The 55385-nt window shown below is 74.3% G+C and carries 55 protein-coding genes and 1 pseudogene (1 of these 56 running past the window's edge); 39 read left to right on the forward strand and 17 right to left on the reverse strand.

Annotated features, from left to right (window positions below):
• The 9 genes and pseudogenes from EAH89_RS31445 to thiD form a co-directional block, all read left to right on the forward strand.
• A pseudogene (locus EAH89_RS31445) lies at positions 1-586 on the forward strand (hypothetical protein); the annotation flags it as partial.
• A 115-nt stretch (positions 587-701) separates the two neighbouring features.
• Positions 702-2036 (forward strand): Tol-Pal system beta propeller repeat protein TolB, encoded by a 1335-nt coding sequence (tolB, locus tag EAH89_RS20005; RefSeq protein ID WP_140885486.1) that lies wholly within the window; start codon positions 702-704, stop codon positions 2034-2036.
• 49 nt (positions 2037-2085) lie between these two features.
• Entirely contained in the window at positions 2086-2586 is a 501-nt protein-coding gene (gene pal / locus EAH89_RS20010; RefSeq protein ID WP_140885487.1) for a peptidoglycan-associated lipoprotein Pal, read from the forward strand.
• Between the two features lie 164 nt (positions 2587-2750).
• On the forward strand, positions 2751-3665 hold the full coding sequence (locus EAH89_RS20015; protein ID WP_241667113.1) for a tol-pal system YbgF family protein: 915 nt from the start codon (positions 2751-2753) through the stop codon (positions 3663-3665).
• Between the two features lie 35 nt (positions 3666-3700).
• Positions 3701-4855, forward strand: a complete 1155-nt coding sequence (gene tilS, locus EAH89_RS20020; RefSeq protein WP_140885488.1) for a tRNA lysidine(34) synthetase TilS — start codon at positions 3701-3703, stop codon at positions 4853-4855.
• A 91-nt stretch (positions 4856-4946) separates the two neighbouring features.
• On the forward strand, positions 4947-6872 hold the full coding sequence (gene ftsH, locus EAH89_RS20025; RefSeq protein ID WP_140885489.1) for an ATP-dependent zinc metalloprotease FtsH: 1926 nt from the start codon (positions 4947-4949) through the stop codon (positions 6870-6872).
• 168 nt (positions 6873-7040) lie between these two features.
• Positions 7041-8093, forward strand: a complete 1053-nt coding sequence (gene folP, locus EAH89_RS20030) for a dihydropteroate synthase (RefSeq protein ID WP_140885490.1) — start codon at positions 7041-7043, stop codon at positions 8091-8093.
• Positions 8094-8254: 161 nt separating this feature from the next.
• Positions 8255-9646: a phosphoglucosamine mutase gene (gene glmM, locus EAH89_RS20035; RefSeq protein WP_241667114.1), complete on the forward strand. Its 1392-nt coding sequence runs from the start codon at positions 8255-8257 to the stop codon at positions 9644-9646.
• A complete protein-coding gene (thiD, locus tag EAH89_RS20040) occupies positions 9643-10449 on the forward strand; it encodes a bifunctional hydroxymethylpyrimidine kinase/phosphomethylpyrimidine kinase (RefSeq protein ID WP_140885491.1) in 807 nt (268 codons plus the stop codon). Before glmM ends, thiD begins: the two co-directional genes overlap by 4 nt.
• A 22-nt stretch (positions 10450-10471) precedes the next feature.
• On the opposite strand, the gene EAH89_RS20045 is transcribed toward thiD, so the two are convergent.
• On the reverse strand, positions 10472-11503 hold the full coding sequence (locus EAH89_RS20045; RefSeq protein ID WP_140885492.1) for an AI-2E family transporter: 1032 nt from the start codon (positions 11501-11503) through the stop codon (positions 10472-10474).
• Positions 11504-11631: 128 nt separating this feature from the next.
• Between EAH89_RS20045 and EAH89_RS20050 the strand changes: the two genes are divergently transcribed.
• Both EAH89_RS20050 and EAH89_RS20055 read left to right on the forward strand, forming a co-directional pair.
• Entirely contained in the window at positions 11632-12828 is a 1197-nt protein-coding gene (locus EAH89_RS20050; protein ID WP_140885493.1) for a phosphoserine transaminase, read from the forward strand.
• Positions 12829-12906: 78 nt separating this feature from the next.
• A complete protein-coding gene (locus EAH89_RS20055; protein ID WP_140885494.1) occupies positions 12907-14364 on the forward strand; it encodes an MFS transporter in 1458 nt (485 codons plus the stop codon).
• 4 nt (positions 14365-14368) lie between these two features.
• On the opposite strand, the gene EAH89_RS20060 is transcribed toward EAH89_RS20055, so the two are convergent.
• Positions 14369-16483, reverse strand: coding sequence for a tetratricopeptide repeat protein (locus EAH89_RS20060; protein ID WP_161993694.1), 2115 nt, complete (start codon positions 16481-16483; stop codon positions 14369-14371).
• 59 nt (positions 16484-16542) lie between these two features.
• Positions 16543-17055, reverse strand: coding sequence for a hypothetical protein (locus EAH89_RS20065; RefSeq protein WP_140885496.1), 513 nt, complete (start codon positions 17053-17055; stop codon positions 16543-16545).
• Positions 17056-17243: 188 nt separating this feature from the next.
• On the opposite strand from EAH89_RS20065, the gene EAH89_RS20070 reads away from it, so the two are divergent.
• The 5 genes from EAH89_RS20070 (at position 17244) to EAH89_RS20090 (ending at position 23040) form a co-directional block, all read left to right on the forward strand.
• Positions 17244-18449: an ATP phosphoribosyltransferase regulatory subunit gene (locus EAH89_RS20070; protein WP_140885497.1), complete on the forward strand. Its 1206-nt coding sequence runs from the start codon at positions 17244-17246 to the stop codon at positions 18447-18449.
• Positions 18450-18453: 4 nt separating this feature from the next.
• Positions 18454-19743, forward strand: a complete 1290-nt coding sequence (locus EAH89_RS20075; RefSeq protein WP_140885498.1) for an adenylosuccinate synthase — start codon at positions 18454-18456, stop codon at positions 19741-19743.
• Between the two features lie 132 nt (positions 19744-19875).
• Positions 19876-21225, forward strand: a complete 1350-nt coding sequence (gene glcF, locus EAH89_RS20080; RefSeq protein ID WP_140885499.1) for a glycolate oxidase subunit GlcF — start codon at positions 19876-19878, stop codon at positions 21223-21225.
• On the forward strand, positions 21222-21857 hold the full coding sequence (locus EAH89_RS20085; RefSeq protein WP_140885500.1) for a tetratricopeptide repeat protein: 636 nt from the start codon (positions 21222-21224) through the stop codon (positions 21855-21857). The genes glcF and EAH89_RS20085 overlap by 4 nt, the downstream gene beginning before the upstream one ends.
• Before the next feature lie 73 nt (positions 21858-21930).
• On the forward strand, positions 21931-23040 hold the full coding sequence (locus tag EAH89_RS20090) for a methylated-DNA--[protein]-cysteine S-methyltransferase (RefSeq protein WP_140885501.1): 1110 nt from the start codon (positions 21931-21933) through the stop codon (positions 23038-23040).
• Here the strand turns inward: EAH89_RS20090 and EAH89_RS20095 are convergent.
• From EAH89_RS20095 to EAH89_RS20110, 4 genes are all read right to left on the reverse strand, one after another.
• Positions 23037-23417, reverse strand: a complete 381-nt coding sequence (locus EAH89_RS20095; RefSeq protein ID WP_140885502.1) for a hypothetical protein — start codon at positions 23415-23417, stop codon at positions 23037-23039. The two genes, EAH89_RS20090 and EAH89_RS20095, sit on opposite strands and share 4 nt — an antisense overlap.
• Before the next feature lie 53 nt (positions 23418-23470).
• The gene (pyk, locus tag EAH89_RS20100; RefSeq protein WP_408906308.1) at positions 23471-25108 is read right to left on the reverse strand and encodes a pyruvate kinase; all 1638 of its coding nucleotides are present in this window, start codon (positions 25106-25108) and stop codon (positions 23471-23473) included.
• 132 nt (positions 25109-25240) lie between these two features.
• The gene (locus tag EAH89_RS20105; RefSeq protein WP_140885552.1) at positions 25241-26170 is read right to left on the reverse strand and encodes a DUF4394 domain-containing protein; all 930 of its coding nucleotides are present in this window, start codon (positions 26168-26170) and stop codon (positions 25241-25243) included.
• A 434-nt stretch (positions 26171-26604) separates the two neighbouring features.
• Positions 26605-27996: a glycerate kinase type-2 family protein gene (locus EAH89_RS20110; RefSeq protein ID WP_140885503.1), complete on the reverse strand. Its 1392-nt coding sequence runs from the start codon at positions 27994-27996 to the stop codon at positions 26605-26607.
• Between the two features lie 145 nt (positions 27997-28141).
• Here EAH89_RS20110 and EAH89_RS20115 point away from each other — a divergent pair, with 145 nt between their 5' ends.
• The 6 genes from EAH89_RS20115 (at position 28142) to EAH89_RS20140 (ending at position 32239) form a co-directional block, all read left to right on the forward strand.
• Positions 28142-29221, forward strand: a complete 1080-nt coding sequence (locus EAH89_RS20115) for a tartrate dehydrogenase (RefSeq protein WP_140885504.1) — start codon at positions 28142-28144, stop codon at positions 29219-29221.
• 64 nt (positions 29222-29285) lie between these two features.
• A complete protein-coding gene (locus tag EAH89_RS20120) occupies positions 29286-30266 on the forward strand; it encodes a tripartite tricarboxylate transporter substrate-binding protein (protein ID WP_241667115.1) in 981 nt (326 codons plus the stop codon).
• A complete protein-coding gene (locus EAH89_RS20125) occupies positions 30256-30684 on the forward strand; it encodes a GFA family protein (RefSeq protein ID WP_241667116.1) in 429 nt (142 codons plus the stop codon). The genes EAH89_RS20120 and EAH89_RS20125 overlap by 11 nt, the downstream gene beginning before the upstream one ends.
• 50 nt (positions 30685-30734) lie before the next feature.
• Positions 30735-31040: a DUF1244 domain-containing protein gene (locus tag EAH89_RS20130; protein WP_140885505.1), complete on the forward strand. Its 306-nt coding sequence runs from the start codon at positions 30735-30737 to the stop codon at positions 31038-31040.
• 6 nt (positions 31041-31046) lie between these two features.
• On the forward strand, positions 31047-31724 hold the full coding sequence (locus EAH89_RS20135; protein ID WP_140885506.1) for an EI24 domain-containing protein: 678 nt from the start codon (positions 31047-31049) through the stop codon (positions 31722-31724).
• 203 nt (positions 31725-31927) lie between these two features.
• Positions 31928-32239 carry a DUF2312 domain-containing protein gene (locus EAH89_RS20140; protein WP_043829248.1) on the forward strand — a complete coding sequence of 104 codons (312 nt, stop codon included), beginning with the start codon at positions 31928-31930 and terminating at the stop codon, positions 32237-32239.
• A 37-nt stretch (positions 32240-32276) separates the two neighbouring features.
• Here the strand turns inward: EAH89_RS20140 and EAH89_RS20145 are convergent, their stop codons facing one another.
• Positions 32277-34034, reverse strand: coding sequence for an AMP-dependent synthetase/ligase (locus EAH89_RS20145; protein WP_140885507.1), 1758 nt, complete (start codon positions 34032-34034; stop codon positions 32277-32279).
• 82 nt (positions 34035-34116) lie between these two features.
• Here EAH89_RS20145 and EAH89_RS20150 point away from each other — a divergent pair, with 82 nt between their 5' ends.
• The 6 genes from EAH89_RS20150 to EAH89_RS20175 all read left to right on the forward strand — a co-directional run bounded on the left by EAH89_RS20150 (position 34117) and on the right by EAH89_RS20175 (position 40982).
• Positions 34117-35991: a M3 family oligoendopeptidase gene (locus EAH89_RS20150; protein WP_140885508.1), complete on the forward strand. Its 1875-nt coding sequence runs from the start codon at positions 34117-34119 to the stop codon at positions 35989-35991.
• A complete protein-coding gene (locus EAH89_RS20155) occupies positions 35984-37348 on the forward strand; it encodes an ABC1 kinase family protein (RefSeq protein WP_140885509.1) in 1365 nt (454 codons plus the stop codon). The genes EAH89_RS20150 and EAH89_RS20155 overlap by 8 nt, the downstream gene beginning before the upstream one ends.
• Before the next feature lie 43 nt (positions 37349-37391).
• Positions 37392-37886 (forward strand): GNAT family N-acetyltransferase, encoded by a 495-nt coding sequence (locus tag EAH89_RS20160; protein WP_140885510.1) that lies wholly within the window; start codon positions 37392-37394, stop codon positions 37884-37886.
• Positions 37887-38004: 118 nt separating this feature from the next.
• A complete protein-coding gene (locus EAH89_RS20165; protein ID WP_194152352.1) occupies positions 38005-39153 on the forward strand; it encodes a Re/Si-specific NAD(P)(+) transhydrogenase subunit alpha in 1149 nt (382 codons plus the stop codon).
• Positions 39154-39163: 10 nt separating this feature from the next.
• Positions 39164-39568 (forward strand): NAD(P) transhydrogenase subunit alpha, encoded by a 405-nt coding sequence (locus EAH89_RS20170; RefSeq protein WP_140885512.1) that lies wholly within the window; start codon positions 39164-39166, stop codon positions 39566-39568.
• 4 nt (positions 39569-39572) lie between these two features.
• The gene (locus EAH89_RS20175) at positions 39573-40982 is read left to right on the forward strand and encodes an NAD(P)(+) transhydrogenase (Re/Si-specific) subunit beta (RefSeq protein WP_140885513.1); all 1410 of its coding nucleotides are present in this window, start codon (positions 39573-39575) and stop codon (positions 40980-40982) included.
• 55 nt (positions 40983-41037) lie between these two features.
• On the opposite strand, the gene EAH89_RS20180 is transcribed toward EAH89_RS20175, so the two are convergent.
• Positions 41038-41799: a gamma-glutamylcyclotransferase gene (locus EAH89_RS20180; RefSeq protein ID WP_140885514.1), complete on the reverse strand. Its 762-nt coding sequence runs from the start codon at positions 41797-41799 to the stop codon at positions 41038-41040.
• 136 nt (positions 41800-41935) lie between these two features.
• Between EAH89_RS20180 and EAH89_RS20185 the strand changes: the two genes are divergently transcribed.
• Complete coding sequence (locus EAH89_RS20185) at positions 41936-43525, forward strand: ABC transporter substrate-binding protein (protein ID WP_140885515.1); 1590 nt, start codon at positions 41936-41938, stop codon at positions 43523-43525.
• 105 nt (positions 43526-43630) lie between these two features.
• On the opposite strand, the gene rpsU is transcribed toward EAH89_RS20185, so the two are convergent.
• Positions 43631-43834: a 30S ribosomal protein S21 gene (gene rpsU / locus EAH89_RS20190; RefSeq protein ID WP_043829268.1), complete on the reverse strand. Its 204-nt coding sequence runs from the start codon at positions 43832-43834 to the stop codon at positions 43631-43633.
• 232 nt (positions 43835-44066) lie between these two features.
• Here rpsU and def point away from each other — a divergent pair, with 232 nt between their 5' ends.
• The 3 genes from def to EAH89_RS20205 all read left to right on the forward strand — a co-directional run bounded on the left by def (position 44067) and on the right by EAH89_RS20205 (position 45898).
• The gene (gene def / locus EAH89_RS20195) at positions 44067-44606 is read left to right on the forward strand and encodes a peptide deformylase (protein ID WP_140885516.1); all 540 of its coding nucleotides are present in this window, start codon (positions 44067-44069) and stop codon (positions 44604-44606) included.
• Positions 44603-45184, forward strand: a complete 582-nt coding sequence (locus EAH89_RS20200) for a COQ9 family protein (protein WP_140885517.1) — start codon at positions 44603-44605, stop codon at positions 45182-45184. Before def ends, EAH89_RS20200 begins: the two co-directional genes overlap by 4 nt.
• Positions 45185-45358: 174 nt before the next feature.
• Entirely contained in the window at positions 45359-45898 is a 540-nt protein-coding gene (locus tag EAH89_RS20205; protein WP_140885518.1) for a hypothetical protein, read from the forward strand.
• A gap of 154 nt (positions 45899-46052) precedes the next feature.
• Here the strand turns inward: EAH89_RS20205 and EAH89_RS20210 are convergent, their stop codons facing one another.
• The 4 genes from EAH89_RS20210 to EAH89_RS20225 all read right to left on the reverse strand — a co-directional run bounded on the left by EAH89_RS20210 (position 46053) and on the right by EAH89_RS20225 (position 49176).
• On the reverse strand, positions 46053-47162 hold the full coding sequence (locus EAH89_RS20210) for an OmpA family protein (protein WP_140885519.1): 1110 nt from the start codon (positions 47160-47162) through the stop codon (positions 46053-46055).
• 180 nt (positions 47163-47342) lie between these two features.
• Positions 47343-48488, reverse strand: a complete 1146-nt coding sequence (locus tag EAH89_RS20215; protein WP_140885520.1) for a 5-(carboxyamino)imidazole ribonucleotide synthase — start codon at positions 48486-48488, stop codon at positions 47343-47345.
• The gene (purE, locus tag EAH89_RS20220) at positions 48485-48940 is read right to left on the reverse strand and encodes a 5-(carboxyamino)imidazole ribonucleotide mutase (RefSeq protein WP_140885555.1); all 456 of its coding nucleotides are present in this window, start codon (positions 48938-48940) and stop codon (positions 48485-48487) included. The genes EAH89_RS20215 and purE overlap by 4 nt, the downstream gene beginning before the upstream one ends.
• Before the next feature lie 35 nt (positions 48941-48975).
• Positions 48976-49176, reverse strand: coding sequence for a YdcH family protein (locus EAH89_RS20225; protein WP_043829277.1), 201 nt, complete (start codon positions 49174-49176; stop codon positions 48976-48978).
• Positions 49177-49343: 167 nt separating this feature from the next.
• Here EAH89_RS20225 and EAH89_RS20230 point away from each other — a divergent pair, with 167 nt between their 5' ends.
• Positions 49344-49526: a YdcH family protein gene (locus EAH89_RS20230; protein ID WP_140885521.1), complete on the forward strand. Its 183-nt coding sequence runs from the start codon at positions 49344-49346 to the stop codon at positions 49524-49526.
• An 84-nt stretch (positions 49527-49610) separates the two neighbouring features.
• On the opposite strand, the gene EAH89_RS20235 is transcribed toward EAH89_RS20230, so the two are convergent.
• Positions 49611-50165 (reverse strand): DUF1013 domain-containing protein, encoded by a 555-nt coding sequence (locus tag EAH89_RS20235; RefSeq protein WP_140885522.1) that lies wholly within the window; start codon positions 50163-50165, stop codon positions 49611-49613.
• Positions 50166-50296: 131 nt separating this feature from the next.
• Here EAH89_RS20235 and EAH89_RS20240 point away from each other — a divergent pair, with 131 nt between their 5' ends.
• Positions 50297-50491 carry a DUF1192 family protein gene (locus tag EAH89_RS20240; RefSeq protein WP_140885523.1) on the forward strand — a complete coding sequence of 65 codons (195 nt, stop codon included), beginning with the start codon at positions 50297-50299 and terminating at the stop codon, positions 50489-50491.
• 114 nt (positions 50492-50605) lie between these two features.
• Here the strand turns inward: EAH89_RS20240 and EAH89_RS20245 are convergent, their stop codons facing one another.
• Both EAH89_RS20245 and rpmE read right to left on the reverse strand, forming a co-directional pair.
• Positions 50606-51100: an Hsp20 family protein gene (locus tag EAH89_RS20245; protein WP_140885524.1), complete on the reverse strand. Its 495-nt coding sequence runs from the start codon at positions 51098-51100 to the stop codon at positions 50606-50608.
• Between the two features lie 218 nt (positions 51101-51318).
• Complete coding sequence (gene rpmE / locus EAH89_RS20250; protein ID WP_140885525.1) at positions 51319-51546, reverse strand: 50S ribosomal protein L31; 228 nt, start codon at positions 51544-51546, stop codon at positions 51319-51321.
• Between the two features lie 206 nt (positions 51547-51752).
• Here rpmE and EAH89_RS20255 point away from each other — a divergent pair, with 206 nt between their 5' ends.
• The 5 genes from EAH89_RS20255 to EAH89_RS20275 all read left to right on the forward strand — a co-directional run.
• Positions 51753-52100 (forward strand): hypothetical protein, encoded by a 348-nt coding sequence (locus EAH89_RS20255; RefSeq protein WP_140885526.1) that lies wholly within the window; start codon positions 51753-51755, stop codon positions 52098-52100.
• Positions 52101-52171: 71 nt separating this feature from the next.
• On the forward strand, positions 52172-52915 hold the full coding sequence (locus EAH89_RS20260; protein WP_140885527.1) for a glucose 1-dehydrogenase: 744 nt from the start codon (positions 52172-52174) through the stop codon (positions 52913-52915).
• Positions 52916-53034: 119 nt separating this feature from the next.
• Positions 53035-53883 carry a pyridoxal kinase PdxY gene (gene pdxY / locus EAH89_RS20265; protein WP_140885528.1) on the forward strand — a complete coding sequence of 283 codons (849 nt, stop codon included), beginning with the start codon at positions 53035-53037 and terminating at the stop codon, positions 53881-53883.
• Between the two features lie 80 nt (positions 53884-53963).
• A complete protein-coding gene (locus tag EAH89_RS20270; protein WP_140885529.1) occupies positions 53964-54947 on the forward strand; it encodes a TAXI family TRAP transporter solute-binding subunit in 984 nt (327 codons plus the stop codon).
• A 10-nt stretch (positions 54948-54957) separates the two neighbouring features.
• On the forward strand, positions 54958-55385 hold the beginning of the coding sequence (locus tag EAH89_RS20275; protein ID WP_140885530.1) for a TRAP transporter permease. 1459 nt of this gene lie beyond the right edge of the window; only the first 428 of its 1887 coding nucleotides appear in the window; the start codon lies at positions 54958-54960; its stop codon lies off the right edge, out of view.

A 55385-nucleotide genomic window follows, 5' to 3' on the forward strand; every position in this document is an offset into this window, starting at 1 on the left:
GGGGGCGCCGCAGCAGGTCGCCTCCGCCGCGGCGCCGGCGCCGGCGCGGCCGAACGCGGTGGCCAACCAGGCGCCCGTGCCGCCGGCGCGGGAGAGCAACGGGCGGCCCGGCACGGGGCAGACGCCGCCGGTCGCCAACCCGGCGGAGGGGAGCACCTCCGTGCAGAGCACGCTCGAGCGGCTGCGGGCGCAGCAGGCGGCGGCGGCCGCGGCGCGCCCCCGCCCGGCGGCGGCCGCGGCCCCCGCGCCCGGCGGCGGCGCCCCGGCGGGGACCGCGACGCTCACCGCCGGCGAGGTGCGCGGCGTCGCCGACAAGATCAGCGAGTGCTGGTCGGTCGACGCGGGCGCGCCCGGGCTCGAGAGCATCGTGGTGGAGCTTCGCGTGGAGGCGGACGCCTCGGGCGTGGTTCGCGTGGTGCGCCCGGCCGGCAGCGTGCCCTCCGAGCCGCGGGCGCGCGCCGTGTTCGAGGCCGCGCGGCGGGCGCTGATGGACCCCAAGTGCTCGCCCCTGCCGTTCCCGCGGGACAAGCTGGCGGCCATCAACACCGCCACCTTCCGCTTCAACCCGCGCGGGCTGACGCGTTGAGCGTGGCGCGCGCGATCATATCCGAGGCCCGCGGGGTCGCGGCGGGGCGGGGCGGGTTGCGCGCCGCCGCCGCTTCGGCTTCACCCGCCCTCCGCAACACCAAGGTTCTCCATCCATGATGACGACCCACCGGCGTGGCCTCATTCTGGGCGGTGCCGCCCTGCTCTCGGCGCCGGCCGCGGCGCGCGCCCAAGGGGGTGGGCAGGGTGCCGTGATCGACATCACGCGCGCGCGGACGGACCCGATCCCGATCGCGGTGCCGGCGCTGCCGGGCGGCGGCGGGCGCGGGGCGGACATCGCGCGCGTGATCCAGGCCAACCTCCGCAACTCCGGCCTCTTCCGGCCCGTGGACAACGCGGCCTTCATCCAGAGCGCCGAGGCCGCGGCGGCGACGCCGCGCTTCCAGGACTGGCGGGTGATCGGGGCCAACGCGCTGGTGACGGGCCGGGTGGAGGACCAGGGCGGGCGGCTGCGGGTCGAGTTCCGCCTCTGGGACGTGCTGCCGGAGCAGCAGATCCAGGGCACGGCCTTCACGGCGCCGGCCGCGCAGTGGCGCCGGATCGCGCACCTCATCTCGGACGTGATCTACGAGCGGCTGCTTGGCGAGAAGGGCTACTTCGACACGCGGATCGTCTACGTCGCCGAGAGCGGGCCGCGGGACCGGCGGACGCGCCGGCTCGCGATCATGGACCAGGACGGGGAGAACAACCGCTTCCTGACGGACGGGTCCTTCCAGGTTCTCTCGCCGCGCTTCCACCCGAACGCGCAGCAGATCGTGTTCATGTCCTACTTCCAGAACACGCCGCGGGTGTACCTCTTCGACCTCAACAGCGGGCGCTCGGAGGTGCTCGGGCAGTTCCCGGGGATGACGCTCTCGCCGCGCTTCAGCCCGGACGGGCGGACGGTGGTGCTGTCCTACGCGCGGAACAACGACGCGAACATCGTGGCGGTGGACGTGGCCTCGCGCGCGCAGCGGCAGCTCACCGCCGGCAACGGGCTCGACGTCTCGCCCTGCTACAACCCGGACGGCACGCAGATCGTGTTCAACTCCGACCGGGGCGGGGACCAGCAGCTCTACGTCATGGACGCGGGCGGCGGCGGCGCGCGGCGCATCTCCTTCGGGCGCGGGCGCTACGCGACGCCGGTCTGGTCGCCGCGGGGCGACCTCATTGCCTTCACGCGGATCTCGGGCGGGCAGTTCGGGATCGGGGTGATGCGGCCGGACGGCTCGGGGGAGCGCATCCTCTCCGAGGGCTGGGGGATGGAGGGGCCGACCTTCGCGCCCAACGGCCGCGTGCTCGCCTTCTACCGCGAGAGCCAGGCGCGGGGGGCGCGGGGGGAGGGGTACTCGGCCCGCCTCGCCCAGATCGACATCACCGGCTTCAACGAGCGGCAGATCCTGACCCCGACGGACGCGACCGATCCGTCGTGGTCGCCGCTGCTCGCCTGATTTCTGCCAGAACAACCGCTCAGAACACACCGATCGAAGGGGTATTGAGATGAACGCGAAGATCCTTGGGGCGCTCGGCGCGCTCGCGCTGCTGGCGGCCTGCTCGTCCGACGAGGCGACGAACGCGGCGGCGTCCGGGGCCGGCGGCGCCGGGGCCGGCGGGCTGGGCGGCGCCGGCATGGGCACGGCGCGGCCGGGCAGCCAGGAGGACCTGGTGGCCAGCGTCGGCGACCGCGTCTTCTTCGACACGGACAGCACGCAGGTGCGCGCCGACGGGCGCACGACGCTCGAGCGGCAGGCGGCCTGGCTGGCGCGCTACCCGCAGGTGGCCGTCTACATGGAGGGGCATGCCGACGAGCGCGGCACCCGCGAGTACAACCTCGCCCTCGGCCAGCGCCGGGCGAACGCGGCGCGCGACCTGCTGGTGGCGAGCGGCGTGTCCGGGCAGCGCATCCAGACCGTGTCCTACGGCAAGGACCGGCCGGCGGCGCTCGGCTCGGACGAGGCGTCCTGGGCGCAGAACCGGCGCGCGGTGACGACCGTCCGCTAGGGCGGCCCGACGGGGCGTGCGGGGCGGAGCGGCCGCCGGGCGTTGCGGCGCCGGCGCTTGCGCGGCCGGCCCCGGCGGGGCAGGGGGTGGGACGCCGGGCCGGCGTCCGCCCGCCCGGCCGATGAGGAAGGGCCCGGCGAGGCCGGGCCGCGGAGGGCACGAGGATGCAGCACGGCTTGCTTTGCTGGCGGGGAGGGCGCGTCGCGCTCCTGCTGGCCGGGGTGGCGCTGGGCGGGATGACGCCCGGCGCGGCCCGGGCGCAGGCGGAGAGCCGCGAGGGCATCTACCTCCAGAACCAGATCCTCCAGCTCCGCCAGGAGATGGAGCTGATGCGGCGCGCGGCGCCGGTCGCGCCGCCCGTGGCCGCGCCCTCCCGCGGGGGGGCGCCGGTGGCCGGGGGGGAGCTGATCGGGCCGTTGCTCGACCGCGTGAGCGCCCTCGAGGACGAGGTGCGGCGGCAGCGGGGCCTGGCCGAGCAGGCGGAGTTCCGCAACCGCACCCTCCAGCAGCAGCTCGAGAAGCTGCAGGGCGACGTGGAGTACCGGTTCAACCAGATCGAGGGCCGGGGCGGGGCCGCGCCGGCGGGGCGAGCCGGGGGCGGACAGCCGGGCGCGCTGACCCCGTCGACAACGGCCGCGCCCGCGACCCCCGCGGTGCCGGCGGCGCCCGCGGGGCAGCCCTCGGCGCCGGGGCCGCGCACGCCGGAGGTGGCGCTGCGCGAGGGGCAGGCGGCGCTCGGCCGGCGTGACTTCGCGGCCTCCGAGGCGGCGGCGCGGGAGGTGTTGGCGGCGCGCGCGCCGACGCGGGCGCAGGACGCGGGGATCCTCCTCGGCGATTCGCTGATGGGCAAGCGCGACTTCCAGAACGCCGCCCTGGCCTATGACGATGCCTACCGCCGCTCCCGCGCCTCGGGCCGGGCGCCGGAGGCGATGCTGGGGCTGGCCAACGCCTTCAACGGCTTCGGCGCCAAGCGCGAGTCCTGCCAGACGCTGGACGACCTGCGGACGCAGTTCCCGCGCCTGCCGGCGAGCCTGGCGGACCGGGTGGGCCAGGCCCGGCAGCGCGCCGGCTGCCGCTGAGCGGGGACTCGCTGGGGGCCGCCTTCGCGGCGGCCATGACGGGGCTCGGGCCCTTCGGCGCGGCGCCTTCGCTCGGGCTCGGCGTCTCGGGCGGGCCGCACAGCCTGGCGCTGGCGCTGCTGGCGCGGGACTGGGCGGCGGCGCGGGGCGGGCGGGTGCTCGGGCTGGTGGCCGACCACGGGCTGCGGGCGGGCAGCGGGGCGGAGGCCGCGGGGGTCGCGGCCCGGCTGGAGGGGCTCGGCATTCCGGCGCGGCGCCTGTCGCTGGGCCTTTCGCCGGGTCCCGGGCTGCACGAGCGGGCGCGGGCGGCGCGCTTCGCGGCGCTGGCCGGGGCCTGCGAGGCGGCGGGGATGCCCTGGCTGCTCCTCGGCCACCACCGGGCGGACCAGGCGGAGACGGTGGCCTTCCGGGCGCTGCGGGGATCGGGCGCGGCGGGGCTGGCCGGGATGGCGGCGGCGCGGCCGGCGGGCGGGGTGCTGGTGCTGCGGCCGCTGCTCGGCGCCGGGCCCGGGGCGATCGAGGATTTCCTCGCGCGCGAGGGGCTGGTGCCGCTGCGCGACCCCTCCAACGATGATCCCCGCTTCGCCCGGGCGCGGCTGCGCGCGGCGCTCGGCGACCCGGAGGGGCCGGGGGTGGCGGCGCTGGCCGCGGCGGCGGGGGCCTTCGCCGCGCGGCGGGCGGCGCGGGGCGCGGCGGTGGCCGAGCGGCTGGCCGGGGCCGCCCGATTCGAGGAGGGGGGCTGGGCGCGGCTGGACCGGGAGGCGCTGGGCCGGGACGCCGTAGCGGAGGCCGCGCTCTCGGCCCTGCTGCGGGCCGTGGGCGGGGGTATCCATCCGCCGGCGCGGGCGGCGGTGGCGGGGCTGATCGCGCGGGGCGGGGGCAGCCTGGGGGGCGCCCTGCTGCGGGGTGGGGTGCTCTGCCGGGAGCCGGCGCGCTGCGCGCCCCCCGTGCCGGCGGTGCCGGGCGCGCTCTGGGACGGGCGCTGGCGGGTGGCGGAGGCGCCGGCGGGCGCGGTCATCGGCGCCCTAGGGCCGGGAACGGCGCGGGGCGGGCTGCCGGCGGCGGTGGCGCCCGGGCTGCCCGCGATCCGGGACGCCGGGGGGCGCCTGGTGGCCACGCTGGGGCTTCCCGGAGGGGGGCGGGAGGGGGTCCGAGTCGAATTCCGGCCCATTGGGGGGTCTGTGGCGTGAAACCCGGTTCATCTGGTGGTTCCCTGTTGACCAATGCATCCCTATCTTCCTGGGCGTGCCGGTTTCGCCGGCCAAGGATCGGGACCTCCAAGTGAACAATTTCGGTCGCAACCTCGCGCTCTGGGTGATCGTGGCCCTGTTGCTCGTGGCGCTGTTCAACCTTTTCCAGCCCTCGGGCACTGCCTCCACGCGCGGGATGCAGGTGGCCTATTCCGACTTCCTGAACGAGGTGCAGCAAGGGCACGTGCGGGACGCCACCATCCAGGGGCGGATCGTGTCGGGCCAGCTCCAGGACGGGCGGACCTTCAGCACCTACACCCCCGAGGACCCGCAACTGGTCCAGCGGCTGACGGAGAAGGGCGTGCGCGTGGTCGCGCGGCCCGAGGAGAGCGACGTCAACCCGCTCTTCCAGATCCTCATCTCCTGGTTCCCGATGCTTCTCCTCATCGGCGTCTGGGTCTTCTTCATGCGCCAGATGCAGGGCGGCGGGGGAAGGGCCATGGGCTTCGGGAAGTCCAAGGCCAAGCTGCTGACCGAGAAGTCCGGCCGCGTGACCTTCGAGGACGTGGCGGGCATCGAGGAGGCCAAGGGCGAGCTCGAGGAGATCGTCGAGTTCCTCCGCGACCCCCAGAAGTACCAGCGCCTGGGCGGCAAGATCCCCAAGGGCGTGCTGCTCGTCGGCCCCCCGGGCACCGGCAAGACGCTGCTGGCGCGGTCGGTGGCGGGCGAGGCCAACGTGCCCTTCTTCACCATCTCGGGCTCCGACTTCGTGGAGATGTTCGTCGGCGTGGGCGCGAGCCGCGTGCGCGACATGTTCGAGCAGGGCAAGAAGAACGCCCCCTGCATCATCTTCATCGACGAGATCGACGCGGTCGGCCGGCACCGCGGGGCGGGGCTGGGCGGCGGCAACGACGAGCGCGAGCAGACGCTGAACCAGATGCTTGTGGAGATGGACGGCTTCGAGAGCAACGAGGGGGTCATCCTCATCGCGGCGACGAACCGGCCGGACGTGCTCGACCCCGCGCTGCTGCGCCCTGGCCGCTTCGACCGCCAGGTCGTGGTGCCGAACCCCGACGTGAACGGGCGGGAGAAGATCCTGCGGGTCCACATGCGCAAGGTGCCGCTGGCCTCCGACGTGGAGCCGAAGGTGATCGCGCGCGGCACGCCGGGCTTCTCTGGCGCGGACCTCGCCAACCTCGTGAACGAGGCGGCGCTGCTCGCGGCCCGCACCGGGCGCCGGACGGTGGGCATGCACGAGTTCGAGATGGCCAAGGACAAGGTGCTGATGGGCGCCGAGCGGCGGTCGCTGGTCATGTCCGAGGCCGAGAAGCGCATGACGGCCTATCACGAGGCCGGCCACGCGCTGATGGCGATGAGCGAGGAGGAGTGCGACCCCGTCCACAAGGCCACCATCATCCCGCGCGGCCGTGCGCTGGGCCTGGTGATGAGCCTGCCGGAGGGCGACCGCTACTCGAAGCACAAGTCGAAGATGAAGGCCGAGCTGGCCATGGCCATGGGCGGCCGGGTCGCCGAGGAGGTCATCTTCGGGCCGGACAAGGTGTCCAACGGCGCCTCGGGCGACATCAAGATGGCGACCGACTTGGCTCGCCGGATGGTCACGGAGTGGGGCATGTCCGACAAGATCGGCATGGTCGCCTACGGCTCGAACGACCAGGAGGTGTTCCTGGGCCATTCGGTGACGCAGTCGAAGAACCTCTCTGAGGCGACGGCGCAGGCGATCGACAGCGAGATCCGCTCGATCATCGACACGGCCTACCAGCGGGCGAAGAAGACGCTGACGGACCGGATCGAGGAGCTGCACCTGCTGGCCAAGGGGCTGCTGGAGTACGAGACGCTCTCGGGCGACGAGATCCGGCAGGTGCTCCGCGGCGACCCGATCGTGCGGGACCGCCCGGACGAGCCGGTGAACCAGGGGCGCGGCAGCGTGCCGACCTCCGGCCGCCCGACGCCGCGGCCCGATGCCGGTGGCATGCAGCCGGCGCCCTCGGGGGCCTGACCCCGGGGACGGGACGACCGCCCTCTTTCTCGGAGGGGCCCCTGGCGCGGGGTGCGGCGAGGCGCTTGAATGGAGCGGGGGCCCTCAGTGGCCCCCGTTTCCGTGCGTGACCCCCTGATTCGCAAGCGGTGGCGGCCGGCGGGGCCGGGGCGGGGGATGGAGGACTGGATGGCGCGCTGGGTCGAACCGATGGGGCTCCTGCACGGGCGGGGCGCCCAGGCCGCCATTGACGCCGGCACGGCCCTGCCGCTGGAGGGGGCGGGCGCGGCCTTCACCCTCGTGCGGCTGGTGGAGGACGGCAGGCCCGCCGCGCCGATCCTGGCCGTGGAGACGCCGCCCGCCTGGCAGGAGGCGGTGCTGGCCCTGACGCGGCCGGTCGCGTCCTTCGCGGGGCTGCCGGACGCGGCGAGCCTCGGGCGGCCGCTGGTGATGGGCGTGCTGAACGTGACGCCCGACAGCTTCTCCGACGGCGGGCGGCACTTCGATCCCCGGGCCGCTCTGATGGCGGCGGACGCCATGCTGCAGGCGGGGGCGGACATGATCGACGTGGGCGGCGAGAGCACGCGGCCCGGCGCGCCGCCGGTGGACGCCGAGGCGGAGATGGCGCGGGTGCTGCCGGTGATCCGCGCCATCGCGCGCGACGCCCCGGTGAGCGTGGACACGCGCCACGCGGCGACCATGCGGGCCGCGCTGGAGGCGGGGGCGGAGGTGGTGAACGATGTGACCGCGCTCCGCCACGATCCCGAGGCGATGGCGGTGGTGGCGGAGGCCGGATGCTCGGTGGTGCTGATGCACATGCCCGGCACCGAGCCCGCGACCATGCAGGATCGCGCGCATTACGGGGATGTGGTGCTGGAGGTCGCGGACTTCCTCGCGGCGCGGGTCGCGGCCTGCGAGGCGGCGGGCATCCCGCGGGCCCGGATCGCGATCGACCCCGGGATCGGCTTCGGCAAGACGATGGATCACAACCTCGACCTGCTGGACCGGCTGCCGGTGCTGCTGGGGCTCGGCTGCCCGGTGCTGGTGGGGGCCTCGCGCAAGCGCTTCATCGGCACGCTCTCGGGCGTGAAGACGCCGGGGGACCGGATGGCGGGGAGCCTCGGCGTCGCGGTGGCCGCGGCGTCGCGCGGGGCGGCGATGCTGCGGGTGCATGACGTCGCGGAGACGGTGGCGGCGCTTCGTCTCTGGCGCGCGGGCGTCGCGGGCGCGCCCCCGCCCTGAGCGGGCTGTCCGCATTTCGGGCGCAATCCGGGAGCAACGGGCGCGGCGCCGACGGGTGCCGGGCGAGGGCCGGGCGCGCGGCGCGGGGGCATGGAGGGGACCTCACCGTTCGTTGCAGAGCCGGCGCGCGGGGCATCGGTTACAGAGGGGAGGCGGGCAAGATGAGGGACGAGATGGGCAACGGGCAGAGGCGCCTCTTCGGCACGGACGGCATTCGCGGGGTCGCCAACCGCGCGCCGATGGACGCGGCCACCGCGCTGCGGCTCGGCCAGGCGGCGGGGCGGTTCTTCAACCGCGGGCAGCACCGCCACCGGGTAGTGATCGGCAAGGACACGCGGCTGTCGGGCTACATGCTCGAGCCGGCGCTGACGGCGGGCTTCGTGGGCGCGGGTATGGACGTGGTGCTGGTGGGACCGCTGCCGACGCCCGCCATCGCGCTGCTGACACGGAGCCTGCGGGCCGACCTCGGCGTGATGATCAGCGCGTCCCACAACTCCTACGAGGACAACGGGATCAAGCTCTTCGGGCCGGACGGGCTGAAGCTGTCCGACGAGCAGGAGATCGCGATCGAGGCGCTGATGGAGGGCGACCTGACCTCGGCGCTCGCGACGCCGGGCAAGCTCGGCCGGGCGTCCCGCCTGGAGGGGGCGCCCGGGCGCTACATCGAGGCGGTGAAGGCGAGCTTCCCGCGCGGGCGGAGCCTGGAGGGGCTCCGGATCGTGGTGGACTGCGCGCACGGCGCCGCCTACCGCGTGGCGCCGACGGTGCTGTGGGAGCTGGGGGCGGAGGTGGTGCCGGTCGGCGTCGCGCCCGACGGCTTCAACATCAACGACGGCTGCGGCAGCACAGCGCCGGCCCAGCTCGCGGCGCTGGTTCGCGAGCGGCGGGCGGACCTCGGTATCGCGCTCGACGGCGACGCGGACCGGGTGGTGCTGGTGGACGAGGCGGGGAAGGTGGTCGACGGCGACCAGATCCTCGCGACCGTCGCAGCCTCCTGGGCGGCCTCGGGCCGGCTGAAGGGCAAGGAGGTGGTGGCGACGGTGATGTCGAACCTCGGCCTTGAACGCTTTCTTGAGAAGAAGGGCCTTAGCCTGCACCGGACGAAGGTGGGGGACCGCTACGTGGGCGAGGCCATGCGCGAGAGGGGCTGCAACCTGGGCGGGGAGCAGTCGGGGCACCTGATCCTGTCCGACCACGGGACGACGGGGGACGGGCTGGTGGCCGCGCTGCAGGTGCTGGGCGTGCTGGTGGAGCGGCGGCGGCCGGCGAGCGAGGTGCTGCGCTGCTTCGAGCCGCTGCCGCAGAAGCTGGTGAACGTGCGCCACGCCGGGGGATCGCCGCTCGACGACGAGCGGGTGATCGACGGGGTCGCGGCGGCGGAGGCCGAGCTCGGGTCGCGCGGGCGCGTGCTCATCCGGGCGAGCGGGACCGAGCCGCTGATCCGCGTGATGGTGGAGGCGGAGGAGCAGGCGCTGGTCGATTCGCTGACGGCGCGGCTCGCCGACGTCATCCGCCAGGCCGCGGCCTCCCCCACGCGGGTCGCCGCCGAATGAGGGGACGCGTGCTGATCGTCGCCGGGTCCGATTCCGGCGGCGGCGCGGGCATCCAGGCGGACATCAAGGCGGTGACGGCGCTCGGCGCCTACGCGGCCACGGCCGTGACGGCGCTGACGGCGCAGGACACGGAGGGGGTGCGGGCGGTGCATCCCGTGCCGCTCGACTTCCTGCGGCTCCAGATCCGCATGTCGCTCGAGGATATCGGGGCGGATTGCGTGAAGACCGGGATGCTGGCGGACGCCGTGACGATCGACGCCGTCTGCGACGCGCTGGCGGGCTCGGGCCTGCCGCTGGTGGCGGACCCGGTGATGGTGGCCAAGGGCGGCGCCCGGCTACTGGACACGGGGGCGGTGGAGACGCTGAAGCGGCGGCTCATGCCGCTGGCGACGGTCCTCACGCCCAACCTGCCGGAGGCCGAGGCGCTGTCGGGCATGGCGATCCCGGACCTGGAGACGATGCAGCACGCGGCGGAGGTGCTGATGACGCTCGGCGTGCCGGCGGTGCTGCTGAAGGGCGGGCACCTCGAGGGGCCGGTGGTGCACGACGTGCTGGCGACCGAGGAGGGGGTGGAGGTCTTCGAGAGCCCCCGGATCGACACGCGGCACACGCACGGGACGGGCTGCACGCTGGCCTCCGCCATCGCGGCGGGGCTGGCGCAGGGGATGGGGCTGCGGGAGGCCGTGATCCGGGCGCGGGCCTATGTGGCGGCCGCGATCCGCTCGGCGCCGGGCTTCGGGCGCGGGCACGGGCCGCTCGACCACGGGGTGACGATGGACCCGGGGCGGGTCGCCGCGCTCTGACCCCGTCCCGGGGGCGGGTCGCTCAGGGGCGGATGAGGCCCTTGCGCGTGGTGTCGGCAGGGTCCTCGACCCAGCCCTCGACGTAGGAGACGCGGATGGCGGCGAGGGCCGCAGCCGCGATCGGCGCCGCCAGCAGGATGCCGAGGAAGCCGAGGCCCGTGCCGAAGAGGGCCTGGGCGCCGAGCAGCACGGCCGGCGGCACGTCGGAGGCCTGCTTCTGCACCATGGGCGTGAGGACGTTCCCCTCGATATTCTGGGAGGCGAAGTAGAGGGCCACGACCCAGGGCACGAGGGAGGGGTCCTGGGAGGCCGCGATGAGGATCGCGGGCACGGCGCCGAGGACGGGGCCGATATAGGGCATGAAGCCGAAGATGGCGCTCAGGATGGCCAGCAGGGCCGCCAGCGGCACGCCGAGCGCCCAGAGGCCGAGGAAGGTGAAGACCCCCGTGAAGGTCATGCCGAACATCTGGCCGAGCAGCCAGCCGCGGAGGCCGTGGGCCATGGCGTTCAGCGTGGCCTCGCCGCGCGGGCGGAGGCCGGGGGAGAGGAGGGCGAGGGCGCCGCGGCGGTAGAGCGTGGGGTCCGAGCCGATGTAGAGGCCGAGCAGCAGCACGAGCAGCACGTTGCCGAGCGCGCCGAGCGTGCCGCCGACGCCGGCGAGCGCCACGTTGGCCGCGGTCTGGGCGGAGGGCTGCATGCCTTCCGGCGAGAGGTTCCGCTTCAGCCACTCCGCGCCCGGCAGGTCCCGGAGGAGCTCGGCGAGGTCGCGGAGGACGCGCGGGGCGGCCTGGGTGAACTCGCGGGCCTGGCCGGCGAGGGTGGCGAAGCCGAACCAGAGGACGAGGCCGATGGCGACGAGCGCGAGGAGGGCCACGATCATCACCCCCCAGTGCTCCGCGAGATGGAGGCGGCGGGCGAGCGGCACGCCGGCGGCGCGGAGGGCGACGGCCAGCAGGCAGCCCGCGAAGACGATGAGGAGCACGTCGGGCGCGAGCCAGGCGACGAGGGCGACGGCGCCGAGGGCGATGAGGAGGGTGGCTTGTTCGTGGCGCATCGGGGGCGCAACGGCGCGCGGCGCGGCGGAGTTGCCGCGCCGCGCGCCGCGGGCGCTTGACCCGCGGAACGCCGGGCGGCAAGCCCTGGCCTTCGGGCGGGCTGGCCCGTGAGCGAGGGGTGAGGGCAATGGGCGGGACGATCGAGCTGGGCGGCGCGCGGCCCGCGGTGCGGCCGGCGAACCCGTGCTTCTCCTCGGGGCCCTGCGCGAAGCGGCCGGGCTGGTCGCTGGCGGCGCTGGAGGGGGCGATGCTCGGGCGCAGCCATCGCGCCAAGGGGCCGAAGGCGCGGATCGCGGAGGTGATCGCGCGGTCGAAGGCCGTCCTCGGCATGCCCGCCGACTGGCGGCTGGGGGTGGTGCCGGCCTCCGACACCGGGGCGGTGGAGATGGTGCTCTGGTCGGCGCTCGGGCTGCGGGGCGTGGACGTGCTCGTCTGGGAGTCCTTCTCCAAGGAGTGGGCGACGGACGTGGCCGCGCAGCTCCGCCTGCCCGACGTCGCCGTGCGCGAGGCCCCCTACGGGCGGCTGCCCGCGCTCGACCCCGTCTCGCCGGACCGGGACGCGGTCTTCGTCTGGAACGGGACGACGAGCGGGGTGCGGCTGCCGCACGCGGACTTCATCGCCGAGGACCGCCGCGGCCTCGCGATCTGCGACGCGACCTCGGCGGCCTTCGCCATGCGGCTTCCCTGGGCGCGGCTCGATGTCGTCACCTGGTCCTGGCAGAAGGTGCTGGGGGGCGAGGCGGCGCACGGGATGCTCGCGCTCTCGCCGCGGGCGGTCGCGCGGCTGGAGGGCTATGACCCCGGGCGGGCGCTGCCGAAGATCATGCGGCTGACGAAGGGCGGGCGCCTCATCGAGGGGATCTTCGAGGGGGACACGATCAACACGCCCTCCATGCTCTGCGTGGAGGACGCGATCGACGGGCTGCGCTGGGCGGAGTCAGTGGGCGGGCTCGACGGGCTGATCGCGCGGTCGGAGGCCAACCTGGCGGCGGTCTCGCGCTGGGTTGCGGCGAGCGGCTGGGCGGGGTTCCTGGCGGAGGACCCGGCGACGCGGTCCTCGACCTCCATCTGCCTCAAGATCGTCGTGCCCTGGTTCGTGGCGATGGACGCGGCGGCGCAGGCGCGGGTGGCGAAGCGGCTGGCGGCGATCCTGGAGGCGGAGGGGGTCGCGCTCGACGTCGCCTCCTACCGCGACGCGCCGCCGGGGCTGCGGATCTGGGGGGGGGCCACGGTCGAGACCGCCGACATCGAGGCGCTGCTGCCCTGGCTGGACTGGGCCTTCGCGGAGGTGGGCGTGGAGATGGCGCGCGAGGCCGCGACCTGAGCGGGTTGTAACCTTCGGGTCCTTGCACGGTTCCGCTCCGGCGCGGTTCCCCCCCGGGGGACCATCCGGGGAGGAACCATGGCGAGCACTCCGAGCGGCGGCTTCAGCGCCGAGAGCTTCAGCACCGACGTGCCGAACCGGCTGGACCGGCTGCCCTGGTCGCGCTTCCACTGGCTGGTCGTCGTGGCCCTCGGGGTGACCTGGGTGCTGGACGGGCTCGAGGTGACGCTGGTCGGCTCGCTGGCGGGCGCCATCCGGGAGAGCCCGAGCCTGCGGCTGACCGAGACGCAGGTGGGGCTCACGGCCTCGGCCTACCTGCTCGGCGCGGTCTCGGGGGCCCTGTTCTTCGGCTGGCTGACGGACCGGCTGGGGCGGAAGAAGCTGTTTACCCTCACGGTGCTCGTCTACCTCGTGGCGACGATCGCGACGGGCTTCTCCTGGGACTTCTGGTCCTTCGCGGTCTTCCGCTTCTTCACGGGGGCGGGGATCGGGGGGGAGTACTCGGCGGTGAACTCCGCCATCCAGGAGCTGATCCCGGCGCGGCGGCGGGGGACGACGGACCTGGCGGTGAACGGCACCTTCTGGGGCGGCGCGGCGGCGGGGGCGGCGTCGTCGCTGATCCTGCTCGACCCCGCGGTGATCGACCCCGAGATCGGCTGGCGGCTGGCCTTCGGGGTGGGGGGCGCGCTCTCGCTCTCGGTGCTGCTGCTGCGCCGCTACATCCCCGAGAGCCCGCGCTGGCTGATGACGCACGGGCGCAAGGCGGAGGCGGAGAAGATCGTCGGCGACATCGAGGAATGGGTCGCGCGCGAGAAGGGGCCGCTGCCGCCGGTGGAGGGCACGCCGATCCGCATCGACCCACGCCGCCACACGACGCTCGGCGAGGTCGCGACGACGCTGTTCCGCACCTACCCGCAGCGGGCGGTGCTGGGCATCGTGCTGATGGCCTGCCAGGCCTTCTGCTACAACGCGGTGTTCTTCACCTACGCGCTGGTGCTGACGCGCTTCTACGGGATCTCGTCGGCGCATATCGGGTGGTTCATGCTGCCCTTCGCGCTGGGCAACCTCGCGGGCCCGCTGACCCTTGGGCATTTCTTCGACTCGGTGGGGCGGCGGGTGATGATCACCGGCACCTACGCGCTGGCGGGCGTGCTGATGGCGGTGACCGGCTACGCCTTCGCCCAGGGCTGGCTCTCGGCCTGGGAGCAGACGGCGGCCTGGACCGTGATCTTCTTCTTCGCCTCCGCCGCGGCGTCGGCGGCCTATCTCACGGTCGGCGAGAGCTTCCCGCTGGAGATGCGGGCGATGGGGATCGCGCTGTTCTACGCCTTCGGCACGCTGGTGGGCGGCGTGGTGGGGCCCGCGCTCTTCGGCGTGCTGATCGAGGGGGGCGAGCGCACGAACATCATGTGGGGTTACCTGCTCGGCGCCGCGCTGATGCTCATCGCGGCGGCGACCGAGTGGAAGCTCGGCTTCGCGGCCGAGGGCAAGTCGCTGGAGGACGTGGCCCGGCCGCTCTCCCAGGCCGCGGAATAGGCCCTCAGGCGGCGATCCGGTCCTCCGCCGAGGGGAGGGCGCGGGCGATCCGGGCGATGACCTCGGGCCAGTCCTCGCCGCGGGCCTGCCGGTGGAGGCGCATGGTCGGGTACCAGGGGCTGTCCGAGCGGTCGAGCAGCCAGCGCCAGTCCGGGAGCGAGGGCAGCAGGAGGTGGACTGGGCGGCCGAGGGCGCCGGCCAGGTGGGCCACGCTCGTGTCCACGCAGACGATCGCGTCCATGGCGAGGAGGGCGGCCGCGGTCTCGGTGAAGCTGGTGAGCCGCGGGCGGAGGTCGGTCAGGCCCGGGGTCTCCGCCAGGAAGGCCTCGTCCGTCTCCCGCACCTGGGTCTGGACGAGGAAGGCCTCCACGCCCTCGCCCAGGAGGGGGGCGAAGAGGGAGAGGGGGATGGAGCGGTAGCGGTCGCCGGCGTGCTCGGGGTTGCCGGAGCAGGCGATGCCCAGGCGGAGCGCGCCGCCGGGCAGCTCGCGGTCCCAGGCGGCGGCGCGGGCGGGGTCGGCGGCGAGATAGGGGATGGGCGCCACGATGCTGTCGAGGCGCGTGCCGAAGGCGAGCGGCAGGCTGAGCAGCGGGCACTGGGCGTCGTGGTCGGGCGTGGGCTCGCCGAGGCCGAAGAAGGCGTGCAGGCCGGGGAGGCCGTGCAGCAGCGGGTGCAGGGGGCGCGGGGCCTCGAGCACCACGCGCGCGCCGCGGGCGGCGGCGAGCGGGATGTAGCGGAGCATCTGGATGGTGTCGCCGAGCCCCTGCTCCGCGTGGAGGAGGAGGGTCCGGCCCTCCATGGGCTCGCCGTGCCAGAGGGGGCTGGCGGCGTGGCGGTGGGGCTGGCTGCCCTTGCGGCGCCAGCGCCACTCGTAGCTGCGGAAGCCCTCCTCGAGCTGGCCGAGGGCGAGCTGGCTGAGCGCGGTGTTCCAGTGGGCGTCGGCGTAGTCGGGGTCGATCGCGATGGCCTGGCGGTAGCACTCGATCGCGTCGTGGTGGCGGCCGAGGCCGCGGTAGGCGTTGCCGCGGTTGAAGGGGATGCCGCGGTTGCCGGGGAAGAGGAGGGCGGCGCGGTCGAAGCACTCCATCGCCTCCTCGAAGCGGCCGAGTTCGGTGAGGGCGATGCCGCGGCCGTTCCAGGCCTGGCCCGAGCTGGGGTCGCGGCGGAGGGCCTCGCGGTCCGCGACCTCGGCCTCGGCGTGGCGGGAGAGGCGGGCGAGCACCTCGGCCCGGTTGCGGTGGGCGGCCGCGCCGCCGGAGAGGGCGAGGGCGCGCTCGGCGCTCTCGAGCGCCTCCGCGTGGCGGCCGAGGTCGCAGAGGGCGATGGTGCGGTTGGCGTGGGGATCGGCGAGGCCGGGGGCGAGGGCGATGGCGCGGTCGAGGCAGGCCAGCGCCTCCTCCGGGCGCTGGAGGGCGCGCAGGACGACGCCCTGGGTGTTCAGGAAGCCGGGGTCGTCCGGGCGCAGCAGGAGGGCGGTCGCGATGCTGGCATAGGCCTCGGCGTCCCGCTGGAGGTCGACGAGGGCGGTGGCGCGGTTGGCGTGGGCGCTGGCGTAGTTGGGGTTGCGGGCGAGGGCGCGATCATAGGCCTCCAGCGCCTCGGCCGGGCGGTCGAGGGCGCGGAGGGCGTTGCCGCGGTTGTTGTGGAGCTCGGCCATGTCGGCGCCGAGCGCGCGGGCGGCGTCGAGGGCTTCCAGCGCCTCGGCCGGGCGGTTGAGCGCCTGCAGGGCGTTGGCCCGGCCGACGCGGGCCTCGACCAGCCCGGGCTCGAGGGCGATGGCGCGGTCGAAGGTCGCGAGGGCCTCCTCGGCCTGGCCGGTCTCGACGAGGGCGTTGCCGAGGTTGCTGTGGACGAAGCCGTGGCGCGCGTCCTCCTCCAGGGCCTGGCGGAGGAGGGGGATGGCGCCGGCGGGGTCGCCGCGCATGGCGTGGAGGAGGCCGAGCAGGTGCAGCGCCTGGAAGTGCCGCGGCCGGAGGGCGAGAGCCGAGCGGTAGAGGGGCTCGGCCAGGGCGAGGTCGCCGGCGCGGTGGTGGGCGAGGGCGCGGGCGGTGCGGCGGTCGGCCTCCGCCTGGTCGCTTCCCGGGTTGCCGTGCGCGGGCTGGCTGCTGTGCAGGGGCATTTTCTCTGCTCCGACCATTCTGGCGGCGCGAGTTTGGCCCCGGCTTGGTGAAGGCTCCGTTACCCCCGGCGGTTCGGGTGGGAGGATTCGATCGCGACGGCCTGGGCGGCCTCCTCGACCCGGGGCAGGCGGGGGAGGCTGGCGAGCCGCGCGAGGGTGGCGGCGCCGCCGACCGGGGCGAGGGCCGCGGTCGCGGCCGCCGTGTCGGCCTGGCCGATGGCGACGGCCGCCCGGCTGAAGGCGGCCACCGCGACGACGGGGGGCGTGCCCGGCGGGACGCCGAGGGCCTGGCGGAACTCCCGCCGGGCGATCTGGAGGCGGGGCAGCAGCAGGGCGTCGCGCGGGTGGGTCCAGAGGGGGTCGGTCTCGGCCGCGTTGGTGAAGGCCTCGATCTCGGCGGCGGCCTGGGCGGCGGCGGCCGGGCGGCCGGCGAGGCGCTCCGTCTGGCCGTACTCGAAGGGCGCGGCTCGGGCGGGGCCGCGGAGCGGGTCGGCGAGGCCGATGCCGCCGAGGGGGCGGCCGTCGCCGCAGGCGGCGAGGAGGAGGGGGAGGGCGAGGAGGGCGCGGTGCATGGGGTGGGGACCTGCGGGCGTGGGGAGGGTGGAACGCCGGCGCCGATCCTAGGACGTCAGGCTTACATTCTGCTGGCATTCGCCGCCGGCGGGTTTGGGGGACGGGGCTTGCGGCGCGGGGCCCTCGCTGCCATTCACCCCGCGCAAGAAAGCCCCGGGCGATCCCCCCTGCCGATGACCCCCCTCGCGTGACCGACGACCTCCCGAACCCGGCCCTGCTGCCGTCCGGCCTCTCCGACCTGCTGCCGCCCGAGGCGGCGCGGGAGGCCGCGCTGGTGGAGGCGATGATGGCGGTCTTCGCGAGCCACGGCTACGAGCGGGTGAAGCCGCCGCTGCTCGAGTTCGAGGAGGGGCTGCTGCAGGGCTCGGGCGCGGCGCTGGCCGACCAGACCTTCCGGCTGATGGACCCGGAGAGCCAGCGGATGATGGGGCTGCGGGCCGACACCACGCCGCAGGTGGCGCGGATCGCGGCGACGCGGCTGCGCGACGCGGCGCGGCCGCTGCGCCTGTCCTACGCGGGGCAGGTGCTGCGGGTGCGGGGCACGCAGATCGCGCCGGGGCGGCAGCTGCCGCAGCTCGGCGTCGAGCTGATCGGGGTGGACAGCGCGGAGGCCGACGCGGAGGCCGCGGCGCTGGGCGTGGAGGCGCTGGCGGCGGCGGGGATCGAGGGGGTCGCGCTCGACATCACCCTGCCGCCGATGTCGCCGGCGCTGCTCGACGCGGCGGGGCTGGAGGGGGCCGCGCGGTCGCGCCTGGCGCGGGCGCTGGACCGCAAGGACGCGGCGGAGGTCGCGCGCCTGGCCGAGGCGGCGGGGCCGCCCGCGGTCTTCCTGGTGGAGCTGCTGGCGGCGGCCGGGCCGGCCGACGGGGCGCTGGCCGCGCTGCGCGCCGCGCCGCTGCCGGAGGCGCCGCGGCGGATCGCGGACAACGCGGCCGAGGTGGTGGCCGCGCTGCGGCGGCGGCTGCCGGGGCTTCGCATCACGCTCGACCCCGTGGAGTTCCGGGGCTTCCGCTACCACACGGGCGTCGCCTTCACCCTCTACGGGCCCGGGCGCAGCGGGGAGCTCGGCCGGGGCGGGCGCTACCTGAGCGGGGAGGAGCCGGCGACGGGGCTGAGCCTCTACCCCGACGCCGCGCTGCGGGCGGCCCCGACCGTCGCCCTGCCGGAGCGGGTGTTCCTGCCCGCCGGGCACGACCCCGCGGCGGCGGCGGCGCTGCGGCGCGAGGGCTGGGTGACGGTTGCGGCGCTCTCGCCGGCGGACGAGGCGACGGCGCTCGGCTGCACGCGGGAGCTGCGGGGCGGGCGGCTGGTCGCGCTGGGGCGCGGGGCCGCCGTGGACGCTGATGCTGTTGGGGCGGGCGCCGCGGGCGCCCCGCCGATCGTGAGGGAGTAGGGCCATGGCCAACGTCGCCATCATCGGCGCCCAGTGGGGCGACGAGGGCAAGGGCAAGGTGGTGGACTGGCTGGCCAGCCGCGCCGACATCGTCGTGCGGTTCCAGGGCGGGCACAACGCGGGCCACACGCTCGTGGTGGGCGACCAGACCTACAAGCTGAGCCTGCTGCCCTCCGGCGTGGTGCGGGGCAAGCTCGGCATCATCGGCAACGGCGTGGTGCTCGACCCCGACGCGCTGCTCGGCGAGATCGAGAAGGTGCGGGCGCAGGGGCTCGAGGTCGGGCCGCACAACCTGCGGATCGCCGAGAACACGCCGTTGATCCTGCCGCTGCACCCCGCGCTGGACAAGGCGCGCGAGGCGGCGCGGGGGGGCGACAAGATCGGCACCACCGGGCGGGGCATCGGGCCGGCCTACGAGGACAAGGTGGGGCGGCGCTCCGTCCGGCTCTGCGACTTGGCGGAGCCCGAGACGCTGTCGAAGAAGCTCGACGAGCTGCTGCTGCACCACAACTCGCTGCTGCGCGGGCTGGGCGCGCCGGAGTTCGGCAAGGACGCGCTGATGGCGCAGCTCCTCGGCTGGGCGCCCAGGCTGCTGCCCTTCATGGAGGCGGTCTGGGAGCGGCTGGACCGGGCGCGGGCCGAGGGCAAGCGCGTGATGTTCGAGGGCGCGCAGGCCGTGATGCTCGACGTCGACCACGGGACCTACCCCTACGTCACCTCCTCGAACACGGTGGCCGGGAACGCGGCGGCGGGGGCGGGGATCGGGCCGCACGCGATCGGGACGGTGCTCGGCATCGCCAAGGCCTACACGACGCGGGTGGGCTCGGGGCCCTTCCCGACGGAGCTCTTCGACGACATCGGCAAGCGGCTGGGCGAGCGCGGGCACGAGTTCGGGACCGTCACGGGCCGGCCGCGGCGCTGCGGGTGGTTCGACGCCTGCCTCGTGCGCCAGGCGGTGAAGGTGGGGGGCGTGAGCGGCCTCGTGCTGACGAAGCTCGACGTGCTCGACGGCATGCGCGAGCTGAAGATCTGCACGGGCTACGAGATCGAGGGCGAGACGGTGCGGCGCCTGCCGGCAGGGATGGCGGCGCAGGCGGCGGCGCGGCCGGTCTACGAGACGATCGAGGGGTGGTCGGGCAGCACGCGGGGCGCGCGCTCCTGGGCGGCGCTGCCGGCGCAGGCCATCAAGTACGTGCGGCGGATCGAGGAGCTGGTGGAGGCGCCGGTCGCGCTTCTGTCGACCAGCCCGGAGCGGGACGACACGATCACGGTGAGCGACCCCTTCGCGGGCTGAGGCCGGGCCCCCGCCGCCCCGGCCCTTCCTCGCGGTTCCCCCTTGCAAGACGGGGGGCGGATGTTCTTGTTGTGGGCTTGCGGCGAGCGTTTGGACGGGCCTCCCCCAAGGGGGAGCCCCCTGGGGGAACGGATGCGTACCGAGTTCACGGCGGAGCAGCTTGCCGATCCCGACATCCGGGAGTCGAACCAGATCCTGCGGACCTGCGTGCATTGCGGGTTCTGCACGGCCACCTGCCCGACCTTCGTCCTGCTGGGCGACGAGCTGGATAGCCCGCGCGGGCGCATCTACCTCATCAAGGACATGCTGGAATCCGGCCGCGCGGCCTCCGAGCAGGAGGTGCGGCACGTCGACCGCTGCCTCTCCTGTCTCTCCTGCATGACGACCTGCCCGAGCGGCGTGAACTACATGCACCTGGTGGACCACGCCCGGCACCACATCGAGGAAACGTACCAGCGGCCCTTCATGGAGCGGATGATCCGCAACGTGCTCTCCCTCGTGCTGCCGCGGCCGGGGCTGTTCCGGGCGGCGCTGGTGGGGGCGCGGGTGGCGCGGCCGCTGCGGGGGCTGGTCGGCGGGGCCTCGATGACGGCGAAGCGGCTGCGGGCGATGCTGGACCTGGCGCCGGCCGCGCTGCCGCCGGCCGGCACCTCCGCGCGGGCGACGGTGCACCGGGCCGAGGGCGCGCGGCGCGGGCGGGTCGCGCTGCTGACGGGCTGCGCGCAGACGGTGCTCGCGCCCTCCATCAACGAGGCGACGATCCGGCTGCTGACGCGCATGGGGCTCGACGTCGTGGTGACGGCGGGCCAGGGCTGCTGCGGCGCGCTGACGCACCACATGGGCAAGCAGGACACCTCGGACGCCCAGGCGCGGGCGAACATCGAGGCCTGGGCGGCGGAGGCCGAGGGCGAGGGGCTGGACGCGGTGGTGATCAACGCCTCGGGCTGCGGCACCACGGTGAAGGACTACGGCCACATGTTCCGCGAGGCCGAGCCGGCGCTGCGCGACCGCGCGGCGCGGATCGCGGGGCTGGCGAAGGACGTGTCGGAGGTGATCGCGCGCTTCGACTACGCGCCCACGCGGGAGAGGCCGGGGCTGCGGGTCGCCTACCACGCGGCCTGTTCGCTGCAGCACGGGCAACAGATCACGGCGGTGCCGAAGACGCTGCTGGAGCGCGCGGGCTTCGAGGTGCGGGCGCCGGCCGAGGCGCATCTCTGCTGCGGCAGCGCGGGCACCTACAACATCCTCCAGCCGGAGATCGCGGGGCGGCTGCGGGAGCGCAAGCTCGCGAACATCAACCGGACGGGGGCGGACCTCGTGGCGTCGGGGAACATCGGCTGCCTGACGCAGCTCTCGGGCGACGCGCTGCCGCTGGCGCACACGGTGGAGCTGCTGGACTGGATGGCGGGCGGCCCGGCGCCGCCGGCGGTGGAGGTCGCGCTGGCGCGGCGCCAGGCCGTGGCGGGCGTGGCGGCGGAATGAGGCGGCGGGCCCTCCTCGCGGGGTTGGCGGCGGCCGTGCCGGTGGGCGCGGCGGGGCAGGTGCTGCCTGTGCCGGGCGCGGGGCCGGGGGTGGGGCCGGCGGTGCCGCCGCTGGCCTCGCCGATGCCGCGGGCGGGGGCGGCGGAGGCGCGTCGGGCAGAGCTGGACCGGCTGCTGGACTCGCTGGCCGCCGCGCCGGACGAGGCGGCGGCGGCGCCGATCCAGGCGCGCATCCAGGCGCTCTGGGCCGAGGGCGGCTCGCCCGCGGTGGGGCTGCTGCTGCGGAAGAGCCTGCGCGCGCTGCAGGCGAACGAGGCGCCGGACGCGGTGGAGGACCTCGACGCCGCCATCACGCTTCAGCCGGACTTCCCGGAGTCCTGGGTGCTGCGCGGGCAGGCGCAGGCGGCCTCGGGGGACCGGGCGGCGGCGGCGGCGGACCTGCGGGAGGCGCTGCGGCTGGAGCCGCGGCATTTCGGGGCGTTGATGGCGCTGTCCGACCTCCAGGAAGAGGCGGGGGACGCGGCGGGGGCGCTCAGGAGCCTGGAGGCGGCGCTGCGGATCAATCCCTGGCTGCCGGGCGCGGCGCAGCGGCGGCGGGAGCTGTCGCGGCGGGCGCTGGGCGACCAGACCTGAGGGCGCGTCGCCGGAGCCGTTCGGGCGCAACGGGCGGATGGCTCGGGCGTGCCGATCGGGGCGAGATGGCGGCATGAGCGACGCACCCGACCTCACCCTTCTCGATACCGACGAGGCTCCCACGGACGAGGCTCTGTGGGCGGCGCTGCTGCGGCGGGAGGCCTTGCCGGGGCGCTTCTATGGCGTGACGACCCAGGGGGTGGTCTGCCGGCTGGGCTGCCCGGCGCGGCCGCCGCTGCGGCGGAACGTGCGCTTCTTCGGCGCGGTGGACGAGGCGGTGGCGGCGGGGTTCCGGCCCTGCCGGCGCTGCGACCCGGGCGGCGAGCGGGCCGCGATCCACGCCGCCGCCGTGCGCGCGGCCGGCGCCGCCATCGAGGCGGCGGTCGCGGCGGGGGAGGAGGTGCCCTCCCTCGCGGCGCTGGCGGCGCGGGCGGGCTTTGCCCGGCACCACTTCCTGCGGCTGTTCCGGGAAGTGGCCGGCGTGACGCCGCACGGCTTCGCGGCGGCGGTGCGGGCGCGGCGGCTGGGGGAGGCCCTGGCCGCGGGCGAGCGGGTGGCCGACGCGGTGGCCGGCGCGGGCTTCGGCAGCGAGAGCCGGGTCTACGAGGGCGGCGCGCGGGTGCTGGGCATGACGCCGGGCGCGGCGCGGCGCGGGGGCGCGGGGGAGGTGATCCGGACCGCCTTCGGCGAGGGCGCGCTCGGGCCCGTGCTGGTGGCGATGACGGATCGCGGCGTCTGCTCGATCGCGCTCGGGGCGGACGAGGCCTCGCTGCGGGAGGCGCTCGCGGCGCGCTTCCCGGCCGCGCGGATCGAGCCGGCGGACGGCGCGGCGCGCGAAGCCGTGGCGCGGGTGCTGGCCTGGGTGGAGGAGCCGCGGGGCGCGCTCGGCCTGCCGCTCGACCTCCGCGGCACGGCCTTCCAGAAGCGGGTCTGGGAGGCGCTGATGGCCATCCCGCCGGGCCGGACGATGGACTACGCGGGGCTGGCCGAGAGCCTCGGGCTGCCGCGGGGCGCGCGGGCGGTGGCGCGGGCCTGCGCGACCAACGAGGTGGCGCTCGCCGTGCCCTGCCACCGGGTGGTGGGGCGCGACGGGGCGCTGCGGGGCTATCGCTGGAGCCTGACGCGCAAGGCGGCGCTGCTGGCGCGGGAGGCGGGGGCGCCGGCCGGGGCGGGGGACGCCTAGCGCGGCGTCAGGTTCTCGCTGCCGATGGCGCTGCTGCCGACGAGGGTCCACTGGCCGGAGAGGCTGCCGTCGGGCGCGATCTCGTAGATGCTCAGGCCCGGGCGCTCGGACAGGGCGAAGCCGACCGAGAAGACCGTGCCGACGGACATGCCGTAGCCGTCGATCTGCGCCTGGCCGATCTGCCAGCGGACCCGCCAGGAGGCGAGGCCGACCTGCTGGATGGTCATGGTGCCCGTGTAGGCGGTGCCGTCGGGGTTGGTGCCGTTCACGTCGTAGGTGCCGTTCCGCTGGGCCTGGGCGGGGGCGGGGGCCAGGAGGAGGCCGAGGAGGAGGAGGGGCGCCGCGAGGGCGGCGCGGAGGGAGGTGGTCGGCGTCATCGCGGATCCTGTTCTCGGAGGGCGTCGCGCGGTGCTTAGCCCTCCCGCCTCGTTCAATCCACCACCGCCACGCGCAGCGCGTTGGTGGTGCCGGGGGTGCCGAAGGGGACGCCGGCCACGACCACGACCTCGTCGCCCTTGACCGCGAAGCCCTCGGCCGAGGCGGCGCGGACGCCCTTGGCGACCATGTCGGTCATGCTCGCGGGCTCCTTGCTCGGCACGGGGTGGACGCCCCAAACGAGGGCGAGGCGGCGGGCGGTGGATTCGCTGGCGGTCAGCCCGAGGATGGGGGCGGCCGGGCGCTCGCGCGCGACGCGGAGCACGGTGGAGCCGGTGGAGGTGAAGCAGGCGATCGCCTCGGCCTCGATGGTGCTCGCGATCTGGCGGGCGGCGGCGGCGATGGCGTCGGACGAGGTGTGGCGGGGGTCGGGGCGGGCGGCGTCGGTCATGGCGCGCCAGCCCGGGTCCTGCTCGGTGCGGGCGATGATGCGGTCCATGATGTTGACGGCCTCGTAGGGGTAGCTGCCGGCCGCGGTCTCGGCGGAGAGCATGACGGCGTCGGCGCCGTCGAAGACGGCGGTGGCGACGTCGGACGCCTCGGCGCGGGTGGGGGTGGGGGCGCTGATCATGCTCTCCAGCATCTGGGTCGCGACCACCACCGGCAGGCCGCGGGCGCGGGCCGCGCGGATGATGCGCTTCTGGATGAGGGGAACCTCCTCGGGCGGGCATTCTACGCCGAGGTCGCCGCGGGCGACCATGACGGCGTCGGCGAGGTCGAGGATGGCGTCCATGTGCTCGACGGCCTGGGGCTTCTCCATCTTCACCATGATCCAGGCGCGGCCGGCCGCGATCTCCTTCGCCTCGGCGACGTCCTCGGGGCGCTGGACGAAGGAGAGGCCGATGAACTCGACGCCCTGCTCGAGCACGAAGGCGAGGTCGGCGCGGTCCTTCTCGGTCAGGGCGGGGATGGGCAGCGCCACGTCGGGGACATTCACGCCCTTGCGGTCGGAGAGCGGGCCGCCGACGAGGACTTCGGTCTCGAGGTGGTCCTCCCGCTGGCGGGTGACGCCGAGGCGGAGCTTGCCGTCGTCCAGCAGGAGGCTCGTGCCGATGCGGGCGGCGTGGATGATCTCGGGGTGGGGGAGCTGCACGCGGCGGACGTCGCCGGGGACGGGAGAGAGGTCGAGGCGGAAGGGCTGGCCGGGCTGGAGCTGGACGCGCCCGCCCGCGAACTTGCCGACGCGGAGCTTCGGGCCCTGCACGTCGGCCAGGATGCCGATCGGGCGGCCGGTGCGGCGCTCGAGGTCGCGGATGGTGGCGATGCGGGCGGCGTGGTCCTCGTGGGAGCCGTGGGAGAAGTTGAGGCGGAAGATGTCGGCGCCGGCGCGGAACAGGCGCTCGATCACCTCCGGGCTGGCGCTGGCCGGGCCGAGGGTCGCGATCATCTTCGTGCGGCGGCGGCGGCGGATGGCGATCTTGGGGGCCAAGCGGGGCGCTCCTGTGGGGACGGCGGAAGGGGTGGGCAGGAGGGCTTCGGGGGCGACCTCCATGATGCGGGCCACCTCCTCCACGCGCTCGGGCGGGACGCGGCGCCACTGCGAGACGGCGGCGGTGGAGATGCCGAGCCCGTTGGCGATGCGGGTGACGGCGCCGCGCCGGGCGAGGAGGGCTTCGAGGGCTTGGTCGCGCATCCCCGTAGGTTAGGGATGTTAAGGCTACCGTGCGAGGGGCGCGTTTGCTTAGTTTTGTTAAGTTTTGGGGGCCTTGGCGGGGAGCGGGTGGCGGGAGCCGGCCGGATGCGTGCCGGCTCCCGGTTGGCGGCGTCAGGCCCGGCGGCGCTGGCGGGCGATGGCCATGCCGAGGAGGCCCATCCCGAAGAGCGCGAGCGAGGCGGGCTCCGGCACGGCGACGGGGCCGATGCGGCCGAAGGCGATGTCGCTGACGGTGGCCAGCCCGAAGCCGCCGAGGAAGCTGGCCGCGCCGGTGCCGAGGTTGATCGAGTAGAGGCCGTTCGCCCCGGTGGCGGTGGTGAGGGAGGCGAGGGCCTGGCCGGAGAGGCCGTCGATGTCGAAGCCGACGCCGCTGGCGAGGAAGTTGAGGCCGAGCGAGCCGATGGTGGCCAGGGTGCCGTTGTTCGGCGGGTTCTGGAGCACGAGGGACCCGGTGGCCGCGTCGATGCCGTAAAGCATGGTGGCCGTGACCGTGCCCGGGACCTGGTTCGTGTAGGCCACCGCCGTCACGGCCGGGTTCGTGCCCGCGTTCGCGTCGCCCGGCGCGTAGGCGAGCGTCCCGTCGGTGACCGTGACGCCGGTGGTCGGGTTCACCCGCAGGTTGAGGTCGGTGGCGGTGACGACGCGGATGGCGTCCGGCACCGGGTTGAAGGCCACGCCGACGTCCGGGCTGCCGCCGCCGAGGGGAACGCCGGGCCCGGCCACGCGGGTGGCGGCGCCGCTCGCGGTGTCGATCGTGAAGAGGCCGCCCGACTGGCCGAGGGCGTAGAGCTGCCCGTTCGAGGGCCGGACGTCGATGCCGCGGAGGGCCTCCCCGTCCAGGCCGGTGACGCTCAGCGTCGAGGTGACGGCGGAGGGGGCGGTGGAGTCGAAGCCGACGAGGGTGTTGGACCCAGCGAGGCCGATGACCGGCGCGGCGAGGGCGGCGGGGCCGGTGGCGGCGAGGGCGATGACGGATCCGAGGGCGAGCGCGAGGCGGGAGGCCGTCGCCCGGGCGGGGCGCCTGTGGTTCAGCGGGTGCATAGGGGTGCCTTCTGGTTGGTGGCGGTCGGGTCCGGCTCAGGCCGTCCCGCGGAACCGTGCAGCAAAAGGCGTGCCCTAAATTAAAAACTTGTAATCATAGAAGATAATAACGACCGAGTTTTAAGGTGTTAATTTCACTGACAGAAGGGGGAATGTCAGAAACAGTCGCGTTATTTCCGGATGCGCGATGATCTGATCAATCTTTCATAATTTTTTGCCGTTCGTTGAGTGGGTTGGATGGTGGCCGGGAGGATGATTCCGGGAGGCGGGCTGCTGCTTCTCGAAGGGCGATAATGTTCGCGAGTTTTCTCTCGCCCGGTTTTCGGCTTGTCCGGATAACGGGCGTGACCGCGCGGGCCGCGTTTCTCGGCCGGCGCGGTTGACCTGGGGCAGCCGGCCGCGCGCGGCGGTGCGGGCGCGCCAGAGGGGCGGGGTCAGACCGCGGGAGCGGTGGCCGGCCCCGCGACCAGGACGGCACGGAAGTCGTTCACGTTGGTCAGGGTGGGACCGGTCGTGACGAGGTCGTCGAGGCCGGCGAAGACGTCGTGGCTGCGATGGGCGGCGAGCGCCGCGCGCGGGTCGATGCCGGAGGCGATGGCGCGGGCGAGGGTGTCGGGGGCCGCGACGGCGCCGGCGTTGCTCTCGGAGCCGTCGATGCCGTCCGTGTCGGCCATGAGGGACCAGATGCCGGGATGGCCCGCGAGCGCGACCGCGAGGCCGAGGAGGCACTCGCCATTGCGGCCGCCAGCCCCGCGGGCGGCTCCGAGGGTGACGGTGGTCTCGCCGCCCGAGAGGAGGACGGCGGGGGCGCGGACGGGGTGGCCGTGGGCGGCGGCCGAGCGGGCGATGCCGGCGAGGAGGGTGCCGGCCTCGCGCGCCTCGCCCTCCAGCGCGTCGCCGAGGATGAGGGGCGCGAGGCCGAGCGCCTCCGCCTCCTTCGCCGCGGCCTGGAGGGCCATGAGGGGGGTGGCGATGAGGCGGTACTCGGCGCGGGCCAGGCGGGGGTCGCCGGGCTTGGGGGTCTCCTCGGCGGCGGCGTCGAGATGGGCGCGGACGGGGTCGGGCAGGGGGATGCCGTAGCGGGCGACGATGGCGCGGGCGTCCTCGAAGCGGCTGGGGTCGGGGACGGTGGGGCCGGAGGCGATGGCGGCGGGGTCGTCGCCGGGGACGTCGGAGATGGCGAGGGTGACGACGCGGGCCGGGTGGGCGGCGGCGGCGAGGCGCCCGCCCTTGACCGCCGAGAGGTGGCGGCGGACGGCGTTCATCTCGTTGATGGTGGCGCCGCAGGCCAGCAGCGCGCGGTTGACCGCCTGCTTGTCCGCCAGCGTCAGGCCGGGGGCGGCCAGCGGCATGAGGGCGGAGCCGCCGCCGGAGATGAGGGCGAGGACGAGGTCGTGCTCGGTGAGGCCCTGCACGAGGGAGAGGATGCGGGCGGCGGCGGCCTCGCCGGCGGCGTCGGGCACCGGGTGGGAGGCCTCGACGACCTCGATGCGGTCGTGCTCGCCGCGCGCGGTGCGGACGCCGTGGCCGTAGCGGGTGATGACGAGGCCGGTGAGGGGGATGCGCGGCCAGGCGGCCTCGACCGCCGCGGCCATGACGGCCGCGGACTTGCCGGCGCCGACCACGACGACCCGGCCGCCCGAGCCCAGCGCCGGCGGCTCGGGCAGGTGGGCGGCGAGGACCTGCCGCGGGTCGGCGCTGGCGATGGCGGCGTCGAGCAGGCGGCGGAGGGCGGCGCGGGCGCGGGCGTCGTCCCAGGGGGCGTCCGGTTGGGCGTTCGGGGGGGCGTCCGGGGGAGCGGCGCTGGCGTCGGGGGTCGCGGTCATCCTGGCTCTCCTGGCGAGGGCGCATCTTCACCGGGCGGGGGCCGCGGGCAAGCCCGTGGGACGCGCCGGGCGGGCGGGCTTGCCGCGGCGGCGGGGGTGTGGAATGCGCTGGCGCCGCGAGAGCAAGAGAGGAAGGGCCAGGACCATGCGACGCCACCGGATCGCCGCCATCCCCGCCGACGGCATCGGCAAGGAGGTCATCCCCGCCGGGCTGCGCGTGCTGGAGGCCCTGGCCCGCCGCGACGGCGGCTTCGCGCTGGAGGTGGAGACGCTTCCCTGGGGCAGCGACTACTACCGCGAGACCGGCGCGATGATGCCCGAGGACGGGCTGGAGACGCTGCGCGGCTTCGACGCCATCTATTTCGGCGCGGTGGGCGACCCGGACCTGCCGGACAGCGTGACGCTCTGGGGGCTGCGCCTGAAGATCTGCCAGGGCTTCGACCAGTACGCGAACATCCGCCCGACGCGGGTGCTGCCCGGCCTGACGAGCCCGCTGCGGAGCGTCGAGCCCGGCGACATCGACTGGGTGATCGTGCGGGAGAACTCCGAAGGCGAGTACGCGGGGCATGGCGGGCGCGCCCATCGCGGGCATCCGGAGGAGGTTGCGACCGAGACCTCCATCTTCACGCGCGCGGGCGTCGAGCGGATCATGCGGGTCGCCTTCGACATCGCGCGGGGCCGGCCGCGGAAGCTCCTGACGGTGGTGACCAAGTCCAACGCCCAGCGGCACGGCATGGTGATGTGGGACGACATCGCGGCCGAGGTGGCGAAGGCCTACCCGGACGTGACCGTGGAGAAGGAGCTGGTGGACGCCATGGCCGCGCGGATGGTGCGCAAGCCCGCCAGCATCGACACGGTGGTGGCGACCAACCTGCACGCGGACATCCTGTCGGACCTGGCGGGGGCGGTGGCGGGGTCGCTGGGCGTCGCGCCCACGGCCAACCTCGATCCCTCGAAGCGGGCGCCCTCCATGTTCGAGCCGATCCACGGCTCGGCCTTCGACATCATGGGCAAGGGGATCGCCAACCCCGTCGCGACCTTCTGGACGGGGGCGATGATGCTCGAGCACCTCGGCGAGCCCGCGGCGGCGGGGGCGCTGATGGCGGCGGTGGAGCGGGTCTGCGCGGACGGGGTCTTCACGGCGGACCTCGGCGGCACGGCGGACACGGAGGCGGTGACGCGGGCCGTGATCGCGGCAATCGAGGGGGCGAACAAGGCGGGGTGAGGGAGGGCTGACGCGGGCGGCCGGGCGGCCCAGATTGGGCGGCAAGAAACCCGGGAGAGAGACCTTGCCCACGCTGCCCCGCCGCGCCCTTCTCGCGGCCCCCGCCCTGCTGGCCGCGCCGGCGGTGCGGGCCCAGGCGCCCGCCTTCCCGAACCGGCCCATCACCGTCACCGTGCCCTTCACGGCGGGCGGGCCGACCGACGTGATCTCGCGCCTCGTGGCGGAGGGGATGGCCAAGGACCTCGGGCAGTCCGTGGTGGTGGAGAACGTGACGGGGGCGGGGGGCACCATCGCCGCCGGGCGCGTCGCCTCCGCCCGGCCGGACGGCTACACGCTGCTGTCGCACCACATCGGGCACGCGACGAGCGCGACGCTCTACCGCGCGCTGCCCTACAACGTGGAGACCTCCTTCGCGCCGCTCGGCGTCGTGTCGGACGCGGCGATGACGATCGTGGCCCGGCCGGACTTCCCGGCGAACGACCTCGCGGGCTTCATGGCGGAGGTGAAGCGGCAGGGGGACAAGCTCAACCTCGCGCATTCGGGGCTGGGGGGCGCGAACCAGCTCTGCGGGATGCTCATCCAGCACGCGGCGGGCACGCCGGTGACCACCGTGGTGTTCCGCGGCTCGGCCCCGGTGCTGACGGAGATGATGGCGGGACGGATCGACGTGTTCTGCGACCAGGCGACGAACACGGCGCCCTTCATCCGGGACAACCGGATCAAGTCCTACGCGGTCACGCTCGACCGGCGGGCGGAGGGGCTGGACCTGCCGACGACGGCCGAGGCCGGGCAGCCCGCGATCGCGATGAGCACCTGGCACGGGATTTACGCGCCGGCCGGCACGCCGGAGGCGGTGCAGGAGCGGCTGGCCGCCGCCATCCGGGCAGCGCTGCGGGAGGACCGGCTGAAGCAGCGCTTCGCGGAGCTGGTGACGGAGGTGGCGACGCCGGAGCAGGCGACGCCGGCCTATCACCGCCGGCACCTGGCCGCGGAGGTGGCGCGCTGGCGGCCGATCATCCAGGCGGCGAACGTCTATGCCGACTGAGAAGATGACGGAGGCGCCGGTGCTGGCGGGCGGCTGCCATTGCGGGGCCCTGCGCTACGAGGCGCGGGGCGAGCCCTTCCACGCGACCTTCTGCCACTGCGCGGATTGCCGGCGGGTGGCGGGCGCGCCGGTGGTGGCCTGGTTCAGCGTGGCGCGGGCGGAGTTCCGCGTCCTCTCCGGGCGGATGCGGCTCTACGCCTCCAGCCCCGGGGTCGAGCGGGGGTTCTGCGGGGATTGCGGGACGGCGCTGACCTACGCCACCGATACCGCGCCCGGGGAGATCGACGTGACGACGGCGAGCCTGGACGACCCCGCGCGGGTGCCGCCCTGGGACCACGTGCGGTTCGCGGACCGGCTGCCCTGGGTGGTGCCGGGCGACGGGTTGCGGCGCTTTCCCGGGACGCGCGGCGAGGGATAGCGGCGCCCCCTCCGCGTCCCCATCTCGCGCGGGAACGAGGAGGGTCCGGCATGACCGAGATCGACGACAAGACCCGCACGGAGCTGGAGGCCGCGGCCTTCCGCCGGCTGGTGGGGCACCTGCGCGAGCGCGCGGACGTGCAGAACATCGACCTGATGAACCTCGCGGGCTTCTGCCGGAACTGCCTCTCGCGCTGGTACCGCGAGGCGGCGGAGGGGCAGGGGGTCGCGCTGAGCGACCCGGAGGCGCGCGAGATCGTCTACGGCATGCCCTACAAGGAGTGGCAGGCGAGGCACCAGCGGGAGGCGACCGCCGAGCAGAAGGCCGCCTTCGCCGCGGCCAACCCGGGGCACTGAGCGCGCGTGACGGCGGTGATCGCGAGCCTGACGCTTCCCTTCGACCAGGTCTTCGAGCGGGGGTTCCGCGGGCCGCTCATCAAGGGCGCGCTGGGCGCCGTGCTGGCGCTCGGGGCCCTGATCGGGCTGGCGGACTGGGCGGTGGCGGCGCTGGCGGGCGGCACGGGGTGGGTCGCGACGGCGGCGGGGCTGCTGGGGGGGATCGCGGCCCTCTTCGCGGCCTTCTGGCTCTTCGTGCCCTTCGCGCTGGCGATCGCGGGGCTGTTCCTCGACGAGACGGCGGCGGCGGTGGAGCGGCGGCACTACCCGGGGCTGCCGGCCGCGCGCGGGGCCTCGCTCGCGGCGCAGGGCGTGTTCAACGTGGCGCTGGCGCTGAAGGTGCTGGCGCTGAACCTCGTGCTGCTGCCGGTGGCGCTGCTGGTGCCCTTCGTCGGGGGGCTGCTGCTGTGGCTGGTGGCCGCGGTCTCGCTCGGGCACGGGCTGTTCGAGGGGGTGGCGCAGCGGCGGATGTCGGTGGCGGGGGCGCGGGCGCTGCGCAAGCGCCGGGAGTTCCCGGTGCTGGTGGTGGGCGCGGCGATGGCGGGGATGGCGCTCGTGCCCTTCGCCAACCTGCTCGTGCCCGTGCTCGGCACGGCCGCGATGACGCACCTTCTGCACCGCGGGGCGGAGGGGCCCGTGGCCTGAGGGCCACGCCGTTCCCCAAGGGTTCCCGCCCGGCGCCGGGGGGCATTGAGGCGGGCGGGGCGGAGGGGGTAAGACCCGCCGCTCCACTCCGGGGGCCAGGGGAGTGGTGGAGCGGGGGTGGGGGATCGGCGGGACGGCGCCGGCGGCCCCGCTTCGCGGACGCGCGCCCTTATCGCCGACCGACCAGACGCATCGAGAGATCCATGTCCGACGTACCCTTCGACATTGACGACGAGGCCGCCGCGAGCCGCGAGAGGCAGAAGGCGGACCCCGACCCCGACGTGGGCGGCATCGCGGCCGACCGCCTGCGCTCCATCATCGAGCGGGTGGAGCGGCTGGAGGAGGAGCGCAAGGCGCTCGCCGACGACATCAAGGACATCTTCATGGAGGGCAAGAGCGCCGGTTTCGACGTGAAGGTGATCCGCCAGATCATCCGCATCCGGAAGCAGGAGCCGGCCGAGGTGGAGGAGCAGGAGACGCTGCTCGACCTCTACCGCCGCGCGCTCGGCATGTGAGGGGGTGGCCGGGGCCCTGGCCCCGGCCTCTCGCGCGTCAGGAGTAGAGCTGCTCGATCTCCGCCGCGTGGCGGTCGAGGACGAGGCGGCGCTTCACCTTCATCGTCGGCGTGAGCATGCCGTTCTCGACGGTGAAGGGATCGACCGTCCTCCACTTGCGGATGCGCTCGGTGCCCGCGAGCTTGCCGTTGATGCGCTGGACGGCGCGCTCCGGGGAGGCGCCCTCGGCGGGGACGACGAGGGCGACGAGGCCCGCGCGGCCCTCGCCGGCGACCACCGCCTGGGCGATCTCGGGCTCGGCCATCAGCAGGCCCTCGATGCGGGCGGGGCTGACCATGTCGCCGCCGAGCGTCTTGATGAAGTCCTTCTTGCGGTCGGTGATGGTCAGGCGGCCGGTCTCGTCGAGGACGCCGACGTCGCCGGTGTGGAGCCAGGGCTCGGTCTCGCCGGGCGGCGCGGCGAGGGTGCGGGCGGTGGATTCGGGGTCGCCCCAGTAGCCGTCCATGACGAGGCCGCCGCGGATCAGAAGCTCGCCGTCCGCGGCGATGCGGGCCTCGACGCCCGTGACGGGCAGGCCGACGGTGCGGCGGCGGTTGTCCCAGGGGAGGTTCACCGCGATGACGGGGCCGGCCTCGGTCTGGCCGTAGCCCTGCAGCACGTTGATGCCGAGGGCGAGGAAGAAGCCCGAGAGGTCGGGGTCGAGGCGCGCGCCGCCGGAGACGATGGCGACCAGCTTGCTCCCGAAGCGGGCGCGGACCTTGGCGCGGACGAGGCGGTCCAGCACGGCGTCCTGCAGGCGCTCCAGGAGGTTGAGCGGCGGGCCGTCCATCTTGCGGAGGCCGAGGGCGACCGTGCGGTCGAAGAGGCCGCGCTTGAAGGGCGTCTCCTTCTCCAGCCCCGCCAGGATGCGGCCGCGCAGCACCTCGAAGAGGCGGGGGACCGCGGTGACGAGGGCGGGCTCGATCTCCCTGAACTCGGCGGCGATGCGGTCGGCGCCGCGGGAGAAGACGATCTCGATCCCGTAGGAGAGCAGGAGGGAGCCGCCGACCGTGTGCTCGTAGGCGTGGGAGAGCGGCAGGAAGGAGAGGTAGCAGGCGCCCGACCACTCGAGGCCGAGCTGCTGGATGAGGGGCAGCACGCCCGCGCGGTTGGCGAGCATCGCGCGGTGGGGAAGCATCACCCCCTTGGGCTTGCCGCCGGTGCCGGAGGTGTAGATGAGGCAGGCGAGGCGCCCCTCGGGGATCTGCGCGACCTCGGCGACCAGCATGGCGAGGTCGCCGGGGTCGGCGGTCATCGCGGCCCAGGAGGTCGTGCCGGGGGCCTCCTCCAGGCAGACGAGGAGGTCGAGGCCCTCGGGCCCGGCGGCCTCGCGCAGGCGCTCGGCGAGGCGGGCGGTGGAGGCGATGGCGGCGCGGGCGCCGCTGTCGCGCAGGATATGCGCGTGGTCGGCGACGGTGTTGGTGGTGTAGGTCGGCACCGTCACGGCGCCGATCGCCATCAGCGCGGTGTCGGCGATGAGGAATTCTGGGCGGCTGTCGCTGACGAGGGCGACGCGGTCCCCGGGGGAGACGCCGCGGGCGCGCAGGCCCGCGGCCAGGCTCGCGACCGCGAAGGCGAAGTCGCGCCAAGTCGTCCTCTTCCACCCGCCGCCGGACCAGTGGCGGATCATCGGGTGGTCCGGCTTGCGGGCGGCGATGCCCAGCATCATGCCGGGCAGGCTGGTCCAGGCGGGCGTGTCCTGAATGGTCTTTCCTCCCCTTTGGTGCCGTGTCCCGCCGGGTTTCGGCCCGGGCATCGCCGCGGTCTGGCCTTGGCTCGCCCGGCGAGGGCCATATATCGGAGGACAGCACACCGATTCCACAAGGCGCCCCTTCCGCATGACGTCGCACCCGCCCGCCTTTCCCGGCGATTCCCCCTCTCGCGACCCCTTCCTGCGCGACACGGAGGCCCGGCTGGGATCCGCGTCCGCCGCGGGGTCGCTGCCGGAATGGGACCTGCGGGACCTCTACGCCTCGCCCGACGACCCGCGCCTGGCGGCGGACCTGGAGGCGGCGGAGCGCTCGGCCCGGGCCTTCGAGGCGGCCCATATGGGGCGGCTCGCCTCGCTCTCGGGGGATGCGCTGGACGCGGCGCTGCGCGAATACGAGCGGGTCGAGGAGGTGCTGGGGCGGGTGATGTCCTTCGCGCAGCTCCTCTTCAGCGGGGACGCGCAGGACGCGGGGAACGGGCGCTTCTACCAGACGATGCAGGAGCGGGTGACGGTCATCGGCAGCCACCTGCTGTTCTTCACGCTGGAACTGAATCGGCTGGACGACGCCTTCCTCGAGGGGCGGATGGCCGGGTCGCGCGCGCTGGCGCGCTGGCGGCCCTGGTTGCGCGACCTCCGCGTCTTCCGCCCGCACCAGCTCTCCGACGAGGCGGAGAAGCTGCTGCATGAGAAGGAGGTGACCGGGCGCTCCGCCTGGAACCGGCTTTTCGACGAGACGATCGCGCATATGCGGGTGCCGGTGGAGCGGGCGGGGCGGAGCGAGGAGCTGACGGTGTCGGCGGCGCTGAACCTGCTCTCCGACCCCGACCGCTCGGTGCGGGAAGCCGCGGCGGCGGGGGTGTCGAAGGCCTTCGGCGGCAACATCCGCCTCTTCTCCCTCATCACGAACACGCTCGCCAAGGACAAGGAGATCGTGGACGGGTGGCGGAACTACCCGCGGCCCGGCACGTCGCGCAACCGCGCGAACATGGTCGAGGACGAGGTGGTGGACGCGCTGGTCGCGGCCGTGGTGGAGAGCTTCCCGCGGCTGTCGCACCGCTACTACGCCATGAAGGCGAAGTGGCTGGGCCTCGAGCGCATGAAGCACTGGGACCGCAACGCGCCGCTGCCGGGGGACCTCGACCGGACGATTCCCTGGTCGGCCGCGCGCGAGCAGGTGCTGGGCGCCTACGCCGCCTTCAGCCCGGAGCTGGCGGAGATGGGGCGGGACTTCTTCGACAAGCCCTGGATCGACGCGGCGCTGCGGCCCGGCAAGGCGTCGGGGGCCTTCGCGCACCCGACGGTGCCGTCGGCGCATCCCTACCTGCTGCTGAACTACCACGGGAAGTCGCGGGACGTGATGACGCTGGCCCATGAGCTCGGCCACGGCGTGCACCAGCGGCTGGCGGCGAAGCAGGGCTACCTCATGTCCGGCACGCCGCTGACGCTGGCCGAGACGGCGAGCGTCTTCGGGGAGATGCTGACCTTCCGCGCGATGCTGGACGCGGAGACGGACCCGGCGCGGCGGCGGCTGATGCTGGCGTCGAAGGTCGAGGACATGCTGAACACGGTGGTGCGGCAGATCGCCTTCTACCGCTTCGAGACGCTGGTGCACGACGAGCGGCGGAAGGGGGAGGTTTCCTCCGAGCGGCTGGCCGAGATCTGGATGTCCGTGCAGGTGGAGAGCCTCGGGCCGGCCTTCGACTTCACGCCGGATTACGGGGTTTACTGGTCCTACATCCCGCACTTCGTGCACACGCCCTTCTACGTCTACGCCTACGCCTTCGGGGACTGCCTCGTGAACGCGCTCTACGGCGTCTACCAGGACGGGCAGGTGCCGGACTTCCAGCGGAAGTATCTCGACCTGCTGCGGGCGGGGGGCACGCTCAGGCACCAGGAATTGCTGGCGCCCTTCGGGCTCGACGCCTCGGTGCCGGCCTTCTGGAAGCGGGGGCTCGACGTGATCTCCGGATTTATCGACGAGCTTGAGCGCGCCGATGGCTGAGCGGGAGAACACGCTGTTCGGCGAGATCCGCCGGATGGCCCGCACCTCGGGGGCGGTGGGCGGCATCGCGGCGCGCGTGGCGGGGGAGCGCTTCCTCGGCATCAAGACCGACAAGTCCGCGCACGCGGAGGACCTGAAGGCCATCCTCGGCGGGCTGAAGGGGCCGCTGATGAAGGTGGCGCAGTTCCTGTCGACCGTGCCGAACGCGCTGCCGGAGGAGTACGCGCAGCAGCTCGCGTCACTGCAGGCGAACGCGCCGCCGATGGGCTGGGCCTTCGTGCGCCGGCGCATGGGCACGGAGCTGGGCCCGGCCTGGGAGACGAAGTTCCGGGAGTTCGAGCGGGAGGCGGCCGCCGCGGCCTCGCTCGGCCAGGTGCACCGGGCGACGCTGCCCGACGGGCAGCGGGTGGCCTGCAAGCTGCAGTACCCGGACATGCCGAGCGTGGTGGAGGCCGATCTCCGCCAGCTGAAGCTGGCCATGGGGCTCTACGCCCGCATGGACAACACGCTCCAGCACGACGACGTCTACGACGAGCTGCGCGACCGGCTGCGCGAGGAGCTCGACTACGAGCGCGAGGCCGCGCAGATGGCCATGTACGGCATCATGCTGCGGGACACGCCGGGCGTGCGCGTGCCGACCCCGGTGCGCGAGCTGACGACCAAGCGCCTGCTGACGATGAGCTGGCTCGACGGGCGCTCGATCCTCACGCGGTTGGAGGAGAACCCGTCGCTGGAGGAGCGGAACGCCTACGCGGCCGCCCTGTTCAACGCCTGGTACGTGCCGCTCTACCGCTACGGCGTGATCCACGGCGACCCGCACCTGGGGAACTACCAGGTGCGGCCGGACGAGGGGGGGATCAACCTCCTCGACTTCGGGGCGATCCGCGTCTTCCCGCCGCGCTTCATCTCGGGGACGCTGATGCTCTACGAGGCGGTGCGCGACGACGACCGCGACAAGGCGGCCCATGCCTTCGAGCTCTGGGGCTTCCGCGACCTGCGGCGGGACGTGATGGAGGTGCTGCTGCGCTGGGCGCGCTTCCTCTACGAGCCGCTGCTGGAGGACCGCGTCCGCACCGTGCAGGAGACGAACGACCCGCAATACGGGCGCAAGGTGGCCGAGGGCATCCACAAGGACCTCAAAGGCCTCGGCGGCGTGCGGGTGCCGCGGGAGTTCGTGCTGATGGACCGCGCGGCCGTGGGCCTGGGCAGCGTGTTCCTGCGGCTGCGCGCCGAGATGAACTGGCACGACATGTTCCACAGCCTCGTGGACGACTACCGCCAGGAGGACCTCGCCGCGCGGCAGGCGGCGGCGCTGGCGGAGGCGCGGGTGCCGGTGACGGCGCCCGAGGGGGGCTGAGGGTGGAGGGGGCGCCGCCGGGCGTGCCGCCCCGCCGCGCGGCGTGACCGCGGGGTCCTTCCTCCTCCGGCCCGTGCGGTCCGCGGAGGACCGGCGGGACGCGGCGGCGCTGGTCGCGGCCTATGGGGCGTCGCTCGGCGTCGACCTCGCCTACCAGGGCTTCGCGGAGGAGCTCGCGGGGCTGCCGGGGCGCTACGCGCCGCCGGGGGGTGAGATGCTGCTCGCGCGCGCGGGCGGTCCGGGGGCGGCGCCGCTCGGCTGCGTCGCGCTGCGGCCGCTCGGGCCGGCCGGGACCGCCGAGATGAAGCGGCTCTACGTCGTGCCGGCGGGGCGCGGGATGGGGCTCGGCCTCGCGCTGGTGGAGGCGGTGCTCGGCGAGGCGCGGCGGATGGGCTACGCGCGGGTCGTGCTCGACACGCTGCCCTTCATGGCGGAGGCGGCCGCGCTCTACCGGCGCGCGGGCTTCGTGGAAATCGAGCCCTATTACGAGACGCCGGTGGCGGGCACGATCTTCCTCGGGCGCGCACTCGGGGCCTGAGGCGGGCGCCGGGTTCCGCAGGGCGATCGCCCGGCAACGGCAACGAACCATGGGCGGGCTTGCGCGTTTCGCGGCGCACCGCGATCCTGCGACCGAGAGCGTCGACGGGAATTTGATGATGCGGCTTGCCGTTTTGAAGGAGCGACGCGCGGACGAGGCCCGCGTGGCGGCGGTGCCGGAGACCGTGAGGAAGTTGATCGGGCTCGGGCTGACCGTCGCGGTCGAGGCCGGGGCGGGGTTGCCCGCGGGCTTTCCGGACGCCGCCTACGCCGAGGCGGGTGCCGAGGTGGCGCCGGACGCGGCCGCCGCGCTGGCGGGCGCCGGGATCGTGCTGAAGGTGCGCGCGCCGCTGGCGGCCGGGGAGGGGGAGGTGGACGAGCTCTCGCTCATCCCGCGCGGGGCCCTGCTGATCGGCACGCTGGGCGCGGACAAGGAGGCGGCCGGGCGCTACGCCGAGGCCGGGGTGGACGCCGCGGCGATGGAGATGCTGCCGCGGATCACGCGGGCGCAGAGCATGGACGTGCTCTCCTCCCAGGCGAACCTCGCGGGGTACCGGGCGGTGGTGGAGGCGGCGGGGGCGTTTGACCGCGGCTTCCCGATGCTGATGACGGCGGCGGGCACGATCCCGGCCGCGAACGTGATGGTCATGGGCGCGGGGGTCGCGGGGCTGCAGGCCATCGCGACGGCGCGGCGGCTCGGCGGGCGGGTCTCGGCGACCGACGTGCGGCCGGCGGCCAAGGAGGAGATCAAGTCGCTCGGCGCCAGCTTCGTCGGCTACGAGGACGAGGAGAGCCGGGCGGCGCAGACGGCGGGCGGCTACGCCAAGCCGATGAGCGCGGAGTTCCTGGCCAAGCAGGGCGAGGTGGTGGCGGCGGCCATCGGCAAGATGGACATCGTGGTCTGCACGGCCCTCGTTCAGGGCCGCCGCGCGCCGATCCTGGTGACGGAGGCGATGGTCGCCTCGATGAAGCCCGGCTCGGTGATCGTGGACATCGCCTCCGACGCCGGCGGCAACTGCGCGCTGACCAAGCCCGGCGAGATGGTGGTGACGGGGAACGGTGTGAAGGTGCTGGGCTTCCGCAACTGGCCCGCCCGCATCCCGGCCGCGGCGAGCAGCCTCTACGCCCGCAACCTGCTCACCTTTCTCACGACCTTCTGGGACAAGGACGCCTCCGCGCCGAAGCTGCCGGCGGAGGACGACCTGGTGCGCGGCGTGATGCTGACCCGGGGCGGGCAGGTCGTTCACGCCAACTTCGCGGCCGGCTGAGGAGTACGAGATGCACGCCGAGGAACTCGCGATCCGCGCCCAGGCCATGGCCGAGCGCGCCCTTTCCCTTGCCATGGAGGCCCGGGCGGCCGCCAGCGAGGCGATGCCGATGGTCGAGCAGGGGGCAGCGGCGGCCGAGCCCTTCCTGCTGCTGCTGACGATCTTCATGCTGGCCTGCTTCGTCGGCTACCACGTCGTGTGGTCGGTGACGCCCGCGCTGCACTCGCCGCTGATGGGCGTGACCAACGCCATCTCCTCGGTGATCGTGGTGGGCGCGATGCTGGCGACGGGGCTGGGGGAATCCTGGCTCGCCCAGGCCTTCGGCTTCCTGGCCGTGACGCTCGCCGCGGTGAACATCTTCGGGGGCTTCCTCGTGACCCGGCGGATGCTCGCCATGTTCCAGCGGAAGGGCTGAGGCGATGGGGCACACGCTCTCGACGCTCGCGTATCTCGTCGCGTCGGTTCTCTTCATCCTCGCGCTGAAGGGGCTCTCGCACCCCTCCACCAGCCGGCGCGGCAACATCATGGGCATGGTGGGCATGGGGATCGCGATCGTCGCGACCCTCGCCCAGCCCGGGATGAAGGTCGGCGGCATCGGGCTCATCGTCGCGGGGCTCGCCATCGGCGGCGGGATCGGCGCGGTGGTCGCGAACCGGATCCAGATGACCTCGCTGCCGCAGCTCGTGGCCGCCTTCCACTCGCTGGTGGGCCTGGCGGCGGTCTTCGTCGCGGCGGCCGCGCTGTATGCGCCGCAAAGCTTCGGGATCGGGGTGCCCGGGAACATCCACGGGCAGTCGCTGGTGGAGATGTCGCTCGGCCTCGCGATCGGCGCGATCACCTTCTCGGGCTCGGTCATCGCCTTCGCCAAGCTCGACGGGCGGATGTCGGGCGCGCCCATCCTGTTCAACGGGCAGCACTACCTCAACGCCGCGCTCGGCATCCTGCTGGTGGTGCTGATCGCGGCCTTCGTCTGGACGGGGGGCAACCTCGCGCTCTTCTGGCTCATCGCGATCCTCGCCTTCGGGCTCGGCTTCCTGCTGATCATCCCGATCGGCGGTGCGGACATGCCGGTGGTCGTGTCCATGCTGAACAGCTACTCGGGCTGGGCGGCGGCGGGGATCGGCTTCACCATCGGCAACCTGCTGCTGATCGTGACGGGCGCGCTGGTCGGCGCCTCCGGCGCGATCCTGTCCTACATCATGTGCAAGGGGATGAACCGCTCCATCCTCAACGTGCTGCTCGGCGGCTTCGGGGCCGAGGCGGGCGGCGGGGCGGCCGCGGGGCCGGCCGGCCCGGCGCGGCCGGTGAAGTCCGGCAGCCCGGAGGACGCGGCCTACATCATGAAGAACGCGAGCAAGGTCATCATCGTGCCCGGCTACGGCATGGCGGTGGCGCAGGCGCAGCAGGTGGTGCGGGAGATGGCCGACCTTCTGAAGAAGGAAGGAGCGACGGTGGAGTACGCGATCCATCCCGTCGCCGGCCGCATGCCCGGGCACATGAACGTGCTGCTGGCCGAGGCGAACGTGCCCTACGACGACGTGCACGAGCTCGAGGAGATCAACCCGGAGTTCGCCGAGGCCGACGTCGCCTACGTCATCGGCGCGAACGACGTGACGAACCCGGCGGCCAAGACCGACAAGTCCTCGGCCATCTACGGGATGCCGATCCTGGAGGTGGAGCGGGCGAAGACGGTGTTCTTCGTCAAGCGCGGCATGGCCAGCGGCTACGCGGGCGTGGAGAACGAGCTCTTCTTCCGGGACAACACGATGATGCTGTTCGGGGACGCGAAGAAGGTGACGCAGCAGATCGTCCAGGCGCTGCAGAAGTAGCGCCGCCCGGCGCGACGGGGCGGGACGGGGCCGGGAGGCGATCCCGGCCCCTTTTTCATGCCCGGCCCGCGGCCTCGCGGGCGGCGCGGGCGCGGCCGGCTTCGATCGGGAGGGGCGGGGCGGCGGGCGCGGCGGGGGGTGACAGGTGGCGGGCGACCTCGGCCTCCAGGCTCTCGAGCAGGGCGTCGCGCAGGCCATGGCGGCGGAGGGTCTCGGCGGCGTCCAGCAGGGCGCCGGCCGCGGCGCCGCCCGGGCCGCGGGCGCGGGCCAGGCGGTCGGCGACGGTGCCGAGGGGCTGCTCCCCCTCGTAGAGCGGGTGGTTGTGGCGGGCGAGGAAGCAGAGGGCGCGGACCGGCGCGCCGCTGCCGTCATGGGCGCGGGTGAGCAGGGCGTCGCGCCAGCGCGGGTCGTGGCCGCCGGCGGCCATCTTCCGTCGCCAGACCGGCCAGAGGCGATCCTCGACCTTCGGCCCTGGCAAGTGGAGGAGGAGGCCGGCGCAGGCGAGGGCCGGGACCTCCTCCAGAGCGAGGGCGAGGGCGGGGGCGGCGGGGGTGCCGCGGTCCTGGACGTCGCGGACCGTGTAGCGGCGGGCGAGGCCCGGCAGGCGGGCGGGGGCGGCGATGTCGGGTGCGGCCTCGCCGTGGTCCCGCATCAGCGCGTCGTCGGCGAAGACCCAGAGGCCGAGCGCGGGGTCGCGCCCGTGCAGGAAGACGAGCATCTCCGCCCGCAGGCGAAGCTCGTCGGGCGCCGGGGCGGCGGGGCCGGGCGGGGCGGGGGGGACGGCGCGCTCGATCAGGTCGTGGGTCAGCTTGGGCATGGGCGGGTCCGGGATGTCGGTGGCGGAACGCGGCAGGGGGCGGCCGGTTCGGCCGGGGGCGGCGGCGCCGATGCGCGGGCGTGACGGAGGGCGCGGTCTGTGCTGCGGTGGCGTCTCACCGGTTGGGATGGTTCCGATGCAGCGACGGCAATTCCTTTCCACCGCGGGGGTCGCGCTCGGCGCCTCCCTCGCCGCGCCGGGGATCGGGCGGGCGCAGGGGGCGCGCGCGCTGCGCTTCATCCCGCAGGCGGACCTCTCCACGCTCGATCCGCACTGGAACACGGCCTACGTCACCCGCAACCACGGCTTCATGGTCTTCGACACCCTCTACGGCACGGACGCGGGCTACGAGCCGCGGCCGCAGATGGTCGAGGGGCACGTGGTGGAGGAGGACGGGCGCCGCTGGACGCTGACGCTGCGGGACGGGCTGCTCTGGCACGACGGGACGCCCGTGCTGGCGCGGGACTGCGTGGCCTCGATCCGGCGCTGGGGCAGCCGGGACGGTTTCGGGGGCACCCTGCTGGCCGCGACCGACGAGCTCTCCGCCCCCGACGACCGGCGGATCGTCTTCCGGCTGAAGAAGCCCTTCCCGATGCTGCCGAACGCGCTCGGCAAGTTCGGCGTCTTCATGCCGGCGATGATGCCCGAGCGCTTGGCGATGCTGCCGGCGACGACCCAGGTGCCCGAGATCGTCGGCTCCGGCCCCTTCCGCTTCCTGGCAGCCGAGCGCGTGCCGGGCGCGCGGGCGGTCTACGCGCGGAACGAGCGCTACGCGCCGGCGCCGGGCGCGCCGAGCGGGACCGCGGGCGGGAAGGTCGTCAACCTCGACCGCGTGGAGTGGCTCACCACCCCCGACCCGGCGACGGCCGCGGCCGCGCTGCAGGCGGGCGAGGTGGACTGGTGGGACTTCGCGACGCCCGACCTGCTGCCGCTGCTGCGGCGGAACCGCAACCTGACGGTGGGGGTGCTCGACCGCGCGGGCTACGGCGCGAGCTTCCGGATGAACCACCTGCACCCGCCCTTCGACAACCCGGCTGTGCGGCGGGCGGTGCTGGGGGCGATCGACCAGTCGGACCTGATGATCGCCTGCGCGGGCAGCGATCCCGCGATGTGGCGCGTGCCCTGCGGCGTCTTCACGCCGGGCACGCCGCTGGCGAACGACGTGGCGCTGGACGTGCTGAGCCGCCCGCGGGACCTGGAGCGCTCGAAGCGGGAGTTGGTGGCGGCGGGCTACAAGGGGGAGCCGGTGGCCTTCCTGGTGCCGACGGACCTGCCGCACGTGAACGCCATGAGCGAGGTGATGGCCGACACGATGAAGAAGATCGGCCTGAACGTCGACTACCAGGCGACGGACTGGGGCTCGGTGCTGACCCGCCGCGGCAGCCGGGCGGCCCCGGCGCAGGGGGGGTGGAGCGCCTTCGTCACCTTCAGCGCGGGCGCCGACAACGCGACGCCGGCGGCCCACACGCTGCTGCGGGCGAACGGGGAGACGGGCTGGTTCGGCTGGCCGACCGACCCGGAGCTCGAGACGCTGCGGGACGAGTGGTTCGACGCGCCGGACGGCACGGCGCAGCGGGCGGTGGCGGGGCGCATCCAGCGGCGCGCCTTCGAGACGGTGCCCTTCGTGCCGCTCGGCCAGTACTTCCAGGCGACGGCCTACCGGAACACGCTGAGCGACGTGTTGCCGAGCTTCGCGACCTTCTGGAACCTGCGGAAATCCGCCTGAGTCGGCTGGATCGCTGACGCACCAACGCCGCGGCCCGCGGGGGAAGGCCCCCGCGCCGCGGCATCCGGCGTCATCATGGCCCCTCCCGGCGGGAGGGGAAGGGGCTCAGAAGCCCTCGCGCTCCAGGCGCTTGCGCTCGACCTTGCGGGCGCGGCGGACGGCCTCGGCGGCCTCGCGGGCGCGGCGCTCGGAGGGCTTCTCGAAGTGGCGGCGGAGCTTCATCTCGCGGAAGACGCCCTCGCGCTGCAGCTTCTTCTTGAGCGCCTTCAGCGCCTGGTCGATGTTGTTGTCCCGAACGACGACTTGCACGCGGCAACGTCCTCCTTGCCTGGAGATGATGGATGGCCGAACGGCCGGATGGATGTGAATCCGTCCGGCGAAGGTCCGGCGGTCTAGCACGCGGCCCCGCCCCCTTGGAAGCCCGAAAGCCGCGCCCCCTGGTGACGAATCCGGGTCGTGCCCCAACATGCGCGGGGACGACGGGTTGCGGAGGGCGGCGGGTTGATCGACGGGTCGGGCGACGGGGAACGGCGGGGCTGACATGGCCATTCTGAAGATCGCCCGGCTGGGCCACCCGGTGCTGCTGCAACGGGCGGAGCCGGTTCCGGACCCGACCGCCCCCTCCATGCGCCGCCTGGTGACGGACATGGCGGAGACGATGATCGACGCGAACGGGCTCGGCCTCGCGGCGCCGCAGGTGCACGTGCCGCTGCGGGTCTTCGTGATGCGGGACGGGCCGCGCGTCTTCGCCCTGTTCAACCCGGAGATCAGCCCGCTCTCCGAGGAGCGGGAGGCGGCCTGGGAGGGGTGCCTCTCAATCCCGGGGATGCGGGGCGAGGTGACGCGCCCGGCGCGGATTGCCTGGCGGGGGGTGGACGCGGAGGGGAAGCCGGTCTCGGGCGAGGCGGACGGGCTGGCGGCGCGGGTGATGCAGCACGAGTTCGACCACCTGGAGGGGATGCTCTACCCCATGCGGATGGACGACCTGTCGCGCTTCGGCTTCTCGGAGGAGCTGGCGCGGTTCCAGGCGCCGGCGGCGCCGGACACGCCGCCACAAGAACGGAAGGAACCAGCGGCTTGATCGAGCGCAGCCCCGAGCGGGACGCCGCCGTCCTCGCGGCCCTGCCCCATGTCCCGCGCCTGGGCTGGACCGAGGCGGCGCTGGAGGCGGGCCTCCGCGACCTCGGTGAGGCGCCGGCGGCGCATCGCTGGCTCTTCCCGGGCGGGCCGGTCGGCGCGGCCGAGGCCTGGGCGGACCTCGCGGACCGGCGGATGGAGGAGGCGGCCGCGGCGGAGGGGCTGGAGTCGCTCCGCATCCCCGCCCGGATCCGCCGGGTGATCGCGATCCGGCTCGAGGGATCGGCGCCGCACCGCGAGGCGCTGCGCCGGGCGCTGGCCCTGATGGCGCTGCCCTGGAACGCCGGGATCGCGGCGCGGACGCTGGCGCGCACGGCGGACGCCATCTGGGCGGCGGCGGGGGACCGCTCGGCCGACTTCTCCTGGTACACGCGCCGGGCGACGGTGGCCGCCGTGTACGCCGCGACCCTCACCTACTGGCTGCGCGAGCCGGTGAGCGTGGAGGAGGCGCTGGCCTTCCTCGACCGGCGGCTGGCGGGGCTTGCGCGGCTTCGGCGGCCGGGCGCGGCGCGCGGCGGATGAGGACCGCGGGCGGGGCTCCGGCCTTGCCATGGCATTTCCGCCACGACCCCTAAACCTTTGGCAAGTTTAGGGCGTTGCTTTGACTTGCCGCGTGCATCGCCGGAACGGACTGGGTAGATGTGCGGGCGTGGCGGGGTTGCCGCCTCGAAATGCCCTCGGGAGAACCCGGTTCAGATGTCGTCTCGCTTCCTTGCCGCGGGCCTCGCGGCCGCCCTCTTCGCCGCGCCGGCCGTGGCGCAGACCTGCGTGCAGCCGGCCGAGAAGGCCGCCTTCGACGTGCGGGCCCTGCAGAGCCAGCTCATGGTCGCCGCCCTCTCCTGCGGGCAGGAGGACCAGTACAACACCTTCGTGAACCGCTATAAGAGCGAGCTCGGCGGCGCCTACCGCGGGATCAACGCGCATTACCGCCGCACTGCGGGCGCCCGCGGCCAGTCCTCGCTCGACGGCTACATCACCCAACTCGCCAACGCGCAGTCGCAGGACGGCATCCGCCAGGGCAGCAACTTCTGCCGGAACGTGGCGCCGCTCTTCACGGTGGCCCTGGCCGCCCCCGCGACCTCCGAGGCGCTGGCGACGGTGGCGGTGCAGAACAACCTCTCCAACCCGCACGGGCGCAGCGAGTGCGGCCCCTCCTCCACCCCGGCCGCGGCCTCCCGCCCGGCGCCGGAGCGCCGCCCCGCGGTGCGGCAGGTCTCGACGCGCCCCTCGCGCTAAGCCGACCACTCTTCCCGATCGCTTCCGGAGGGCGCCGCAAGGCGCCCTTCGTCGTTTCAGGCGCCCGGCCTGGCACTTGCGGGCCCCCGAACGAAGAAGGGGCGGGACCCTGCGGCCCCGCCCCCCTTTGCTCTCCCGTGAGGGGATCGCCTGCTCAGCGCAGGACGATCTCCACGCGGCGGTTCTGCGGCTCGCGCACGCCGTCGGCGGTCGGGACCAGCGGGCGGCTCTCGCCGAAGGCCTGGATCGACATCTGGCTGCGGGCGATGCCACGGCGCGACAGCTCGGCCGCGACGGCCTCGGCGCGGCGCTGGGACAGGCGCTGGTTGTACTGCGGCGTGCCGGAGCGGTCGGCGTGGCCGGCCACCTCGATGCGGGTCGTGCCGGTCGTCGTGACCGCCTGGGCGGCCTCGGCGATGATCTGGCGGGCGCGGTCCGTCAGGTCGGCGCGATCGAAGTCGAAGAACACGAGGTAGGTGCGGGCCGGGGCCGGGGCCACGGCGGGCTGCTGCGGCACGGCGACGGGCACGACCGGGCGCGGCGCGTTGAAGGCGTAGCGCAGGCCGATCAGGGCGGAGTGGTTGAAGTTGTCCACCTCGACCCGGCCGCGGCCGAGCACGACGTTGCCGGGGGTGGCGCTGCCCGTCGAGTTGCGGACGGTCGCGTTCAGCTCCGGCGAGAGCGTGCCGAGGAAGCGGTACTCGGCGGTCAGGGCGAGGCCCGGGACGCCGAGGTTGAAGGCCACGCCGGCGATGCCCTGATAGGCGAAGTTGCCCTCACGGTCGTCGATCGTGATCTGCTGCCCGAGGGCGTTGCCGCGCACGCCGTCATACTCGTGCCAGACGTAGCCGGCGCCGGCGCCGAGGTACGGGGTCACGGGGATGCCGGGGATGTTGAAGTCGAACAGCACGTTGCCCATGCCGCCGTAGGAGCGCGCACGGCCGCCCTGGGACGTCAGGGCCGGGACGCCGCGGAGGCGGAAGTCACCGTGGTTGTTCTCGCGGTAGTTGCCCTCGGCCTCGAGGCGCAGGCCGTTGCCGAAGCCGAAGCCGACGCTGCCGACACCGGTCCAGCCCATGTCGAAGCTGAGGTTGCCGCCGCGGCCGAGATTCGTGCCGTTCGCACCGATAATGTCGATATCGGTCTTCTGCAGCCAGTTGAAGCCGGCGCCGCCGGCAATGTAGACGCCGGTGACAGGCTGGGCCTGCGCGGCAAGCGGCAGCGACAGGATCGTCGCGGCCAGAAGGGCCTTCTTCAGGCTCATGAGATGTGAACTCCCGATCCACCAGGGCGGCGCTGCGCGGGGGTCAGGTGGGTCCCGATTCCGGCGCGGCGTCCAGGCTATGTATCACCGGGGGTTGCTTCGTGCAGTCCGGCGGGGGGCGTGGCAGAAGGGTTTCAGGTCACTGTGGCGCCTTGGCCACAGGGCACTCTGGCTTTTCGGTCACAGATGGGAGAGCAGGGTCGATTCGGGGGTGGACAGGAGGCTTCCGCGCGGCAGGAGCCGCGTCGCGTGGCCCATCTTGCGGCCGTTTCGCGCCTCCGCCTTGCCGTAGAGGTGCAGGGCGACGCCGGGCTCCCCCGCCAGGGCGGGCCAGCGGGCCATGCCCTCGGGGCCGACCAGGTTGCGCATGACAGCGTCCGCGTGGCGCTCGGTGGGGGCGAGGGGCAGGCCCGCGACGGCGCGGGCGTGCTGGTCGAACTGGCTCGCCTGGCAGGCGTCGATCGTCCAGTGGCCGGAGTTGTGGGGGCGGGGCGCGATCTCGTTCCCGAGCAGCCCGCCGTCCGGCAGGAGGAAGAACTCCACCGCCAGCACGCCGACGAGGTCGAGCGCGGTGGCGACCGCCGCGGCGTGGCGGCGGGCGGCCTCGGCGGCCGCGGGCGGCAGGCGGGCGGGGGCGAAGGAGAGGTCGAGGATGTGGTGGGCGTGGCGGTTCTCGACGGCGTCGTAGGTGGCCGTCGCGCCGTCCGCGCCGCGCGCCGCGATGGCGGAGATCTCGGCCGCGAAGGGCACGAAGGCCTCGGCGATGAGGGGGTGCGGGGAGAGGCGCGCGAGGGCGGCCTCGGCCTCCTCCGCGGTGCGGACGATGGCCTGGCCGCGGCCGTCGTAGCCGAGGCGGGTGGTCTTGAGGACGGCGGGCAGGCCGACCTTGGCGAGGGCGGCCGGCAGGTCGGCGCTCGCGTGGATGGCGGCCCAGGGGGCGACGGGGACGCCGGCCCGCTCGAGGAAGGCCTTCTCGACGAGGCGGTCCTGGCAGGTGGAGAGGGCGCGGATTCCGGGGCGGCAGGGGCGGCGGGCCGCGAGGTGGTCGAGGGTCGCGGCGGGGACGTTCTCGAACTCGAAGGTGACGACGTCGACGGCCTCGGCGAAGCGGTCTAGGGCGGCCCGGTCCTCGTAGGGGGCGATGGTGCTGGCGGCGGCGACGAGGGTGCCGGGCTCCCCGGAAGTGGGGGAGAAGACGTGGGCGCGGTAGCCGAGGCGCGCGGCCGCGAGGGCCGTCATGCGGCCGAGCTGGCCGCCGCCGAGGATGCCGATGGTGGCGCCGGGGGGGAGGGGCCCAGGAAGTGGTTCGGTGGGATGGCCCGTCACGCCGGGAGGTCCGGGACCGATTCGGTCTGCGCGGCCCGGTGCGCCTCGAGCCGGGCGGCGAGAGCGGGGTCGGCGAGGGCGAGGATGCTGGCCGCGAGGAGGGCGGCGTTGACCGCGCCCGCGCGCCCGATGGCGAGGGTGCCGACGGGGATGCCCGCGGGCATCTGGACGATGGAGAGAAGGGAGTCCTGGCCGCGCAGCGCGTGGCTCTCGACGGGGACGCCCAGCACCGGCAGGCGGGTGAGGCTGGCCGTCATGCCCGGCAGGTGGGCTGCGCCGCCGGCGCCGGCGACGATGACCTTCAGCCCGCGCCCGGCGGCCGCCTTCGCGTAGTCCACCATGCGGTCCGGGGTGCGGTGGGCGGAGACGACCCGGCACTCGTGGGGGATGGCCAGGGCCGCGAGGGTCTCGGCCGCGTGGCGCATCGTCTCCCAGTCGGAGCGCGAGCCCATGATGACGCCCACCAGCGGGGCGGCCGCGGCCTCGCTCAAGCGATGATGTCCGGCACCAGGCGGCTCTCCAGCCAGGAGATCTCGTCCTTCAGCTTCAGCTTGCGCTTCTTCAGGCGCTGGAGCTGGAGCTGGTCGTGGCGGCTGTCCTCGAGGCGGGCGATCACCGTGTCGAGGTCGCGGTGCTCGCTCCGCAGCTCGGTCAGGCGGCGGAAAAGGCTGTCGCGTTCGGCCAGCATGGTCCCCCGGATCGGTCGGGCGGCCCGTTCCCGAGGGTGGGACGGGCGGGTTGATAAGGGCGTGAGAATTCTCGTGCCCCCTTGGCGGATTGCCATATCATCTAGCGCGCGGCGGTGACAGACGCCGCGCAAAAACGACCGAATCAGGCAGGAATAGGATCAAGCGTATGCTGAACCCGCCCCGGCTGCAGTCGCTCAAGGACCGTCACAACGCGCTCGACGCGCGCATCTCGGCGGAGGACGCGAGGCCGATGCCGAACAGCCTCGAGCTTGCCCGCCTGAAGCGCGAGAAGCTTCGCCTCAAGGAGGAGATGGAGCGCTTCGAGGCCCAGCGGTCGCGGCCGCAGTAGCGGCGGGCGTCCCGCCCCGCGGCGGGACGATGAGGAAGGGCGGGTCCCGAGGGGCCCGCCTTTTTTGTGCCCGCCGCGCCGGCCTCAGGCCGCGTCGTCCTCCACGGCCGTCGGCACGGGCTGGGCGCCGATGGAGATGACGAGGGCGTTGAGGTCGCCCTGGGTGCAGAGGCCGAGGATGACGGGGTCGCGCGGCTTGATGTTGGCCGAGTTCCAGTGGCTGCGGTCGCGCACCTTGGCGATCGTTTCCTTCGTGGTGCCGAGGAGCTTGCCCACCTGGGCATCGGTGAGCTGCGGGTAGTTGCGGAGCAGCCAGGCGATGCCGTCCGGCCGGTCGTTGCGCTTGGCCACCGGCGTGTACTTCGCGCCCTTGCCGCGCATCTTCGGCTGCGGAAGGCTGCTCTGCATCATCACGAGGCGGGCGTTGGGGTCGGCCTCGCAGCGGGCGATCTCCTCCCGCGTGAGCTGGGCGTTAGCGACGGGGTCGTAGCCGACGATGCCCTGCGCGACCTCGCCGTCGGCGATGGCCTGGACCTCGAGCGGGTGCATGCCCACGAAATCGGCCACCTGGTCGAAGGTGAGGGAGGTCTTGTCGATCAGCCACACGGCGGTGGCCTTGGGCATCAGGGGCGTGGACATGTCGGGGGCCTCGTCGCGCCCCGGGCGGGGGCGGTCGTCGCGGAGGGGGCGCCAGGGGGCTTGGGGTCCCCCGGCGTGTCGGGCGGGATATAGAGACGGGGATGGGGTCGGTCAAAGCCGGAGAGAAGAAGATGATCGAGGAGGAGCCGCTTCGCCGGCCCGCGCCCGGGGGCTTCGCCCCGGCGGCGCTGGCGGATTGGTCGGAGGAGACGCTCAGGGCCTATGTCGAGGCGCTGCGGGCGGAGATCGGCCGGGCCGAGGCGGCCATCGCCGCGCGTGCGGCGCAGCGGGCGGCGGCGGACGCCTTCTTCCGCAAGCCGGGCTAGGGCGGCGGCCCGCCACGGGGCGGGCACGAGAAAGGGCCGGCGGATCGCTCCGCCGGCCCCCTTTCCTCGCGCGCCCGAGTCCGGGCGGCGCGGCCGTTGGGTCAGGCTAACGGATCAGGCCGCCTGGGCCTGGCCGTCCTGGCTGTTCGCGGCCTCGGCGCGGCCCTCGAGCGCGGGCTGCTGCGGCCGGCCGCCCGCGATCGCGATGCGGCGGGGCTTCAGGGCCTCGGGCACCTCGCGGCGGAGGGCGACGTGGAGAAGGCCGTTCTCGAGGTTCGCGCCCTCGACGCGGATGTGGTCCGCGAGGACGAAGCGGCGCTCGAAGGCGCGGCCGGCGATGCCGCGGTGCAGGAAACGGCCCTCCTCCTGCGGCTGCGGGGCGCGGCCGGCGATGAGGAGCACGTTGTCCTGGGCCGTGATCTCGATGTCGTCCTGGCCGAAGCCGGCCACCGCCATCGTCAGCGTATAGGCGTCATCGGCCGTGCGCTCGATGTTGTAGGGCGGGTAGGACGGAGCATCGGCCGCCGCGCGGGCCGTGTCGGCCAGGCGGGCGAGGCGATCGAAGCCGATGGCGGTGCGGAAGAGGGGGGAGAAGTCGAGCGTGTTCACGAGAAACCTCCTGCTGGAGCAAGGTCATCGATGGACAATGCGCGGCGTCCGGGCCGTGGCACCCCCGTTCGGGCCGTGCGTGCCGTTCCGCCTCGCGCCGGCGACCCCGATTGGGCATCGCCGACAGGCCCGAAATGGGAAAAGGGCCCCGGCGCTTCAAGCGCCGAGGCCCCTCCCGGTATGCAATCTGCTCAATCCAGCCTTGCGGCCGGAGAGGGTCAGCCCTTGCGGGCGCCGATGCCCGCGAACTTCTTGTTGAACTTGGCGATCTGGCCGCCCGTGTCCATCACGCGCTGCACGCCCGTCCAGGCCGGGTGGGACTTGGGGTCGATGTCCAGGCGCAGCGTGTCGCCCGGCTTGCCCATGCAGGAACGGGTCTTGTAGGTCGTGCCATCGGTCATGATGACGTTGATCTCGTGGTAGTCGGGATGGATGTCGGACTTCATCGGGCTGGTTCCATGCGCTGTGGCGCCGCCGATGCCGACCGGAAGCGCGAAGGGCGGCGTTTAGCGGGCGCGCGGGCGCGGCGCAACCGTCCTCGTGCGCGCGTCCCCGCGCGAGGAGCGGCGGGGCGGGCGCTAAATCCGGCGCGGGGGAAGCGATCGCGCGGCGGCGGGCGTTGAGGGGTTTCTATAACATAGGAGACGCTGTCGTGACGCTCCGCCCGAAGCCTCCCCGCTCCGGCCCGGCCCGGCCGGGGGGCGAGCCGGCCGATCCCTTCGACCTCTGGCTCCGGCGCAGCGTCCACAAGGCCTACGACGCGGTGCTGGACGAGCAGGTGCCGGAGGACCTGCTGCGGCTGTGCAGCGACAACCGGACGGAGTGGGTGGCCATGAAGGACCGCTGGCTCGGGCTGGGCGCGGAGGAGCGGGGGCCGCTCGGCGGGCCGGGCGCCGGGGGCGGGGACCCCCCGGGCGACGGACCCAAGGGCGACGGCTTCGGGGGCGATGGTTCCACGGGCGAGGGCGGGGAGGACGGCGGGGGCGCGGGGCGGCGTTGACCGGCCCGCGCGCGGTTTCCAGACTGGCCGGGGACGGCCGGGTGGCCGCGACGCGGGGGGAAACCAAGGGCATGCGGCTTCAGGGCAAGGTGGCGCTCGTCACGGGCGCGGCGTCGGGATTCGGCGAGGGGATCGCGCGGGAATACGCGGCGCAGGGGGCGAAGGTCGCGGTGGCGGACCTCAACCTGGAGGGCGCGCGGCGGGTGGCCGCCGAGATCGGCGGGCAGGCCTTCGGGGGCGACGTCGCGCGCGCGGCCGACATCGAGGCGATGGTGCAGGGGGCGGCGGAGGCCTTCGGCGGGATCGACGTCGTCGTGAACAACGCGGGCTGGACCTACCGGAACGGGACCTCGATCGAGGTCTCGGAGGAGGAGTTCGACCGGGTCTTCGCGATCAACGTGAAGTCCGTCTTCCTGATGGCGCGCGCGGCGCACCCGGTGCTGGCGGCGCGGGGCGGCGGGTCCTTCATCACCATCTCCTCCACCGCCGGGTTGCGGCCGCGGCCGGGGCTGACCTGGTACAACGGCACGAAGGGGGCGGTGAACGTCTTCACCCAGTCGCTCGCGCAGGAATGGGCGGGGCAGAACATCCGGGTGAACGCGGTCTGCCCGGTGCTCGGCGCGACGGGGCTGACCTCAGCCTTCATGGGGGTGGAGGACACGCCGGAGAACCGGAAGCGGTTCCTCGCGACCATCCCGATCGGGCGGCTGTCCACCCCCGCCGACATCGCCAACGCCTGCGTCTGGCTGGCCGAGGACGCCTCCTCCTTCATCACGGGGGTGCTACTGCCGGTGGACGGCGGGCGCTGCGCCTGAGGCCGGCGGGACGCCGCCCCGCCCCGGCCTTGGCGCCGGGGCGGGGGCGGGTCTAGGGAGGGCGCGCCGTCCCGCCGCCCGCGCGGGCGGCGGGCGAGGCGCGCGGGCGGGGCGACGCGATGAACATCCTCTCGATCCAGTCCTGGGTCTCCTACGGCCATGTCGGCAACGCGAGCGCGGTCTTCCCGCTCCAGCGGCTCGGCGCCGAGGTCTGGGCGCTGAACACGGTGCAGTTCTCCAACCACACGGGCTACGGCGCCTGGCGCGGGCAGGTCTTCGGGGCCGACCTCATCGGGGACCTCGTGCAGGGGATCGAGGAGCGGGGCGTGCTCGCGCGCTGCGACGCCGTGCTGTCCGGCTACATGGGGGACGCCTCGATCGGGGAGGCGATCCTCGATGCCTTCGCGCGGGTGCGGGCGGCCAACCCGGCGGCGGTCTGGTGCTGCGACCCCGTGATCGGCGATGTCGGGCGGGGCGTCTTCGTCCGGCCGGGAATCCCCGAGTTCATGCGGGACCGCGCGGTGCCGGCGGCCGGGATCGTGACGCCGAACCAGTTCGAGCTGGAATGGATGACCGGGCGGAAGGTCGTCTCCCTCGACGACGCGAAGGCGGCCGTCGGCGAGCTGCAGGGGCGCGGGCCGCGGACGGTGCTGGTGACGAGCCTGCAGGTGGAGGACACGCCGGAGGATTCGGTGGACCTGCTGGCGGGGGAGGAGGGGCGCTTCTGGCGGGTGCGGACGCCGAAGCTGCCGATCTCCGTCAACGGGGCGGGGGACGCGATGGCGGCGCTGTTCCTCTTCCACCGGCTGCGCTGGGATGATTCGCGCCTCGCCCTCTCGGCCGCGACCTCCTCGGTCTTCGGGCTGCTGCGGCGGACGGCGGAGGAGCGGTCGCGGGAGATCCTGACGGTCGCGGCCCAGGAGGAGTTCGTGACGCCGTCGCGGGTCTTCGTCGCGCAGCCCTGCTGAGGGGGGCACGGGCATTGCAGGGATCGCGGGGACGCGCCCATCATCGCGCCCCCGCAGAACCGCCCGCCCCGGAGGCCTCCATGCTGCCCATCCTTCCCCGCCGCCTGCTGCTCGGCGGCGCGCTGGCCATGCCCTTCGTCCGGTCCGCGCGCGCGCAGGGGACCTTCGAGTTCGTGGCGGGCTCGCTCGGCGGCGGCTGGTACACGATGGGGGCGGGGATCGCGGCGCTGGCGAAGGACGAGGCGGACCTGCAGATCCGCGTGGTGCCGGGGGGCGGGCTCGCCAACCCCACGCGCATCAACAACGGGCAGTCGCAGATGGGCTGGGGCATCGACGCCTTCACCGCCGCCGCCGTGCGCGGCGAGGAGCCCTACCGCGCGAAGCACGACAAGATTCGGACCTTGGGGACGGGCTATTCGCCGACCGAGCACAACTTCGTCCGCGCGAGCGAGAAGCCGCTCGAGGACATGCGGGCGATCCTGACGCAGCGGGGCATCCGGATCGGCTGCCCGCAGCGCTCCTCGACCGACGAGATGACGCTGCAGCGGATCCTCAAGTTCCTGGGGACCTCGCCGGAGCGGATCCGGGCGGAGGGCGGGACCTATCTCAACGGGTCCTACAACGACATCGCGGCGGCTTTCGGGGACGGGCAGGTGGACTACCTCTACGTCGCGCTGGCCAAGCCGGCGGCAATCCTGACGGAGCTTGGCACCGGGCGGCGGGCGGCGCGGCTGGTAGCCTTCCCGGAGGACGTCCGCCGCCACCTGATCGACGCCTATGCCTATAACCAGGGCGTGCTGCCGGCCTCGGCCTACCCGGCGCTGCAGTCGGCCGACGTGCCGGTGACGACGATGGACAGCGTGATCGTCGTGCACGAGAGCGTGCCGGACGAGGTCGCCTACAAGCTGACGAAGGTGCTGGTGGCGGCGAAGGGCGCGCGGCTGACGCAGATCCACGCCTCCATGGCGAGCTACGACCCGGCGCAGGCCTGGAAGTACGCGGGCGCGCCGCTGCACCCGGGGGCGGCGAAGGCCTATCGCGAGGCCGGGGTGATGCCGGGCTGAGGCGCCCCGCTTGCGCGCGCTGAAGGGGCCGCTGGGCCCGGTCCTCTCGGGGTGGCTGGCGCTGGCGGCGGCGGTCCATCTCTATTTCGGCGGCGTCGGCTTCCCGGAGCCGGTGGCGATGCGGGCCTTCCACCTGCTGGCCTTCGTGCCGCCAATCTTTCTGCTGTGGCCGGCGCGGGCGTCGAGCCCGGCGGCGCGGCCGAGCCTGGTGGACTGGGCCTGGTTCCTGGCGGCGGCGGCGCCGCATCTCTGGGTCTGGTGGAACGCGGGCGCGGTGTCGGACCGCATGGAGTACGTGGACGAGTTCACGCCCGTCATGGCCGTCATGGCCGTGCTGGCGATCGTGACCCTGCTGGAGGCGACGCGGCGGGCGGTGGAGCCGGGGCTGGCCTGGATGGTCATCGTCAGCATCGCCTACATGGCGCTGGGCCACCTTCT

Origin of the sequence: Muricoccus nepalensis, from assembly GCF_006438825.1 — a bacterium.
GTDB classification, from domain to species: Bacteria; Pseudomonadota; Alphaproteobacteria; order Acetobacterales; family Acetobacteraceae; genus Roseomonas; species Roseomonas nepalensis.

Coding starts and splice junctions, on each gene's coding strand:
- tolB (WP_140885486.1), top strand. CDS start 702: ATGATGACGACCCACCGGCGTGGCCTCATTCTGGGCGGTGCCGCCCTG.
- pal (WP_140885487.1), top strand. CDS start 2,086: ATGAACGCGAAGATCCTTGGGGCGCTCGGCGCGCTCGCGCTGCTGGCG.
- EAH89_RS20015 (WP_241667113.1), top strand. CDS start 2,751: ATGCAGCACGGCTTGCTTTGCTGGCGGGGAGGGCGCGTCGCGCTCCTG.
- tilS (WP_140885488.1), top strand. CDS start 3,701: ATGACGGGGCTCGGGCCCTTCGGCGCGGCGCCTTCGCTCGGGCTCGGC.
- folP (WP_140885490.1), top strand. CDS start 7,041: ATGGCGCGCTGGGTCGAACCGATGGGGCTCCTGCACGGGCGGGGCGCC.
- glmM (WP_241667114.1), top strand. CDS start 8,255: ATGAGGGACGAGATGGGCAACGGGCAGAGGCGCCTCTTCGGCACGGAC.
- thiD (WP_140885491.1), top strand. CDS start 9,643: ATGAGGGGACGCGTGCTGATCGTCGCCGGGTCCGATTCCGGCGGCGGC.
- EAH89_RS20045 (WP_140885492.1), bottom strand. CDS start 11,503: ATGCGCCACGAACAAGCCACCCTCCTCATCGCCCTCGGCGCCGTCGCC.
- EAH89_RS20050 (WP_140885493.1), top strand. CDS start 11,632: ATGGGCGGGACGATCGAGCTGGGCGGCGCGCGGCCCGCGGTGCGGCCG.
- EAH89_RS20055 (WP_140885494.1), top strand. CDS start 12,907: ATGGCGAGCACTCCGAGCGGCGGCTTCAGCGCCGAGAGCTTCAGCACC.
- EAH89_RS20060 (WP_161993694.1), bottom strand. CDS start 16,483: ATGCCCCTGCACAGCAGCCAGCCCGCGCACGGCAACCCGGGAAGCGAC.
- EAH89_RS20065 (WP_140885496.1), bottom strand. CDS start 17,055: ATGCACCGCGCCCTCCTCGCCCTCCCCCTCCTCCTCGCCGCCTGCGGC.
- EAH89_RS20075 (WP_140885498.1), top strand. CDS start 18,454: ATGGCCAACGTCGCCATCATCGGCGCCCAGTGGGGCGACGAGGGCAAG.
- glcF (WP_140885499.1), top strand. CDS start 19,876: ATGCGTACCGAGTTCACGGCGGAGCAGCTTGCCGATCCCGACATCCGG.
- EAH89_RS20085 (WP_140885500.1), top strand. CDS start 21,222: ATGAGGCGGCGGGCCCTCCTCGCGGGGTTGGCGGCGGCCGTGCCGGTG.
- EAH89_RS20090 (WP_140885501.1), top strand. CDS start 21,931: ATGAGCGACGCACCCGACCTCACCCTTCTCGATACCGACGAGGCTCCC.
- EAH89_RS20095 (WP_140885502.1), bottom strand. CDS start 23,417: ATGACGCCGACCACCTCCCTCCGCGCCGCCCTCGCGGCGCCCCTCCTC.
- pyk (WP_408906308.1), bottom strand. CDS start 25,108: ATGCGCGACCAAGCCCTCGAAGCCCTCCTCGCCCGGCGCGGCGCCGTC.
- EAH89_RS20105 (WP_140885552.1), bottom strand. CDS start 26,170: ATGCACCCGCTGAACCACAGGCGCCCCGCCCGGGCGACGGCCTCCCGC.
- EAH89_RS20110 (WP_140885503.1), bottom strand. CDS start 27,996: ATGACCGCGACCCCCGACGCCAGCGCCGCTCCCCCGGACGCCCCCCCG.
- EAH89_RS20115 (WP_140885504.1), top strand. CDS start 28,142: ATGCGACGCCACCGGATCGCCGCCATCCCCGCCGACGGCATCGGCAAG.
- EAH89_RS20125 (WP_241667116.1), top strand. CDS start 30,256: ATGCCGACTGAGAAGATGACGGAGGCGCCGGTGCTGGCGGGCGGCTGC.
- EAH89_RS20130 (WP_140885505.1), top strand. CDS start 30,735: ATGACCGAGATCGACGACAAGACCCGCACGGAGCTGGAGGCCGCGGCC.
- EAH89_RS20140 (WP_043829248.1), top strand. CDS start 31,928: ATGTCCGACGTACCCTTCGACATTGACGACGAGGCCGCCGCGAGCCGC.
- EAH89_RS20145 (WP_140885507.1), bottom strand. CDS start 34,034: ATGCCCGGGCCGAAACCCGGCGGGACACGGCACCAAAGGGGAGGAAAG.
- EAH89_RS20150 (WP_140885508.1), top strand. CDS start 34,117: ATGACGTCGCACCCGCCCGCCTTTCCCGGCGATTCCCCCTCTCGCGAC.
- EAH89_RS20155 (WP_140885509.1), top strand. CDS start 35,984: ATGGCTGAGCGGGAGAACACGCTGTTCGGCGAGATCCGCCGGATGGCC.
- EAH89_RS20165 (WP_194152352.1), top strand. CDS start 38,005: ATGCGGCTTGCCGTTTTGAAGGAGCGACGCGCGGACGAGGCCCGCGTG.
- EAH89_RS20170 (WP_140885512.1), top strand. CDS start 39,164: ATGCACGCCGAGGAACTCGCGATCCGCGCCCAGGCCATGGCCGAGCGC.
- EAH89_RS20175 (WP_140885513.1), top strand. CDS start 39,573: ATGGGGCACACGCTCTCGACGCTCGCGTATCTCGTCGCGTCGGTTCTC.
- EAH89_RS20180 (WP_140885514.1), bottom strand. CDS start 41,799: ATGCCCAAGCTGACCCACGACCTGATCGAGCGCGCCGTCCCCCCCGCC.
- EAH89_RS20185 (WP_140885515.1), top strand. CDS start 41,936: ATGCAGCGACGGCAATTCCTTTCCACCGCGGGGGTCGCGCTCGGCGCC.
- def (WP_140885516.1), top strand. CDS start 44,067: ATGGCCATTCTGAAGATCGCCCGGCTGGGCCACCCGGTGCTGCTGCAA.
- EAH89_RS20205 (WP_140885518.1), top strand. CDS start 45,359: ATGTCGTCTCGCTTCCTTGCCGCGGGCCTCGCGGCCGCCCTCTTCGCC.
- EAH89_RS20210 (WP_140885519.1), bottom strand. CDS start 47,162: ATGAGCCTGAAGAAGGCCCTTCTGGCCGCGACGATCCTGTCGCTGCCG.
- purE (WP_140885555.1), bottom strand. CDS start 48,940: ATGGGCTCGCGCTCCGACTGGGAGACGATGCGCCACGCGGCCGAGACC.
- EAH89_RS20225 (WP_043829277.1), bottom strand. CDS start 49,176: ATGCTGGCCGAACGCGACAGCCTTTTCCGCCGCCTGACCGAGCTGCGG.
- EAH89_RS20230 (WP_140885521.1), top strand. CDS start 49,344: ATGCTGAACCCGCCCCGGCTGCAGTCGCTCAAGGACCGTCACAACGCG.
- EAH89_RS20235 (WP_140885522.1), bottom strand. CDS start 50,165: ATGTCCACGCCCCTGATGCCCAAGGCCACCGCCGTGTGGCTGATCGAC.
- EAH89_RS20240 (WP_140885523.1), top strand. CDS start 50,297: ATGATCGAGGAGGAGCCGCTTCGCCGGCCCGCGCCCGGGGGCTTCGCC.
- rpmE (WP_140885525.1), bottom strand. CDS start 51,546: ATGAAGTCCGACATCCATCCCGACTACCACGAGATCAACGTCATCATG.
- EAH89_RS20260 (WP_140885527.1), top strand. CDS start 52,172: ATGCGGCTTCAGGGCAAGGTGGCGCTCGTCACGGGCGCGGCGTCGGGA.
- pdxY (WP_140885528.1), top strand. CDS start 53,035: ATGAACATCCTCTCGATCCAGTCCTGGGTCTCCTACGGCCATGTCGGC.
- EAH89_RS20270 (WP_140885529.1), top strand. CDS start 53,964: ATGCTGCCCATCCTTCCCCGCCGCCTGCTGCTCGGCGGCGCGCTGGCC.